The 44,751-nt window shown below is 34.8% G+C and carries 33 protein-coding genes and 18 pseudogenes (1 of these 51 cut by a window edge); 13 read left to right on the top strand and 38 right to left on the bottom strand.

Going from position 1 to position 44,751, the window contains the following annotated elements; genetic code table 11:
• The 14 genes and pseudogenes from AC3WVZ_RS31560 to AC3WVZ_RS31495 form a co-directional block, all read right to left on the bottom strand.
• The coding region (locus tag AC3WVZ_RS31560) for a hypothetical protein (RefSeq protein ID WP_492310914.1) at nt 1–481 on the bottom strand (481 nt) is incomplete at its 3' end.
• Nucleotides 482–862: 381 nt separating this feature from the next.
• Complete coding sequence (gene tnpC, locus AC3WVZ_RS31555) at nt 863–2,266, bottom strand: IS66 family transposase (RefSeq protein ID WP_233935200.1); 1,404 nt, start codon at nt 2,264–2,266, stop codon at nt 863–865.
• Nucleotides 2,267–2,440: 174 nt separating this feature from the next.
• Nucleotides 2,441–2,593, bottom strand: coding sequence for a Tn3 family transposase (locus AC3WVZ_RS31550; RefSeq protein WP_233936917.1), 153 nt, complete (start codon nt 2,591–2,593; stop codon nt 2,441–2,443).
• Nucleotides 2,594–2,973: 380 nt separating this feature from the next.
• A pseudogene (locus tag AC3WVZ_RS31545) lies at nt 2,974–3,207 on the bottom strand (transposase); the annotation flags it as partial.
• A 134-nt stretch (nt 3,208–3,341) separates the two neighbouring features.
• A complete protein-coding gene (locus AC3WVZ_RS31540; protein ID WP_233936765.1) occupies nt 3,342–3,752 on the bottom strand; it encodes a thioredoxin family protein in 411 nt (136 codons plus the stop codon).
• Nucleotides 3,745–4,146, bottom strand: coding sequence for a disulfide oxidoreductase (locus tag AC3WVZ_RS31535; protein WP_139362539.1), 402 nt, complete (start codon nt 4,144–4,146; stop codon nt 3,745–3,747). The genes AC3WVZ_RS31540 and AC3WVZ_RS31535 overlap by 8 nt, the downstream gene beginning before the upstream one ends.
• A gap of 138 nt (nt 4,147–4,284) precedes the next feature.
• Nucleotides 4,285–4,374 (bottom strand): annotated as a pseudogene (locus AC3WVZ_RS31530) (ISNCY family transposase); the annotation flags it as partial.
• A 357-nt stretch (nt 4,375–4,731) separates the two neighbouring features.
• Nucleotides 4,732–5,493, bottom strand: coding sequence for an ETX/MTX2 family pore-forming toxin (locus tag AC3WVZ_RS31525; protein ID WP_233936763.1), 762 nt, complete (start codon nt 5,491–5,493; stop codon nt 4,732–4,734).
• A gap of 300 nt (nt 5,494–5,793) precedes the next feature.
• Nucleotides 5,794–6,140: pseudogene (locus AC3WVZ_RS31520) on the bottom strand (RNA-guided endonuclease TnpB family protein); the annotation flags it as partial.
• Between the two features lie 480 nt (nt 6,141–6,620).
• Nucleotides 6,621–6,716 (bottom strand): annotated as a pseudogene (locus AC3WVZ_RS31515) (Rpn family recombination-promoting nuclease/putative transposase); the annotation flags it as partial.
• A 550-nt stretch (nt 6,717–7,266) separates the two neighbouring features.
• On the bottom strand, nt 7,267–7,443 hold the full coding sequence (locus AC3WVZ_RS31510; protein ID WP_233936762.1) for a hypothetical protein: 177 nt from the start codon (nt 7,441–7,443) through the stop codon (nt 7,267–7,269).
• A gap of 93 nt (nt 7,444–7,536) precedes the next feature.
• Nucleotides 7,537–7,956, bottom strand: a complete 420-nt coding sequence (locus AC3WVZ_RS31505) for an SH3 domain-containing protein (RefSeq protein ID WP_233936761.1) — start codon at nt 7,954–7,956, stop codon at nt 7,537–7,539.
• A gap of 30 nt (nt 7,957–7,986) precedes the next feature.
• Nucleotides 7,987–8,100 (bottom strand): annotated as a pseudogene (locus tag AC3WVZ_RS31500) (peptidase M23); the annotation flags it as partial.
• 29 nt (nt 8,101–8,129) lie between these two features.
• Nucleotides 8,130–8,435: a hypothetical protein gene (locus tag AC3WVZ_RS31495; RefSeq protein ID WP_492310913.1), complete on the bottom strand. Its 306-nt coding sequence runs from the start codon at nt 8,433–8,435 to the stop codon at nt 8,130–8,132.
• Between the two features lie 1,002 nt (nt 8,436–9,437).
• Between AC3WVZ_RS31495 and AC3WVZ_RS31490 the strand changes: the two genes are divergently transcribed.
• Both AC3WVZ_RS31490 and AC3WVZ_RS31485 read left to right on the top strand, forming a co-directional pair.
• The gene (locus AC3WVZ_RS31490) at nt 9,438–10,088 is read left to right on the top strand and encodes an IS6 family transposase (RefSeq protein ID WP_233936915.1); all 651 of its coding nucleotides are present in this window, start codon (nt 9,438–9,440) and stop codon (nt 10,086–10,088) included.
• A 438-nt stretch (nt 10,089–10,526) separates the two neighbouring features.
• Nucleotides 10,527–12,116 (top strand): phosphatidylinositol-specific phospholipase C, encoded by a 1,590-nt coding sequence (locus tag AC3WVZ_RS31485; protein WP_233936759.1) that lies wholly within the window; start codon nt 10,527–10,529, stop codon nt 12,114–12,116.
• A gap of 90 nt (nt 12,117–12,206) precedes the next feature.
• On the opposite strand, the pseudogene AC3WVZ_RS31480 reads toward AC3WVZ_RS31485, so the two are convergent.
• Nucleotides 12,207–12,340 (bottom strand): annotated as a pseudogene (locus tag AC3WVZ_RS31480) (IS6 family transposase); the annotation flags it as partial.
• 221 nt (nt 12,341–12,561) lie between these two features.
• Here AC3WVZ_RS31480 and AC3WVZ_RS31475 point away from each other — a divergent pair.
• Nucleotides 12,562–13,674: a hypothetical protein gene (locus AC3WVZ_RS31475; protein ID WP_078187999.1), complete on the top strand. Its 1,113-nt coding sequence runs from the start codon at nt 12,562–12,564 to the stop codon at nt 13,672–13,674.
• Between the two features lie 186 nt (nt 13,675–13,860).
• Here AC3WVZ_RS31475 and AC3WVZ_RS31470 read toward each other — a convergent pair whose 3' ends face one another.
• Nucleotides 13,861–14,511, bottom strand: coding sequence for an IS6 family transposase (locus AC3WVZ_RS31470; RefSeq protein ID WP_233936901.1), 651 nt, complete (start codon nt 14,509–14,511; stop codon nt 13,861–13,863).
• Between the two features lie 97 nt (nt 14,512–14,608).
• On the opposite strand from AC3WVZ_RS31470, the pseudogene AC3WVZ_RS31465 reads away from it, so the two are divergent.
• Nucleotides 14,609–15,135, top strand: a pseudogene (locus AC3WVZ_RS31465) (IS3 family transposase); the annotation flags it as partial.
• 123 nt (nt 15,136–15,258) lie between these two features.
• Nucleotides 15,259–16,662, top strand: a complete 1,404-nt coding sequence (gene tnpC, locus AC3WVZ_RS31460; RefSeq protein WP_233935410.1) for an IS66 family transposase — start codon at nt 15,259–15,261, stop codon at nt 16,660–16,662.
• Nucleotides 16,663–16,777: 115 nt separating this feature from the next.
• Here tnpC (AC3WVZ_RS31460) and AC3WVZ_RS31455 read toward each other — a convergent pair.
• From AC3WVZ_RS31455 to AC3WVZ_RS31420, 8 genes and pseudogenes are all read right to left on the bottom strand, one after another.
• Nucleotides 16,778–16,912, bottom strand: a pseudogene (locus AC3WVZ_RS31455) (IS110 family RNA-guided transposase); the annotation flags it as partial.
• A gap of 534 nt (nt 16,913–17,446) precedes the next feature.
• Nucleotides 17,447–18,552: pseudogene (ald, locus tag AC3WVZ_RS31450) on the bottom strand (alanine dehydrogenase).
• A gap of 126 nt (nt 18,553–18,678) precedes the next feature.
• Nucleotides 18,679–20,088, bottom strand: a complete 1,410-nt coding sequence (gene bcaP / locus AC3WVZ_RS31445) for a branched-chain amino acid transporter BcaP (protein WP_233936756.1) — start codon at nt 20,086–20,088, stop codon at nt 18,679–18,681.
• A 458-nt stretch (nt 20,089–20,546) separates the two neighbouring features.
• Nucleotides 20,547–20,799: pseudogene (locus AC3WVZ_RS31440) on the bottom strand (transposase domain-containing protein); the annotation flags it as partial.
• A 2-nt stretch (nt 20,800–20,801) separates the two neighbouring features.
• Entirely contained in the window at nt 20,802–21,026 is a 225-nt protein-coding gene (locus AC3WVZ_RS31435) for an alpha/beta-type small acid-soluble spore protein (protein ID WP_233936755.1), read from the bottom strand.
• 298 nt (nt 21,027–21,324) lie between these two features.
• A pseudogene (locus AC3WVZ_RS31430) lies at nt 21,325–21,567 on the bottom strand (Rpn family recombination-promoting nuclease/putative transposase); the annotation flags it as partial.
• Between the two features lie 461 nt (nt 21,568–22,028).
• On the bottom strand, nt 22,029–22,829 hold the full coding sequence (locus tag AC3WVZ_RS31425) for an ADP-ribosyltransferase (protein WP_233936754.1): 801 nt from the start codon (nt 22,827–22,829) through the stop codon (nt 22,029–22,031).
• A 543-nt stretch (nt 22,830–23,372) separates the two neighbouring features.
• Nucleotides 23,373–23,593 (bottom strand): annotated as a pseudogene (locus AC3WVZ_RS31420) (zinc ribbon domain-containing protein); the annotation flags it as partial.
• Between the two features lie 104 nt (nt 23,594–23,697).
• Here AC3WVZ_RS31420 and tnpC (AC3WVZ_RS31415) point away from each other — a divergent pair.
• Entirely contained in the window at nt 23,698–25,101 is a 1,404-nt protein-coding gene (gene tnpC / locus AC3WVZ_RS31415) for an IS66 family transposase (RefSeq protein ID WP_233935200.1), read from the top strand.
• Between the two features lie 182 nt (nt 25,102–25,283).
• On the opposite strand, the pseudogene AC3WVZ_RS31410 reads toward tnpC (AC3WVZ_RS31415), so the two are convergent.
• The 3 genes and pseudogenes from AC3WVZ_RS31410 to AC3WVZ_RS31400 all read right to left on the bottom strand — a co-directional run.
• Nucleotides 25,284–25,420: pseudogene (locus tag AC3WVZ_RS31410) on the bottom strand (transposase); the annotation flags it as partial.
• A gap of 302 nt (nt 25,421–25,722) precedes the next feature.
• A complete protein-coding gene (locus tag AC3WVZ_RS31405) occupies nt 25,723–25,959 on the bottom strand; it encodes a tyrosine-type recombinase/integrase (protein WP_425594323.1) in 237 nt (78 codons plus the stop codon).
• Between the two features lie 573 nt (nt 25,960–26,532).
• Nucleotides 26,533–26,765: pseudogene (locus AC3WVZ_RS31400) on the bottom strand (helix-turn-helix domain-containing protein); the annotation flags it as partial.
• Nucleotides 26,766–26,868: 103 nt separating this feature from the next.
• On the opposite strand from AC3WVZ_RS31400, the pseudogene AC3WVZ_RS31395 reads away from it, so the two are divergent.
• Nucleotides 26,869–27,263, top strand: a pseudogene (locus AC3WVZ_RS31395) (zinc ribbon domain-containing protein); the annotation flags it as partial.
• 116 nt (nt 27,264–27,379) lie between these two features.
• Here the strand turns inward: AC3WVZ_RS31395 and AC3WVZ_RS31390 are convergent.
• Together AC3WVZ_RS31390 and AC3WVZ_RS31385 are read right to left on the bottom strand one after the other, a co-directional pair.
• Nucleotides 27,380–27,838, bottom strand: coding sequence for a CamS family sex pheromone protein (locus AC3WVZ_RS31390; protein ID WP_233936913.1), 459 nt, complete (start codon nt 27,836–27,838; stop codon nt 27,380–27,382).
• A 28-nt stretch (nt 27,839–27,866) separates the two neighbouring features.
• A complete protein-coding gene (locus AC3WVZ_RS31385; protein ID WP_233936752.1) occupies nt 27,867–28,070 on the bottom strand; it encodes a hypothetical protein in 204 nt (67 codons plus the stop codon).
• 1,433 nt (nt 28,071–29,503) lie between these two features.
• Here AC3WVZ_RS31385 and AC3WVZ_RS31380 point away from each other — a divergent pair.
• Nucleotides 29,504–30,583 (top strand): DUF418 domain-containing protein, encoded by a 1,080-nt coding sequence (locus AC3WVZ_RS31380; protein ID WP_233936751.1) that lies wholly within the window; start codon nt 29,504–29,506, stop codon nt 30,581–30,583.
• 608 nt (nt 30,584–31,191) lie between these two features.
• Here the strand turns inward: AC3WVZ_RS31380 and AC3WVZ_RS31375 are convergent.
• Together AC3WVZ_RS31375 and AC3WVZ_RS31370 are read right to left on the bottom strand one after the other, a co-directional pair.
• The gene (locus tag AC3WVZ_RS31375) at nt 31,192–31,455 is read right to left on the bottom strand and encodes a hypothetical protein (RefSeq protein ID WP_233936750.1); all 264 of its coding nucleotides are present in this window, start codon (nt 31,453–31,455) and stop codon (nt 31,192–31,194) included.
• 880 nt (nt 31,456–32,335) lie between these two features.
• Complete coding sequence (locus tag AC3WVZ_RS31370) at nt 32,336–32,551, bottom strand: hypothetical protein (RefSeq protein WP_233936748.1); 216 nt, start codon at nt 32,549–32,551, stop codon at nt 32,336–32,338.
• A 687-nt stretch (nt 32,552–33,238) separates the two neighbouring features.
• On the opposite strand from AC3WVZ_RS31370, the gene AC3WVZ_RS31365 reads away from it, so the two are divergent.
• Nucleotides 33,239–35,032, top strand: a complete 1,794-nt coding sequence (locus AC3WVZ_RS31365; RefSeq protein ID WP_233936747.1) for an acyltransferase family protein — start codon at nt 33,239–33,241, stop codon at nt 35,030–35,032.
• Between the two features lie 259 nt (nt 35,033–35,291).
• Here AC3WVZ_RS31365 and tnpC (AC3WVZ_RS31360) read toward each other — a convergent pair whose 3' ends face one another.
• Nucleotides 35,292–36,695 (bottom strand): IS66 family transposase, encoded by a 1,404-nt coding sequence (tnpC, locus tag AC3WVZ_RS31360; RefSeq protein WP_233935200.1) that lies wholly within the window; start codon nt 36,693–36,695, stop codon nt 35,292–35,294.
• Between the two features lie 51 nt (nt 36,696–36,746).
• Between tnpC (AC3WVZ_RS31360) and AC3WVZ_RS31355 the strand changes: the two genes are divergently transcribed.
• The 3 genes and pseudogenes from AC3WVZ_RS31355 to AC3WVZ_RS31345 all read left to right on the top strand — a co-directional run.
• On the top strand, nt 36,747–36,896 hold the full coding sequence (locus AC3WVZ_RS31355) for a hypothetical protein (protein ID WP_233936746.1): 150 nt from the start codon (nt 36,747–36,749) through the stop codon (nt 36,894–36,896).
• A gap of 180 nt (nt 36,897–37,076) precedes the next feature.
• Nucleotides 37,077–37,898 carry an ABC transporter ATP-binding protein gene (locus tag AC3WVZ_RS31350; protein WP_233936745.1) on the top strand — a complete coding sequence of 274 codons (822 nt, stop codon included), beginning with the start codon at nt 37,077–37,079 and terminating at the stop codon, nt 37,896–37,898.
• A gap of 1 nt (nt 37,899) precedes the next feature.
• A pseudogene (locus AC3WVZ_RS31345) lies at nt 37,900–38,619 on the top strand (IS66 family transposase); the annotation flags it as partial.
• A 63-nt stretch (nt 38,620–38,682) separates the two neighbouring features.
• Here the strand turns inward: AC3WVZ_RS31345 and AC3WVZ_RS31340 are convergent.
• From AC3WVZ_RS31340 to AC3WVZ_RS31320, 5 genes and pseudogenes are all read right to left on the bottom strand, one after another.
• Nucleotides 38,683–39,390, bottom strand: coding sequence for an IS6 family transposase (locus AC3WVZ_RS31340; RefSeq protein ID WP_233936150.1), 708 nt, complete (start codon nt 39,388–39,390; stop codon nt 38,683–38,685).
• Between the two features lie 70 nt (nt 39,391–39,460).
• Nucleotides 39,461–39,934: a hypothetical protein gene (locus AC3WVZ_RS31335; protein ID WP_233936743.1), complete on the bottom strand. Its 474-nt coding sequence runs from the start codon at nt 39,932–39,934 to the stop codon at nt 39,461–39,463.
• Nucleotides 39,935–40,785: 851 nt separating this feature from the next.
• A complete protein-coding gene (locus AC3WVZ_RS31330; RefSeq protein WP_233936742.1) occupies nt 40,786–42,354 on the bottom strand; it encodes an immune inhibitor A domain-containing protein in 1,569 nt (522 codons plus the stop codon).
• Nucleotides 42,355–42,791: 437 nt separating this feature from the next.
• Nucleotides 42,792–43,220, bottom strand: a pseudogene (locus AC3WVZ_RS31325) (RNA-guided endonuclease TnpB family protein); the annotation flags it as partial.
• Between the two features lie 45 nt (nt 43,221–43,265).
• Nucleotides 43,266–43,457 (bottom strand): annotated as a pseudogene (locus AC3WVZ_RS31320) (transposase); the annotation flags it as partial.
• Between the two features lie 901 nt (nt 43,458–44,358).
• On the opposite strand from AC3WVZ_RS31320, the gene AC3WVZ_RS31315 reads away from it, so the two are divergent.
• Nucleotides 44,359–44,568: a hypothetical protein gene (locus tag AC3WVZ_RS31315; protein ID WP_233936741.1), complete on the top strand. Its 210-nt coding sequence runs from the start codon at nt 44,359–44,361 to the stop codon at nt 44,566–44,568.
• Between the two features lie 152 nt (nt 44,569–44,720).
• Here the strand turns inward: AC3WVZ_RS31315 and AC3WVZ_RS31310 are convergent, their stop codons facing one another.
• Nucleotides 44,721–44,751, bottom strand: the end of a protein-coding gene (locus tag AC3WVZ_RS31310; protein ID WP_282082075.1) for a hypothetical protein. Its footprint extends 317 nt past the window's final position; 31 of the gene's 348 nt are visible here — the last part of the coding sequence; its start codon lies off the right edge, out of view; the stop codon is at nt 44,721–44,723.

The raw sequence follows: 44,751 nt of genomic DNA, 5'->3' as shown, positions 1-44,751 counted from the left end.
CCATTAAAGTGGAAATCTCTTTATTTTTCCATTTAACGTATACTTCTGAGAAGTTTGGAGGGAATTTATGATTTTGTTTATTTATAGAGACATGAGAGGGTTTATTTTCTTCTTCTTCTTTTGATAACCAATATAAAAATTGTAAAATACAATCATGATACAGTTTTAAATTTTTATTTTCTTGAAAGATAGGAAATTCCAAAACAAAAACAGATATTCCTATTTTTTCAATTAAATAAATCCATTCTTGTAAAATCATTGTTTTTGTCTCTCCTAAATCACTTAAAGAGGAAATATACAATATATCTTTTTTTCTTAAAATTCTTTTTAATAATGTATATTGTTCTTTAGAAAATTGATTTGGAATGTTTATATCAATAAATAAATCTAATTCATCTTGTATATATTGTTTCATTTGTTCATTTTTCATTTGAGGATATATGTTATTAACACGCATATATCCGTATTTTCTTGTATTCAAATTCAAAACACCCCTTATGTTAAAATTTGTATTTGTTTACATTATATTCTCTATATAGCCAATGTAAATAATGTGAATGTCTAAAAAATACAAGAAGGTCCTTACAAAAAACTAACTTTGTTAACTGTTTGATAAAATGTACGTTTATTGAAGAAATACTTGATTTTTTTGTCCATATCTAAATGAAATTCACCATATGGGTTAAGGTGAAAGTAAATCATAGGTGTAAATATCCAATCATCTTTTGCGTCCAAACGATTTTTCGTAACTACTCAGCTTCTTCAAATAAAAAAACAGGCCAAATACATGTTTCCGATTCGAAAACATGAAAAGAAAATACTCCAATCAGAGAAAGAATCTATGCCAAATAGAGAAATTCTCTTATGAAGTCGTGTTATTCCAAGGAACCGTTCTAGTTTCTATGACTTGGTTTATCGCTTGTAAGACCGATTGTTTTTGTTTTTTCATGGTACTCATAAAGCTTCGTATCTGACAAAAAGATTCTGCGCCTTTCTTACTTCGGAAAGTCCCAGACACTTTCTGTTTTACTTTCGTCATCCGAATATCCCGTTCTGCTTGATTGTTATCAAATGGAATGGCTGGATGTTCTAAAAACCCTAGAATTCTGTCAGAATACTTGACGAAGCGATTCCATAAATTTTGAGAAGGCGTCTGCTTTCCTTTCTTCTTTTGTTTCGTGGAAAGAATCTGTTGTTCTTTCAATATGGATTGATACATAATAAACAGATTCTTTTGCGTCGCTTTTGGCATGGTACCTTCGGATTGCTTTTTCATCGTCAACGCTTGCGTTAGAAATTTCTGCATCTGTTGTGCCCATTGTTCTCCAGTACTATCTATAATTCCTTGTAAATCTCGTAAGAGATGGGCATTACATAAAACGTGACGACAATCTGTATACGCATCATACGATTTCCAACCATCATGCATCGCAATTCCAGAAAAAGATGGCAAGATTTCTCCAGCATCCATTGCTTCTTTTCCACGTTTTTGATGAATATGTTGCAATGTCACCTCCGGTGTACTGGCAGTATGTAACCATTGTGTTTTGTTTTCTACACGCATACCAGTTTCATCAAAATGGACAACAGGAGACTGCAGAATCTTTTCCTTTACTTCTTTTATGAATGGCTGCAATTGAGAAGCGAAAGCCTGTGTATGATTTACCAGGGTTCCTTCGCTTATAGAATGTCCAAAACAATCCTGAAAGAATTCTTTTGTTCGCTTCAAAGAAATGCATTGATAATGCGTTAAATAGGGAATCAGTCTTTTTATATTTGGACCATATTGAACAGGACGAGATACTGTCGAAGGAAATTGGGCTTCTTGGATAGAATGGCAATGTGGGCATTCTTTCTGTTCTACTTTATGTTCTGTCACTTCGATCTGAATAGGTGGTAAGTCATACACTTGGCGAATGCGATACCCTTTTACAGGCTCGTGGTTCAAGGAAGTATGACAACAAGTACAATATGTAGGAGAATGTGTAATCGTATGATCTGGAGTCGCTGTCAAACCAAGAGTATGTCCCTTGTGGCCCAACTGGCCACCCGTTTGACGATGAGACGGTTTGCGCAAACTTTTTGTAACGGGCTTACCCAAACCATCTGTAGAAGGTGGCTTATGACTATTTTTGGAGTTTTTTTTTGAAGCATTTTCTAGTTCTTGTATACGTTTTTCTAACTTAGAAAATGTTTCTTCAAATAAAGAAATAACAGCTTCAGGTCCTTTTTTATATGTATCTAAAATAATTTTTCGATCGACCATAAGATTCACCTCCCCTGTTTGATATACTCAGTATTTACAAATGGGAGGCATATGAAACTAGTAAAATTTAAAAAAGACACCGAAAGGTGGCTGAGTAGTTACAATTTTTCTATTCATCTTTGCTGAGTAGTTGTTGGAGGATTAAAGTGATACAGTTTTGAAGTAATTGTAAGCTTACCTCTTGTTCTTCGAGCTCATTACGACGTATTTCCCCATCTTGGTCATGAACATAAAGTCAGTTGCTGAATGCCAACTTTCAACTGTTTTCAATTCATAATGGATTTCTTTTCTTAATTGTTCCAAAACTAAATAACCACACAAAAACATTGTTTTAATCATTTTTTCCTAATTCTTGAAACGCTAAAAACATAGGATAAATGGCTTCTATATCAGCGGTAGTTACTCGTAGCCCGCGGCATACTTAATCATTTCATTCCATATAGTTTTTTATTATCTTTTATGTTTTTTGAACTACCTCCCTTTTCACTTCGTTTAGAAAAGGGAGATTCCTAAATAAAGAGTTCTCACGAATTCCAATTTATTAGGCTAGCTCCGCAACTCCTGCGATTAGAAGCTTTGTCGCTTCATACTTTAGATTTAATTCTTACGTTCCTTGAGGAAAGAAGCTTCTTGGCTAAACTAGTCAACTATCCCCACTGAGATGAGGCGTTTCAGTGGGGGCTTGAGTTCAAACACTAGGTCTTTTCGTCTATCTCTAGACAGTTTGACGCTCTAGCACTCATGCCACCTTGAAAATAATCAGGATTAGGATTTTTTTGATAAATACGTGTATTCGATTTGATACGTGAGATATAATAAGCCTTTTTATCTTGTATATGTTGAAGATCCTTCAACTAGAAATAACCTAAACCTCGGATATATAAATCATTCGCTGTTACAGTTAGGGCGCACAGGAAACCGTAGGTGCAATCATGTTGTTTAGAACTGTGTAAATAGAAAGGAACTGTATATGGTAATTTCCACTTTTTCAAATGAATAATCGCAATCATTCTTCTCATGTATACATAAAACGAAAGTTTATAACAGCATTGTTATTCCCGCACCGCTATTTTGCTTATTTTACCTTTATTTGTGCAAACCATTTTTTAAATTCTCTACTACTATTTTCACCACTTATACGTCCTTTTTCCTTACCATCTTTAAAATGAATAATTGTTGGCGTGCCAACGATTTTATATTCATCCCAAACACTATCTACATTCTCAATATTTATTACTTTCATATCAATACCTAACTTCTTCGCAAGAGGCACAATAATAGGAGATACCTTTTTACAATGTATGCACGATGTTTGATAGAAGTAGACGATTTGCTCTTTTTTATCCCCTATATTTTTTCGCAAATCCGAGAAAGAAATGGTATTTGAGTAGTAATCTTTCTCCGCTATTCTATCTTGTTTCTTTTCAATAAAGATTGCTATACATAAGAGGATAATAATGCTAATAAACATAAGTTTTTTATTCATTTCGAACATTCCTATCTATTCGGATTACAATAAAACTACAGACACCGACCATACAAAATGCAATAAAAGCTAAAAGTGGAATTGTAATAAAACCATACCAATCGATAAAAATCTCCATACAAGGAACGCGTCCACAAATGACATCAGTTTTAGCAAATAGAGCAGATGTTTGAATGAGGTAATGATATAGTGAAATACAACCACCTATCCCAGATATTGGTAAAGAATAATATGCAATTTGATAATCTTTTCTTTTAATTGCTAAACCAATCCATAAAACAAATGGATACATTAGTATTCGTTGATACCAACAAAGAATACAAGGTTCAAATTTCATAACTTCCGAGAAGTATAAACTTCCTAGCGTAGCAAAGAAAGACACTCCCCATGCGATTCATAAAAAATGAAATCTTTTATCATTCATAGTGACAATCCTCCCGTATGTATGACATGATTTTATAAAAAGGAATACCAAATCGATAAATTCTACGATATTTATTAATTTTCACACTAGATATTCAAAAACTAAAAATCAGTATACAATGTTGTGAATTAGAAAAACTAGCTGAACATATAGTAGATAGCGATTCTGTTCATACCACCTTAACTCTTCCATCCCTTTCTATCAGGCATAACGAGTCGATTTACTTACCTTGCCGAATGTATAAGCTACTCCAAAATTAAAGCGTATGCAATGATGGATTTTGATGTAAAAATCGAGATACTCTATATAAAGTATCAATTTGAAATACCTTTTTCACAAAGAGCAATCCAGTAATACTTTCCTATATATTAGAGTACAGCCTTTAACAACCGGAACGCTTCAAATGGTAGATTCATTTAGTATCTTACACATTAATAAATCCACCTTTTGGGACTATTATCACGCTTCCCAAAAGATGGATTTTCTATGCACTGTTTTGTATATGTAAAATTTTAGTAGCACTCTCTACTTTAATTGGAAATTTATATATTTGATTTATTTTAGATCTAGTATATGTTGTGTAGGTGTATTTTGTTTCATTTCTACATTTCCTAATTTTTTTACAGGAGCCCCCACAGGTTTATTAAAATTGATATTTCCGTTTGCATCTAATTCATAAGTTTGAACGCTAGATTCATATACTGAACCTGGTTCTTTTTGGTCTCTCATATCAATCACACCATTAAAAATGACTTCTTTCGTCTGATCATCTAAAGCAAATCCTAATTCTTTTAATTTGTTCCAGATAGTCGGATTGTGTTGAGAGATGACTTTTAATTTATTATAAATCCCTAATTGTACCCATGTTGGATACGTATTAACTTGATCCGTATAGTACCCTTTAATTCTAGAAGTTCCTAATAATTTCGATGTATATACTGGTGTACTCAGCTTAGCAGTTTTTACAACTGCTGTACGCGGAGCTATTTCAAATTCTTCTGATGGCACATTGATAACATGTGAGACAGTGTCTACTGATGTAGATGCATTTGTATATCCATAGTTTGCAGAATACTCAAACGTTATTTCATTTTTTGCTTCAAGAAGGTTAAGGAAATTCGTTCCTAAGGTTAAATGCATCGATTGCTTCATCCCTAAATTCATGCTATGTGTGACCGTCAATTGTTTGCTTGACGTTAGCGTTTTGGTTATATTCTGCGTTTTAGAAGTGATTGTATTAATATAATTCTGATTACTCGCCGATGCACTAATATTTTCATATTGATCCGAATTAGGGTCTGGCTTCGGTGATTCCATATAATTATCTACATTTGGATTAGAAATTTGTAACGTGTCAACACCTGTAATTGTATTTGTACCATTATGATAGCCATTTAAATCTTTCAGAACTTGTTGAAGTTGTACATTGTCTTTTGGAATACTGCTTAATCTTATCAGGGTTATATAGGGATGTATGTAAAAAAAAGACATTTGCTAAGAGTCAAAAATCAGATTACGTTGTTTGACACTCCCACGGCTAAAGCCGCAAGTCCTACACCTTACGGTGTAACGGATGGGATTCCTGAATAACGAAACGTTCGCAGCTCATTTCTGTTTTTAATGAGGGTGTGTCATCCCCCCAACAATATCGCGGTATTTCTCAAATCCACATGGACACTTCTACCTTGTGCCTTGTTCTTCTTCGTGCATTTAGGACATGTTTGACTTGTATAAGCAGGATTCACATATTCAACCTTTATACCAACTAATTTCGCTTTGTACTCAACGAATTGTGCGAAGCGAAAGAATGACCAAGTGTGTAGATTCTTTTCGTTTTTACGGCTTGTTCGTGCCGTCTGTCTGATGTTCGTTAATTGCTCTAATCGAATGACAGAGGTTGTATGATTCGTTGCGAAATCGACGATTTCACGACTTACTTTGTGGTCTTGTATCCACCTTTGTTTCGCTTCAACCATTTCAGATACCAGTGTATGAAAGAATTGAATAGAATCAGAACTAACTTTGTTTCAATAGCCTAATTTGTTCTTTTGTTGGCAACCATTTAATTTTGACTACGATGGTTTGTGTCACAAGTTTCACCTGACTTTCTACATAATATTTTATTGTCTCACTTAATACATTTCCAGCCTTCTACTACTCCGGCGGATATATAAATTTTCCTTCAACGGCATACAAAGTCCACTTTTCTCATCCGCAATCCCAATGTATCAGCATCTTTCATTAGGTTCATAGTAACGAAGCTTAAGAAAATTCACTGTCGTTTACCTTTCTCATCGTTCCCTGGCACGGATTGAATGTACGTTCATCGATTCCTTATGCATCCCCTCATGCAACCAACGCTGTTTCGGGTGGAAATATTCTTGACAACTAGAATAGCGTATCCCTATGGATACGCACTATAATGAAGCGCCCTCTTATCGCGCTCTTATTTCTATATTAAGTTTCGTTCCTGTATCTAATGTGGCGGAAACATCGAGAATCGATAACTTATCTTCTTCACGTTCCCTGTTTAAACGCGGACCATACATTTCTATCTCTTCATCATCAATTTATTTTCTATTACCTAAAAATCAGCGCGCTATTTCCGTATTCATACCAAAACCTTTTTAATGCCCTTCACAAGCGAAATAAAAAACAAAATATTTTTTGATACCCAATTTTAGATACACACTAAGAACCCTTTATAGTCAAATCTGAGAAGTCATTTTCTGTGACATGGCAGGTTTTTTATGTTTATAATCATACAAGAACTGTTTTCCAATATAAGCAACTGCCAATCAAGTTGTGAACCTAGCTGAAAACAAGATTATAATCTGCTGCATCCGTTCTTCATCTAAAAAATGATTGGAAATATACACATTCATTCAAAGTCATTAAATAAAAGCCATACCTATCATTTTTCATCCGCTCCCTCTTGACTTTCGGATTAGAATCACTTCACAGCATTTTTTTCGCAATAAGCTCTCTATCTCTAGATAGTACAGCTTGAAAAACTTGATGTTTTGCCCACCCACGCTTTCGAATCCATTGCTGAAAGTGTATCCTTCTTAAGTAGTTTTAACTCAAAACCTAAAATTTTTTCATTTCCATTTTGGATAGAATCTGTATATTGTGTATCGCATCTATTATTTCCTGTATGTATTTTACACTCGTTATATCCTTTAGAAAGAATAATACATTGCGGCCTAAGGTTAAAGTTTCTTGTAATACTTTATATGCGATTTGTCGTAACTTTTCTTGTTCCACACTACCTCCTCCTACCAATTTTCTCGATTCTGAATCCCAGGTATTCATCACACCTATCTCTCTATTTTTCATTTTACACACTTATATGATGCGCTACTTGTTACAAAAAGGAGCTATGGCATCATTTGTACCTGTATACAGATAAGCATCACTCATCCAATATCCATTTGTTAGCTGATTCCATCTATTGGTACTACCCTTACGACCAGTAAATGTCATCCCATTTGCGGTACAAGAAACCGTTACAACCTCTCCATCATTAAGCGCACCTACAAGCGAATAGTTCGTACCAGGGCCTGTGCGGAAGTTTACCGTACGCCCTGCATTCGCATCTACAATCCCTTGATTCGCAATAAGCTTTCCGTAATTATACAAAGTATTACCTGTATATCTCACTGTACTCCCATGCATCGCATAGCCATTATAAGGTGAGGTTTCAAAGAATACCCAGCCACCCAATTCTTTTCCCTGTAATGGTATACGCGTATTGCCCTGCAAGAGGGAAAAATGCACATGACGTCCACTTGCATATCCACCACACGATACGTCCGTCCCTGTATAACCTAAAAAAGTTCCCTCTTGGACAGACTGACCATCCGGTATAATATTATTCCATAGATGATAATAATCTGTCGTGTATCCATTGTGGTGATAGATACGGAGCCATCTCCTGCAGCTAATACTCGTTAGTCTCCTCCATATAAGTCAAGAGAACTGTACGGTCTCTCTGATCCTGACCATCCATGAGGACCGCCAGACATCATCCAAGATTGCCCTCTTTCATACGGTAAATGAAGTTCTGGTCTATTCTGTGAAAAGATCTGCGCATTCCCCTGTACAGAAAATATCTTTTTTTCTTGCGCGCTCATCATTGTATCGGGAATTTGTTGTGAGAGTTCGTTGAACAAATCAGTCCCTTCTAGAGCGACTTCCCAATCTGTAGTAGATTGTTTCACAACGAAAAGCCTGCCCTCTGGAAATGCTCCTGTCATATTGGGAGCCAATATCACCACTGATCCAAACGCCCAGTACTCATCGTTAGATAACCGTTTCAGGTTCACCTGTACTTGTGTATCTGTAACCTGTAATTCTTGCCCTTGTTTCTTCTTTTGATGCGATAGTTCCTGTAAAACAGCATGTTTAATCGAAATTTCTTCTGTAACCTCATTTTTTCACCCCTTACATTTTATAAAAGCAGCTTTCATAAGGGATATATGCTATGATTTAGCATTTATTATTGAGAAAATCCATGTGGCAGGTATTTTATACTAGAGAGCAAGATGTTAGGGATACATGTAACTTTGTATGGCGATGTATTTCGAAAAATTACATGTCCATACAAATTTCTCAATATGTCATGCTTTGATTTCCATATAAACTGCTCTCTATTCATGCTATATCTATATCAAGAGGTGCTTAAATAGATTAGAATCATAATAGGAGGCACAAAAAATGACCTGGTCAAGAAAAACTGGAACCTCGATTAGATTCCACAATAGATTTTGAAAACTAATACAGGGTCATTCCATTTAACGATGGGTGAGGATAAATGAAATGATAGTACATATAAATAAATTCGACCACTAACTAATTGATTTGAGAAAGAGCAATCAATTTTTTCCATGTAAGCATTCACGTTTAAAGATACTAAAAAATAATTCCACCACCGCATTATCTCAACATTTTTCCTTGCGAGACATACTTTGTTGAATCTTGTGTTGATTATAAAAACCAGTAACTGAACATTACTGGTTAACGCTATATTCCTTTTTGTTAGACCATGGGTTCAATGATTGTACTGCATCCAACTCAAACGAACACATGGCAGAAAGAAACATAGAATAGAGATCAGAAAAAGCAAAAACGAAGATAAAAAATTCGAATAATAAATCCGGTTCCGTTGCAAAGTTTTTGGAGCTGAGCTAGACCGTAGAAAAATGAGATGAGGAGCATAACATAGGGGATATTTTAAAGGAAAACAATTCGAGAGAGACATTATCTTGGTAGCTGTCGCCTACTATTGTCGTTTTTCTTTAAGCTATCGCGACGTATCTGAACTTTTGGGAGAGCGTGGTGTTTCAGTTCATCCTACAACTATTATGCGTTGGGTCCATGAATATGGAAATATCATTTATCAAATTTGGAAGAAGAAAAATAAATCAGCACATTCCGTATGGCATTTAGATGAAACCTATATCAAAGTCAAGGGAAAGTGGCGTTATCTTTATCGTACGATTGATAAGGAAGGTCACACATTGGATATTCAACTTCGCAAAAAGCGAGATCATCAAGCAGCCTATATGTTTATGAAAAGGTTAGTGAAAGCTTTTGGAGAACCAACGGTTCTCACAACAGACAAGGATCATGCTTTACTTTGTGCGTTCAAAAAACTAAAACATAATGGCTTTTATGTGCATACGAAACATTGTACTGTTAAGCATTTCAATAATCTCATCGAACAAGACCATAGACATATCAAACGACGTTTTGTTAAATCCGCAGGATTTCAAAATCTGCGCCATGCTTCACGTACATTGAAAGGAATCGAAACGGTTCATGCCATATATAAACAAAAGAGAAGTCACATTCCAGACTTCTCTTTTTCAACGTACAAGGAATTACAGCAGTTATTTAGAACTGCTTAAACTACAACCGTATTTTGTAAGCAGGTTGATGTTTTTTCAAACTTTGCAACAGAACCCTTAAGTTGTACCGAAGGTACCAACGTACTGTTAGCAAAAAAATTGAGTTGATAATGCTTCCATTTGAATATATTTTCTTTTTTCATACTGGTCACACACCCTTTTTTAGTAGTACCAGTATAGTCTAGTTTGAAAGAATACCTTCAAATCATTTCGATTTTTTGGACCAAAACCAAATTATCTGACGGACTAGAGCACGAACCGTCTCACTACCCCTAAAAAGGATTTTTTCAAAGGTTATTATATATGCTTATGAAGAAATTCAATGGGTTATAATGTATCTATTCGATACCCGTGTTTATTGATACAAAAATTTATGACCAAGTCGTTACTTAAAAATGTATTTTTAAGTAACATATAATAAATAAAAGGAGGTTTGAAATGAAACAGAAAAGTTTTATTACAAGTATTATATGTACAATGGCTCTCGTTTTCCTGTCTCATATTCCTAATGCATATGCTGATAACGGATATAGCTTCGGAAATTCTATGGAGGAAGGCTATATCTCTATGGATTTAAAAAAGTGGATGTCTGCCATTCCCAACGAAGCGCCACTTAGTACCTTATCTATCCCAGGTACCCATGATTCGATGGCATTGTATGATGGAGATTCTTTTGGATATGCCAAGGATCAATCCGCTTCGCTATCAACACAATTAGAAAAAGGAATTCGGTACATTGATATTCGTATAAGGGATACAGACGATGCTTTTGCCATACATCACGGTATAGTATTCGAAAACGCTATGTTTGGTGACGTATTAAATATGGTGACAAGTTTTTTGAAAAATAATCCAACTGAGACAGTCATTATGCGTGTAAAAAATGAACATGAACAGGATATAAATCGCTATGAAGAAATTTTTCAGAAGTATTGGGACGCATATAAATCATATTTTTGGAACCCAACATCTTCAAATCCGAAACTAGGTGAAATTCGAGGTAAAATTGTTGTTTTACAAGATTTCCCTTCCAAAACACAATTCGGGATTCCCTACTCTAAGTTAGACGTTGAAGATGCATTTGACAATGTAACGTATGAATCAAAATGGAATATCGTATGGAATAGACTTGATAATTTGACTCTAAATCGCGATCCGAATAAGATTTATTTAAGCCATTTTAGTGCAAATACACCAGACGCTTCCCTCACTGGTAAACCGTCAGGTTATGCAGAGTTTATTAACCCAAGAGGTATAACGTATTTAAAGGAAAATAAATACAAAACTTTTACAGGCATAATAGCCGCTGATTTTCCAGATACTGTATATACCCAGTCTATTCTATATAAAAATTATTTATACTATTCTCTTCCAACTGATAAATTGTATTCCGTTCCTGTTAACATGGATATTTGTACAAAGCAAGATTATGTGCAAACATGTGTAGAGAATATGGACCCAAGTTACCGCACACATGAAATGTACGAGACAATTAATCGGTTAGTAGAAGAGGATACATTGAATGAACAAACAAATTGGAGTGGGAAAAGTTGGTATAATTTCATTCGTTTCAATTATATAATTCTCCCTGGCCACGAGCAAGGTGTATTAGACAAACTAAATACAATGTCCATAGGAACTTTCAAAATTCGTGATTTACTTAAAGTATTAAATGGTTATCATAATAATACAAATACTATTACTACGATAGTTTCTGCCAACGGGGTGCCTATTTTCCCTCCAGTTACGCTAAGAGACGCTGTTTATACGGACCAAGTAAATAATTACCCAACATGGGTTGAGTTGGGGGTATATAACAAGTTTAAAGTTATTTCTCAGCAGAACCCGAGGATTTGGAAAAGGTTGGAAGAGTTAGGGATTTCTTTGAATGACCAGACAAAAGACGTAATAATAGCATTTGATGATCCGAATGCTCCGGGCTATTTTCCTGATGTTGACGATCTACCGATAGTTGATTCTGGATCTGGCAATTCGGATTACTTCGAAGATTATCTACCTATTAAATAATGGTGGTGTACTCATAAACAACACTAAAAAGGTTCTGGTACAAAAACAGTGAGATATGAAAAAAGAAAAAGATTCCTACGGAAGTGAATTTTATACTGTTAAACCAAAGAGTTTTTGAATAAGATATATCTGCTTTTGGACAGACTTCTCCCTCAGAGGGTAGAGGGTCTGTCCTTTTTTAATCATATACATAGCTTCTTTCCAGCAATCATTTTTGTAGATGTTAAGCTGTTAATACGAAAATTCAACTGCGCAAATGTAAATACATTTAGACCCTTTTCATTTTGTTTTTTTATTACAATTTGATAGTACTGTGGCGACACCTCAATATTACCTTTGTAAAAGCCCATTATGAGGGAGGCAATATACAGTTTCCCCTTTATACTTAAGTAAGTAGGTTACTAGTATCCTACTTTATCCATACATAGAAACGGAGGAGTTTATATTGCGAAAACGTTATAAAAAGTTAGCTACTATTATACCGCTTACAAGTATGTTAAGTATGTCAGCGATTGCGGTTACACCGGCCACATCTTTTGCAGCGGAAACACAAAAAGCTGATGTTTCATCATCACAGGAGGGATTGATTCAAGGTTACCAAATGGAAAATGGTAAGATGACTCCTGTGTATAAAAACAAACTTACTAAATTTGATACGGATGGTGATGTGGACCCAGGTCTTCCATTACTCCCAGAAAATCCATATAATCCAATTCCAGATCATGGAACGGCATATGTTGAATCGACAGATATAGGAGATACTGTTTATTTTGAGCCATTTGCTAATACAATTGATGGTGGGGTATTAGGTGGTAAAAATATTAGGTTTCCTTCCGTTATTCCTTCAAAAAAATATCCAACGATAGGATATTTTGTTCAAAAACAAGCGAACGGACAAATTAGAGATGGATATTATAATCCAGAGGATTTATCTCTGATTACAGATTCAAATCATTTATCAGATTACGGATATACACAAGCCCAAATCGATCTGGTTCAAAAGGACCTGAATCAAACATATAGTGTGATATGGGACGGCACAAGTAAACTAAAACGAGAAACAAACTATAAACTGCTTCCAGATGCTTCGGGTCTGCAGAATGATGCAGCTGCATTCGGTTATAATCAAACGTTAACTTCGGGTGTATCAACAACGAATATGTTTGGATTCGCAACAACAGCTGGATGGAAGATGGGGATAAAAGTGTCGGTTGTTCCTCTTGTTGCAGATGTTACTTCAGAGATTAGCGCCAGTTTAACAGCTAGTTTTCAGCATACTGTAAATGTTACAAAACAAACGAGTTCGCAAGTTAAATTTGATATATCAAGAGTAGATAACCCTGACTATAAGTATAATGATTATGCGGCGGCTGTATACAAAATACAGTCAGATTATACACTGTTACCTGGTAAAGGATTATCATCTATTGTGGGGTCGCAAGAACTACAATACGATAATGCTCCACGTATAGCTGGATTAGCAAATACAAATTACGCATATGAAGGCTCAAAATATTACTTCACAGTAACACCTGGATCACACAAGAAAAGTGTGTAATTAAAAAGCGCAGATTACGCAACCTGAGTTCTTGAAGGGAACTTTCAGATTTCTTATGTGCACTAGCAATACGTTTGATATACATTTCTCCAATATCATCAATGGTATTTGCTAATTGAATAGATAATAAGGTTCTGTTGCAAAGTTTGAAAAAACATCAACCTGCTTACAAAATACGGTTGTAGTTTAAGCAGTTCTAAATAACTGCTGTAATTCCTTGTACGTTGAAAAAGAGAAGTCTGGAATGTGACTTCTCTTTTGTTTATATATGGCATGAACCGTTTCGATTCCTTTCAATGTACGTGAAGCATGGCGCAGATTTTGAAATCCTGCGGATTTAACAAAACGTCGTTTGATATGTCTATGGTCTTGTTCGATGAGATTATTGAAATGCTTAACAGTACAATGTTTCGTATGCACATAAAAGCCATTATGTTTTAGTTTTTTGAACGCACAAAGTAAAGCATGATCCTTGTCTGTTGTGAGAACCGTTGGTTCTCCAAAAGCTTTCACTAACCTTTTCATAAACATATAGGCTGCTTGATGATCTCGCTTTTTGCGAAGTTGAATATCCAATGTGTGACCTTCCTTATCAATCGTACGATAAAGATAACGCCACTTTCCCTTGACTTTGATATAGGTTTCATCTAAATGCCATACGGAATGTGCTGATTTATTTTTCTTCTTCCAAATTTGATAAATGATATTTCCATATTCATGGACCCAACGCATAATAGTTGTAGGATGAACTGAAACACCACGCTCTCCCAAAAGTTCAGATACGTCGCGATAGCTTAAAGAAAAACGACAATAGTAGCCGACAGCTACCAAGATAATGTCTCTCTCGAATTGTTTTCCTTTAAAATATCCCCTATGTTATGCTCCTCATCTCATTTTTCTACGGTCTAGCTCAGCTCCAAAAACTTTGCAACGGAACCTGTTAGAACGTCAATTTAAAGTAGAAAAGCCAAATCAGGTTTGGGTAGCCGATATTACGTATGTATCGACGAAAAAAGGCTGGTTGTATGTAGCAAGTCTGATGGACTTGTACTCTAGAAAAATTGTGGGCTGGCATGCTGATCGTACGATGACAAAAGAATTAGTATTGAAAGCTTTACAACAGGCTTACTTCCGTCAAAAACCGGAAGGTTCTATTTTGCATCATTCTGATCGAGGAAGTCAATATGCTTCTCACGATTATCAAAATCAATTACAACAGTATGGAATGACATGTAGCATGAGCAGAAAAGGAAACTGTTATGATAACGCTTGTATCGAATCTTTCCAGGGTGTCTTAAAAAAGAGCTCATTTATCAGCAACAGTACGCAACACGTGCTCAAGCACAGCAAGATATTTGGGAATACATTGAAATTTTCTATAACCGTAAAAGAATTCATTCAGCGAATGGTTATTTATCACCGACAGAAAAAGAACGTATGTACGATTTAGAGGCTGCATAATTGAAATTATCTGTGTCTATTTGTAACTACTCAGCTACCTTTTGGTGTTTTTTTAAATTTTACTAGTTTCATATGCCTCCTATTTGTAAATACTGAGTATATCAAACAAGGGAGGTGAATAGGATGGTCGATCGAAAAATCATTTTAGATGCATATAAAAAAGGACCTGAAGCTGTTATTTCTTTATTTGAAGAAACATTTTCTAAGTTAGAAAAACGGATACTCGAACTAGAAAATGCTTCAAAAAAAAACTCTACAAATAGTCATAAACCACCTTCTACAGATGGTTTGCGTAAGCCTGTTACAAAAAGTTTACGCAAATCGTCTCATCGTCAAACTGGTGGCCAGTTGGGCCACAAAGGACATACTCTTGGTTTGACAGCGACTCCAGACCATACAATTACGTATTCTCCTACATATTGTACTTGTTGTAACACGTCCTTACACCAAGAACCTGTAAAAGGATACCGCATTCGCCAAGTGTATGATTTACCACCTATCCAGATAGAAGTGACGGAACATAAAGTGTCACAAAAAGAATGCCCACATTGCCATGCCATCCAAGGAGCCCTGTTTCCTTCTACCGTCTCTCGTCCTGTCCAATATGGTCCAAATATAAAAAGACTGGTTCCTTATTTAACACATTATCAGTGTCTTTCTTTGAAACGCACAAAAGAATTCTTTCAAGATTGTTTTGGACATTCGATTAGTGAAGGAACTTTGATAAATCATACAAACAGTTTTTCGGCTCAATTACAGCCCTTTCTCCAAGAAGTAAAAGACAAGATTCTTCAGTCTCCTGTTGTCCATTTTGATGAAACCGGTATGCGAGTAGAAAATAAAACACAATGGTTACATACTGCTAGTACACCGGAGGTGACATTGCAACATATTCATCAAAAACGCGGAAAGGAAGCAATGAATGCGGGAGAAATTTTACCGTCTTTTTCTGGAATTGCAATGCATGATGGTTGGAAATCGTATGATGCGTATACAGATTGTCGTCATGTATTATGTAATGCCCATCTCTTGCGAGATTTGCAAGGAATTATAGATAGTACCGGACAAAAATGGGCACAACAGATGCAGAAATTTCTAACGCAGGCTTTCACGCTGAAAAAGCAATACAAAGGAAGTCTGCCAAAATCGGAGCAACAGAATCTATTTATCGTTTATCAATCCATATTGAAAGAACAACCAGTCTTTTCTGCAGAATTAAAAAAGAAAAGAAAGCAGACGCCTGCTCAAAATTTATGGAATCGCTTCGTCAAATATGCTGACAGAATTTTAGCATTCTTAGAACATCCAGACATTCCATTTGATAACAATCAAGCGGAACGGGATATCCGAATGACGAAAGTAAAACAGAAAGTGTCTGGAACTTTCCGAAGTAAAAAAGGCGCAGAATCTTTTTGTCAGATACGAAGCTTTATGAGTACCATGAAAAAACAAAAACAATCTGTCTTACAAGCGATAGGCCAGGTTATAGAAACCGGAACGATTCCTTGGAATCGCATGACTTTATAAGAGAATTTCTCTATTTGATCTAGATTCTTTTTCTTATTGAAGTATTTTCTTTTTCATGTTTTCGAATGGAAAACATGTATTTGGTATGCCCTTTTTCCTAACTAAGCTGAGTAGTTACGAATTTTTTTACGAGAGATACATTTGAAGCACATCGTGCTTCTCTTACAATTTCCCCAGTTGTTCCGTGCAATGCACATAAGCTAAAGCTTTCTTTGTGGACATCCATCCCGATATAGATTATATTTTCCATAGTGGCCTCCTATTATCATAGGGTATAAACCCATTCATAATGTTTGTTCTCACTCATTATTATGGGTTAAAATCCCTGACTTGATAATCTAGGAGGTCACTTCATATTATCTCAGATTAGACTGTATACGGTTTTAACGTAGATTCAATGGAAAAACCTTACAGAAAAATTAATGTATTATAAGTTGATACAAAGCATGTCTTATTACAGCCCTTCCCGAACGAGAAAGCCTACGAACGTTTAGTTATTCAGGAATCCCATCCGTTAACACCGTAAGGTGTAGAACTTGCAGCTTTAGCCGTGGGAGTGTCAAAAGGGAAAGATGAAAAAGGAAGAACAAAAAAATTGTGACAGAACATGATATTTTTCGATTTTTGGGAGATATTTCATCTAATGTTACAGGATTTGAAATGTCCCTGAATCGAGTAGAATAGACTGTTTCAGAGACATTTCCTTTTAGGGAATAAATCCTTAATATCCCTTTTGAAGTTGTGGACAAGAAATCTAAAATTATTTTTAACTGTGCAATAGCACTTAGCCCCTGCTGCTTAATAAGTTGGTTGCGTCTTTATATTCTATACCGTGTGCTTCTGCAACTGCTTCGAATGTTACATATCCATCTAATGTGTTAATACCTTTTAATAATGCAGTGTTGCCTAGGCAAGCATCTTTATAGCCTTTGTTCGCAATTTGTACAGCATATGGCACTGTTTTGTTAATGCAAGAGTTGATGTACGTGGAACCGCACCTGGCATATTAGCAACGCCATGTTTTTCGTAAGTTGGGTTGTCATGAGTTGTAATACGGTCAGTTGTTTCGAAAATACCACCTTGGTCAATCGCGATATCTACGACAACAGAACCTGGTTCCATTGATTGAATCATTTCTTCTGTTACAAGTTTTGGCGCTTTTGCACCTGGAATTAGTACTGCTCCAATAACAAGGTCAGATTCTTTAACAGCTTCTGCAATGTTGTATGGATTAGACATTAATGTTTTTACTTGGTTACCGAAAATATCATCTAATTGACGAAGACGTTCTGCACTTAAGTCGATGATTGCTACATCTGCACTTAAACCTACTGCAATCTTAGCTGCATTTGTACCAGCTTGACCACCGCCGATGATTGTTACTTTGCCGCGTTTTACCCCTGGAACGCCTGCAAGTAAAATACCTTTACCGCCTTTGTTTTTCTCAAGGAATTGTGCACCGATTTGTGCAGACATACGACCAGCTACTTCACTCATAGGTGCAAGTAATGGTAAAGAACGATTGTCTAATTGTACTGTTTCGTATGCGATTGATGCAACTTTGTTATCGATTAATGCTTTCGTTAATTCTGGTTCTGGAGCTAAGTGTAAGTATGTGAATAAAATTAAACCTTCACGGAAATAGCCGTATTCACTTGCTACTGGCTCTTTTACCTTCATAACCATATCTTGATTCCATGCTTCTTCAGCAGTTTCTACAAGTTTCGCACCAGCTTGTACGTATTCTTCATCCGTAAAACCAGATCCTAAACCTGCTCCTTTTTGAACAAAAACTTCATGACCACTTTGTACTAAATGTACTACTCCCGCTGGCGTCATTGCCACACGGCTTTTGTTATTTTTTATTTCTGTTGGTATCCCAATATGCATAATGAAATGCCTCCGTATCTAAATTATGAGTGAAAAACGCATGAAATGAATAACTAGGAACATACTGTACTCGAAAAATAGTGTCCTTTTCTGTTTGAGCGATAAAATATATCTTTCTAAACTAACTTATACCTCATCACGTTTTTGTTGCGTGTGTAACTTACTATTTGTATAACCGTAACTAAAATAAACAACAAGCCCTATTAAAAGCCATATAACAAAACCAATCCATGTAATGGTAGGTAGTTGTAGAGCTAGGTATCCACAAAATAAAACAGCTAAAATCGGAACCCACGGTACCAAGGGTACGTGAAAAGCACGTGGTAATTGAGGTTGTTTTTTGCGTAAAATAATAATTCCAATGGATACAATAATAAATGCAAATAACGTACCGATATTCGTTAATTCTGCTAATTCATTTAAAGGAATGAAACCAGCAAAGATTGCGACCATAGTAGCGGTGATCCAACTATTGTGAACGGGTGTTTTTGTTTTAGGATGTATAGTAGAAAGTACTTTTGGTAGTAAACCATCACGGCTAATTGAGTAAAACAAGCGTGTTTGTCCATATAACATAACGAGTAATACGGTTGTAATCCCCGCAATTGCTCCTACAGAAATAAAACCAGCAATCCAATCTTGTTGAATGTATTGTAGAGCAAATGCTACAGGATTTTTTACATCTAATTGATTGTAAGGCACAATTCCAGTTAATATTAACGAAACAACGATATATAAAATGGTACAAATTGTTAAAGAAGCAATGATACCGATTGGCATGTTGCGCTGTGGATTTTTGACTTCCTCAGCAGCTGTTGATACAGCATCAAACCCAATATAAGCAAAGAATACGGTTGCAGCCCCAGTAGTTACACCAGAGAAACCAAATGGCATAAATGGTGTCCAATTTTCAGGCTTTACATAAAAAACTCCCACACCGATAAAAAGTGCGATAACTAAAAGCTTAATTGTTACCATAAGAGCATTAAATCGAGCTGATTTTTTTACCCCTATCGTTAATAAAAATGTCATTAAAAAAATGATACAAATAGCCGGTAAATCTACATATGTTCCTACTGCAGGATTATATGCGCTTGTTAAAGAAGTAGGCAGTATAATGCCAAATCCATTTAATAGCCCTTGAAAATATCCAGACCAACCAGATGCAACAGCTGAAGAAGCTAATCCATATTCTAAAATTAAATCCCATCCTAAAATCCAAGCAATTAATTCTCCAAACGTTGTATAGCTATAGGTGTAGGCACTACCGGATACGGGTACAGTTGATGCAAATTCAGCGTAACATAATGCCGCAAATACACAGGCTAATCCAGATAAAAGAAACGATAAAATAAGTGCCGGACCTGCGTGTTCTGCGGCGACAACACCGGTAAGAACAAAGATTCCAGTCCCAATAATAGCTCCAATTCCTAACATAGTAAGATCGAATGCACCAAGTTCTTTTTTTAAAGATTCTTCTTTGGTACTGGACTGTGCTAATAATGTTGAAATTGATTTTTTTCGAAATACATTCATGTATTGCGTCAGCTCCTTTGAATAAAAAATGTATTTTATCTTATATTTTTATATTCTGGTCATCCCTATCATCTCGTTACAGGCGCTACCAACACTGTAAATATCAAATGATTTATACCTTGTTTTTAAATTCCATAACGCCCATCACTATTATTGGTAACCGTAGTTTACATTTATTTAGAAATCATTTGTAATATAACGATAGAAACAATCAAATTTTATTTTAATCCTTGTTATATCCCTAAACAAAAAATCCAATGATTCTGAGTGTATAAGAGCTTTAAATCTTATTAATTATCATGGTATATTTGTATCCTTAAAAAATATAGTGTGTCAATTCAGCCTATAACCATCATGCATTAGGTTCGTGAATACAATAAATCAAACAAATCTGGGGAAAGGTAATGTTGGGATAAGTAGTTTATTGAACAAACATTTGCGGAATAAAAAAAGCCAAGCTTCTTTAGAAAATACTTGGCAACCTTCTCATCTCGTTTACAGCTTAAATACAAATCAATTGTGCGATATAAATCCATTTTTTTCAGCCTTGATTGTGATGTATGTTTCATCCACTCGTCAAGAATCCTTAGTTGATCTCAAATGTTGCCGAATACGCTTATTTAATTCTGGTTCATATTGATGAACCCATCATATAATCGTTGTACAAGCTAAAATTTCCACTAAATCACGAAGATGTAAGTTGTATCGCAGATTTATATAAGTTCTCTTTGAATTTTTTCCATACTTATATTTGTTTGAGTCGGTGAAACCCTAGATAAGTATTGCAGGCTTATGGCCACGGAACGCTTTGTGATTTCACCGCCAACTGCGCCATTGGCATGAGCTGTAGCATTTGCACCCAGTGTAACGCCTAATTCACGGGCAATCTCTTCTTTCATCCAGTGCAACCATGGCTTTGGATTGTTTTTTCTAGTCATTTACACACCTCCTTTATGAACTTAGGATATATGTACTGGAGTCTTTGTATACAATATAAAAATTGGAAATAGAGGCGAATGGGGTCCAAATACGAAACGACAGTGTAACCACTGCTGCCTCTTCGTACAAAAAAGCGGGTATCCATGATTAATTATGAAAATCATGGATACCCGGAAATGGAGGAATAAAATTATTTTATTTAGATGTTATAATTAACATCTAAAAATTAGACTTTATGATATAGCTAAAATTTTATAATTTTTCATTCTAACAATACAATTTATACTTATGTACACTTTAATTATCTACAATATGGCGTATTCCCGATATATCCCTATTCGTAAACTTCGCAATATCTTGGATATACATGCCCTGGATTAGTTGAATTTTTCCTTTTTGAATACCTTCTTCTCGTCCTTTTATCTCGCCTCATATGACATACGGAATGCTAGGTCTTGACTCATTTTCCCCCGCTTTTGCATCGCATCTTTTTTTACAAATTTAATCTCGATTCATAGCAATCTTCTCCAGTGTATGTGTTGATTCTAGTATATCTTCTTCATGAAATCTTGCGATAAAAACCGCTATTCCGAATGTAACCAGCCTGCAATTAGATTTTTTTACTTTTGTTTTAATTGGGACCATTTTTTATTATTTTGAAGAATCTGTCCATCTACTTTTATATGATTTTTCATATCTCATCTTGTATGGACATAGAATTGAAGACAGCAAAACAACTAATTCTAGCTAGATGACTAATACTGGTACTCATTATAATGCACTTCGAGGTGAAAAATTATGTCGTTGACAATCCACATGAGACCTTCAATACTATGTACATTCAAAAATCTATGAAAAAGTATTTTGTTGAAAATCTTTCTAGACAAGTATTAAATATTAAAACTAAAAAAATTGACAGCGTCAAAAAGATTCTAGTAGGAATCCTCATTATTTTTTTGGAATGTATCCTTTATTTGCACCAGAACCCTAAATAGCTGTATTTATTTTGATAATGACGGTAGGTTATCTTCATATATAATATCAGTAGAACGTTTATTTCGATAATTAGATTCTATATCTAAAATTTCAACATCTAGCATTACATATTCTTTGTCTTTTTCAATTACTGGTGATATATTTGTAACCTTATACGTTCTATTTCTTGGCAATAGTAATTCCATTTCCCCAGGAACCTTACTTAATAAATCTACATATATAGCGGGTACCCCTTTAGGAACATGGATTTTCATCAAAATAGGCAGTAAACTAAATGTTTTTGCTGCGTCTTTAACAATACTGGTACTCATATACGCTGGATCTTCTTTATATTTTCCTTGAAACCTCTCTTTAAAGTGTTCAAAGCTTTCCGTATTTATCTTTGAAGTACTATTAACTGGATCATCCTCTTTTAAATCAAGTTTCACTAAGGAGTTTGCTGGTAATCCAAATGCACTTTCACTTACTCGGCGATAAACTATCATATCATCATGTAGTCTCACTCTCGAAAAAGCACGATCTATCTGGGTAATACTCTTCTCTGTTTTTTCTTGATCTAGAACATCAAAATAATTAGAACGAAGATATTCATTAATAGGATAGTATCCCCCTCCTGTATAGTCTCTTACGGCATTTTTTTCTGCTTGTGGGGTAAGTTTATTCCAAAGGTCAAAGAATTCTTTTCCCCAATCTGTCGCTTCCGCTTTACATTCGGGTTTAAAATTCAATAGTGTTGTGGAATGACACTGTTGATTTACAGTTGTCTCTGCTGAAATGCCTACCGGTATCGTTAATGACGATACCATACTTATACCGACTATACATGCATATAATATTCTTTTATTTTTTTTAACATCGTTTTTACTCTCCTCTAATTGTTTTATTTTAAAATACTATTCATTCCTATAAATTACTATCTGTTTCCCTTACATAATCCTTACAAAAATGTAAGATACCCCTGTAGGAATAGATTCTAAGGGGTAGAAGGCGTAACCATGCCGTGAAGTGTAAAATACATTCTAATAAACGCATTTTATGATTTGTTTTTTATTTTCGAACATTCCGCATTCCATTTTCATGAAGTTTCTTTATGGATCAGTGAGACGATTCGTGCTCTAGTCCATCAAATGATTTACATAAAATAGAAAACCCTACTGTTTAAAAGTAGGGTTTTCTATTTTATGTAACATTTTTGTTCGAGATGGGTTTGTATACATTAACACTCTCTCGGCTAAAGCCGCGAGTCTTATACCTTACGGTGTAACGGATGGGATTCCTGAATGACGAAACGTTCGCAGTCCATTTCTATTTTGAACAGCCTTTAAGATGAGGGTGTTTCATCACCCCTCCTAAGACAGATCATATAGGCTCGCTGATTGACTGTTACCGCCAACCACCGTTGCATATCGAATATTCATCGCCTCAACGATATCGCGGTATTTCTCAAATCCGCATGGACACTTCTATCTTGTGCCTTGTTCTTCTTCATGCATTTGGGACATGTTTGACTTGTATAAGCAGGATTCACATATTCAACTTGTATACCAACTAATTTCGCTTTGTACGCGATGAGTAACTACTCAGCCACCTTTCGGTGTCTTTTTTAAATTTTACTAGTTTCATATGCCTCCCATTTGTAAATACTGAGTATATCAAACAGGGGAGGTGAATCTTATGGTCGATCGAAAAATTATTTTAGATACATATAAAAAAGGACCTGAAGCTGTTATTTCTTTATTTGAAGAAACATTTTCTAAGTTAGAAAAACGTATACAAGAACTAGAAAATGCTTCAAAAAAAAACTCCAAAAATAGTCATAAGCCACCTTCTACAGATGGTTTGGGTAAGCCCGTTACAAAAAGTTTGCGCAAACCGTCTCATCGTCAAACGGGTGGCCAGTTGGGCCACAAGGGACATACTCTTGGTTTGACAGCGACTCCAGATCATACGATTACACATTCTCCTACATATTGTACTTGTTGTCATACTTCCTTGAACCACGAGCCTGTAAAAGGGTATCGCATTCGCCAAGTGTATGACTTACCACCTATTCAGATCGAAGTGACAGAACATAAAGTAGAACAGAAAGAATGCCCACATTGCCATTCTATCCAAGAAGCCCAATTTCCTTCGACAGTATCTCGTCCTGTTCAATATGGTCCAAATATAAAAAGACTGATTCCCTATTTAACGCATTATCAATGCATTTCTTTGAAGCGAACAAAAGAATTCTTTCAGGATTGTTTTGGACATTCTATAAGCGAAGGAACCCTGGTAAATCATACACAGGCTTTCGCTTCTCAATTGCAGCCATTCATAAAAGAAGTAAAGGAAAAGATTCTGCAGTCTCCTGTTGTCCATTTTGATGAAACTGGTATGCGTGTAGAAAACAAAACACAATGGTTACATACTGCCAGTACACCGGAGGTGACATTGCAACATATTCATCAAAAACGTGGAAAAGAAGCAATGGATGCTGGAGAAATCTTGCCATCTTTTTCTGGAATTGCGATGCATGATGGTTGGAAATCGTATGATGCGTATACAGATTGTCGTCACGTTTTATGTAATGCCCATCTCTTACGAGATTTACAAGGAATTATAGATAGTACTGGAGAACAATGGGCACAACAGATGCAGAAATTTCTAACGCAAGCGTTGACGATGAAAAAGCAATCCGAAGGTACCATGCCAAAAGCGACGCAAAAGAATCTGTTTATTATGTATCAATCCATATTGAAAGAACAACAGATTCTTTCCACGAAACAAAAGAAGAAAGGAAAGCAGACGCCTTCTCAAAATTTATGGAATCGCTTCGTCAAGTATTCTGACAGAATTCTAGGGTTTTTAGAACATCCAGCCATTCCATTTGATAACAATCAAGCAGAACGGGATATTCGGATGACGAAAGTAAAACAGAAAGTGTCTGGGACTTTCCGAAGTAAGAAAGGCGCAGAATCTTTTTGTCAGATACGAAGCTTTATGAGTACCATGAAAAAACAAAAACAATCGGTCTTACAAGCGATAAACCAAGTCATAGAAACTAGAACGGTTCCTTGGAATAACACGACTTCATAAGAGAATTTCTCTATTTGGCATAGATTCTTTCTCTGATTGGAGTATTTTCTTTTCATGTTTTCGAATCGGAAACATGTATTTGGCCTGTTTTTTTATTTGAAGAAGCTGAGTAGTTACCGCGATGAATTGCGCGAAGCGAAAAAATGACCAAGTGTGTAGCTTCTTGCGAACACTACGAAACTGACCTCGTGGACCAACTCTTTGAAACGGTCTTCTACTTTTGTGTGAAGAAAAATCTTTCTTCTGTATCATGAACAAACACAAAATGGTAGTTAATGAATGAAACAGTTGTTTTGGTTTTTCTATAATCATTTATCATGTTCACAATGTATCAATTTACATGGATAACCACAACAAATAGATGCAATAATATATAATACCAGCATTTTGGATACTTAAAGTGCCACAAACCTTGCGTTTTTTGGTAGCACTTCGTATTCAACCTCACTTTCATCCCATGCCTAAAGGCGATGGGCTTTCTCGTTCGGGAGGGACTATATAGTATGTATATTAGAGTAATTGGCTATACGTGCCCTTTTATATACATTGAAACCATTTTCCAATGCGCGTGAACAAAATAATGTCTTACATCATATGGCGTTAAGTTTGTTGCTAATCCCGCTAATTTACTATATTTTTAAATAAGTCATTTACAGTCATCCGGCTTAATTTGTGTCCTTTATTTAACACACACAAATAAGAGCTCTTTTTATATTTGTGTAAGCCTCGTTCTACTAAATAATGTTTTAATATTTGTATCACTTTTTGGTTTAATAAAACCGTTCGTTGTTTGTCGCCTTTTTTAGAACGAATAACTATTTCTGACGAAGAGAGATACAAGTTTTGGTTATTCCACACACAAACGAGTCTTTTTAAAACTGGAACGATTTACATAGTTACTCTTTTTTTACTTTTGTAGAAAAGATACTGTTTGCATCTGTAATCATTTGATTTTTCACCGCACTTGGAAAATTGATTTCGAAATACGGATTTCTTCCATTAGCATGCGGTCCTATGAATGTATGTCGAGTATTTTTGCCTTTGAAAGGAGGAAATCCCTGCTTTTCTTGTCTTTGTTGTGGGTAAGGGGAAAAGAAGGTTCGATACAAAAAAGACCTTGGTTATTGCCAAGGTCTTTTTTTGTATGTTGGTAAAAAGAAGACAGATAAGTCATCGCTTCCTGAACATCTTATCACATATACCGTCGTATTTATTGGTCTTATTTGTCTTTTGAAAGAGACAAATAAGACCTTTCAGAATACGTAACCTCTTAATTCATTCTCTAAAAAAGATGGAATGATGTGTTTGATACAGGGAGATGGTTTCTCATCCAATCGTTTGTTCCATGTCGTATGCCTCTCACAGCTAAATCTACCACTTTTCTATCATCTGTTTATTTTTCCTTCTCTACCAGAAAAAATGGAACGGCCCTTATAAAAATTTTTCCTGACCGATAACGTCATCTGCGGTCATTTGAACTACTTTTTGTTTACATTCATAATCGGGATAAAAACTTAAGGTCTCTATGTTTCTTTTCAAATAAACGCCTTGTATATGAGGAAGAATCGAACTAGATTTCGTATGCTCATGTAAGTGTTTAATTTCTTCTTGGAATTGTAGTGGGTCTATTGCGAAATAAAAGATTGGATTTCCAATTCAATTGTATATAGTATGATTCTTACAGTTCTTTCCGAAAAAAAAGCCCATTGCCTTTAGGCATGGACTGAAAGTGAGGTTGGATACAGAGCGCTACTAAAAAACCGAAAGAAGTCAACACGTTTAAAAGTTCGTGCCTGATTAACCGACACATATAATCGTAATTTCGAATTGTTAAAGTACAAGTTAGGCACACTTCGTCTCACAATGAAATCTGGTAAATGGATTGTTCAAATTTCTGTCACTTGATTAGAACAACTAATGAACAAGCCGTAAAAAATGAAAAAAACCTACATGCTTGGTTATATTTTATCATCTCGCGCAATTCATTGCAGACAAAGCGAAAGTCGTTGGTATATAGGTTGAATATGTGAATCCTTCTTGTACAAGTCAAACAGATCCAAAAGGTACGAGATAGAAAATATAAGTGTCCATGCGGATTTGAGACACACCGCACTATCATTGGGGTGATGGCACACCTTCACCTTGAAGGCTGTTCAAAATAGAAATGGACTGCGAACGTTTCGTCATTCAGGAATCCCATCCGTTACACCGTAAGGTCTAAAACTTGCGGCTTTAGCCATGGGAGTGTCAAATCGCTGAGTTTTTCAATTGAATTTTTCTAATCTAAAATTTTAACAATCGATGTAGTTCCCCTTTTATTGCGCTCAATAAGAGATTTAATTTGATTAGACGTCTTAATTTTTATATGTACTGGAAAATAACCGGGGATTTTCTCCATAACAAGATCGGCAATATATTGAGTAAAACCGATTAATTCCACTGTTCCTATAAGGTTTGTTAATATGTCTATTTGTAAATCATTGAGTGCCCCATCTATATAGAAACCCTTTCCTATCACAATAATACCTTCTGGGAAATATGTATGAATCTTTTCTGTAAAATTAGATAACATCATCGAATCGCCTCGATGATTTGATAATGCATCTTTAGACGGAAATAAGGCATATCTTTCATTTATATTTTCCCAATCTGTAATTTCTACTTTCCCTTTATCGACTTTTCCATACGTTAAAATTGAACCTGGTATGAGAGCGCTTTGCGCTCCTTGTTGATAAATAACAAAGATTATAGGAAGATTTTTTGTTTTACTCTTTTGATGTATTATTTTTACTTACAGTAACTAATCCATTCGCCGCACCTTTCTCAAATGGAATATGTATTTTGTAACTATCATTTGATAGTGAAATCATTGAACCCTGTGTACTTTTGTTTCCTTCATCTTTCTTTTTTAAGCCACACCCAACTAATGCTATACTCAAACTAGATACTAATAATATTAATTTTTTCAAACCACAATACTCCTTTGCATGTTTTAAACTTTATTTTTATACTGTATCAAAAAGATAAAATTTTTATTAAAAAATAATATATATTGCGATTATATGTAGTGTATTTTCTTTATAGTAATTTCACTTATTCGCTTATTTTACAAAATTCGGAAGTGATCTCATTTGTGAACAGACCGAGGCGGGAGAATGTACTACAAGGGCTCGGAGACGTTTTGGTGGAAGACCTGAAAAAATTAGGAACAAAAGAACAACAAATAATACAAATACACGTGTTTAAGAAAACCCTCATTAAAGATATTGCGCAAACATTAAAGATTTCTTGTACAACGGTGTATCGTTGTTTACAATTATTAACCTACAAATCCCTTTATTTTACCTACAGCGGGATTTGTAATTGATTTTGAAGATGATATAAGTATCAATTTAAGATATAAGTATTTCCTAGAACACATAAAATAAAAGAAGAGATGCGCTAATATCTCTTCTAAGTAACTGTTGCCGTAAGGTAATTAGTTGCGTTAAGATTATTTCTTTTTCTCAAGACTATCCTTTTGCTTCCGACGGCACGGATGGTCTTTTTACGTTATTTGCTTATATTGCTAACTAGTTTATTTCCAAAACCAGTCGCAAGGATTGTTACAAAGACTCTTAACAAACCCTGTAGCAAAGATAGTAAATATTCCATCATAGGAGTCACCTTCTTTCTCTCCCTTATATAAGAGAAAGGACAGCAACATTCTGAAAAAACGAGGGAGTTTTCAAACCATTTATGGTTAATAGTTCATAAGTTCTGTATCATTTTTTGAACTTTTAAAACATGAAATAGATCTAATATTTAATTGATGCAAAAAAATTACAGTCCGCTCCGAACGAGAAGTCCCATCGCCTTTAGGCATGGGATGAAAGTGCGGTTGGATACTCTTCATGAAAAAAACGTACACTTTGTAGTTTTTAAATTTAGAGATTAACACAAAAACTCCGCCAGAATTTTTTTGCACAACAAAAAGGAGTGTGTCTAGGGAGAATAAAGACTCTACGAAACAACTTGCTTTTTTGGGGTTGCGTGTTACCTTTTTACACCATACAAAAACCGGTTCTATTTTTGGGCTTGTTCCTATAGGAATCTATGTCTGTTTTTGTCTTTGTTTATTATTTATATTAGAATCAATTATAGTATGTTTTCCCGTCTTAGCTTAATTTTTATAAATTATTCTAAGGTACAGATTCAGAACTTTCCAATAAAATCTATGTATAATCCAACAAACTTACAAAATCTGTAATATATTATGGTTCTATTTCTTAAAAACATAATTTTTTATTTACACAAAAATGATGAGATATAAAAATTCTACAATCAAATACCACAGAAAATACACCGTATTATTATAAACAGCCCGTTTAACACTTAAAATATTGTAAAGGAAGAATTAAAAATGCATCATACAAAACCTACCTCTTCACGAATACTCTCTCTTGATATAATTCGTGGTTTTGCTTTACTTGGAATATTAATTGCACACGCTTCTGGTGGAACACAAGGGCAAAAATATCCGATTTATTCTTTAGATTTCGATTTATCTGTTTTTAACAATTTGTTTATTCACTTTAAATTTGTTTCCATTTATTCATTTTTATTTGGTATTGGATCTCACATATTTGTTTCGCACGCACAACAACGTGGATTACGTAGTTATTATCTTTTTTCAAGACGATTAATTACTTTACTCCCAATAGGAATTATACCAATATTAATTTTCCCTCAAATAACCCCTATTTTAATTATATATGGTTTATTAGGGTTTATCTTGTTACCTTTTTTTAAACTACAGCCTAGAATTATTCTGATCATCGCTGGAATATTAGCATCCTGTAATATGATATTTATAATTGGAACCATGGTATTTCGAAATCCATTAATTAAAGATTTCAGTGCCGTTTTTATGATTATACAATTTTTTATTTATTATATTTTAGTAATTGTTACGATGTTTTTGCTAGGACTATATGTAGGTAAGATAGGTCTTTTTCAGCAATTATCACACAAAAAGAATATAATTAAACGCATTCATAGGATTTCATTTTTTCTGAGTTTATTATTAATATTAGTGGGACTATGGATGGTTTATATCAATCCAGATATAGGATACAATATGCCCTTTCAGGGGATAAGTTATATAACATCCTATCCCTTATCAATTTTATATATATCTTCCATAATTCTTTTATATAATAAAAATTATTTAGTGTATTTATATAAACCACTTAGTTATGTAGGACGGATATCATTAACCGCCTATATAGGGCATGCTGTACTTCTTAAAATTCTTATTTTATTGTTAGGTTGGACAAACGGATATACACTTATACAAAGTCTGGTTCTCGTCTGCATTGTGTTTACCATCCTCACGATTTTTAGTTTTATTTGGTTGCAAAAATTTCAGCAAGGGCCTTTTGAAAAAATTTGGCGTGTTCTAACATATGGAAAACATGATTCTATTGCAAAACTTAAATAACTACGCGTGACAGGGCAGCTAGACACTTTATTCAATGAGCTACCTAGCTTCTATTGTTCTAAAATATAGCGCATATCTTCGATATCCCTACCGTTTTTTATGCATACCACACGGTTAATAGCCCACGGTGGTAAATTTGTAGAATCAGATAACAATGTTCCCACAAACCTAACATTAGCGGACATGAAAAACAATACTGAAGGAGGTAGGGATAGTACATGACTATTCGACACAATAAAAAGGTTATATACAAACCATTGGAATTCGTAACGGCATCTATAAATAGTACTTACATATGTATTTGTAAAAAGGAAGATTCTTCAATTCAGAAAATCTTCCTTTTTATGCGCGAATAATGTTTACTAATGCTTGTTAAGTAATTTTATTTCGTTGCTATACATCCTCCACAATCCATGTAAAAATATCCCAATCTCATTTCAAACCAGACGGTTCGGTTTGAAATGATTCGCAATGTAGAATACAATAATATAGGTTGTCTGTATTTGGAGTGCTCTAGTAGTGGACCCTTTTTTTCGCGTTATCTTGTAAAATGAAACACATCACTCGAAAAACCTTAAAAATTAATGATTCCATCAGAAGTGCTCTTTTTAATCTACACCCATTATTTGATTGTACTGTTCCTGAATAGTTAGTAGTTGTAGACTTAATCCTTTTACGAGTACTATCATCCTATGGTCTTGTTCCAACATAAGTAACAATTGTGTTACTTCTAAAAACATTTGATGAATCTCATATGCTATTTCGGCAACCACATAACCAGAAATATGCTGAAGAATAGACTCAAGTATGCCCATTTTCCGATCGATTGCTTGTAGTAATTGTTTAGAGCCTCCAGATAATAATTGGTTCAATATACCAATCCTCCCCTACACTTTATCTTCTTATTAAAACTCAAAAATTGAAAAGAGTTATACTCTATACTTTTTTGTATTTTATATCAATTATAATACCTATACAATAATAATTCTAACATCTAAATATAGAGAAAATCATTTATATTTAGGAAATTATAGTGCCCTAAACGTAAAAGAAACCCTGAAAAAATTTAATTCGATACATGTATTTTCACAATGTTCTATCCTTGTTCCATAAAAAATATTATAGAAATAGATTAATGAAATACATTTTTTTACATAGAAAGATTCCTTAACGTACCATCTATTCCAGCCATGTGACCCGTAGTATCATAAAATCGCTTCTCTTTTTGATATAAAAATAAACACCACAAGTAGGGGCCTGTGGTGTTTTGGAGAAAGTTATAAAAGCTACTATGAAATGTTAGTATCTTTTATTTTACAAGAAATTATAAATATTGGTATTGAGAAAGTTACTCTCTAAATCCGAAATAATCCCATAAAATGCTTCAATAAAAGTACTGCAGGAGAATAAGACAATCTTGAATTTTCTTATTTTCCTTTTTTTCTAGCGGATAGGCAAAAATACCCTAACTACACTTGAATATAAAAAAACAAAAAGACCTGGATAAAAATCCACGTCTTTTGTTAGCAAGTACATACTCGTCTAGAACAAATAAAACGCTACTCGAAAGCTCCATTAGTATAACAAATAATGAGGATTTCAGCAATGGTAGGTGTCCTTCTACTTCTTATATATCTTTTCTATGCCTTTTCATTGAAGGAGCATCTATATCTCTGTGAGAAGTACGAAGTCTAAAATATCATGGTGGTATAAGCATTTCCTAATAATTTTTCACCTGTAATGCCATAAACTCTATACTTTCTTTGATCCATTTGTATAGATATAACCTAGATGAAAATCATAGAATCTATGTAAGGATTCTATTGCTCCAGCAAACTCCAGTATTAATGGTATTTCTTTTTTAGATTGATAATAAATTTGTTTTGCTTGCGGTATTTTCCCGTCTGTTTGTATTCGTTTTAAGCCTACACCTAATTCACAATGTAACACACGAGCTATGTTGTTCAATACATCAACGGACCCATGGGTTCATTAGACTAATAAGCTATAAAATTTATATGGACTCTTACAACGTTTTTAGATAGATGGAAAATGACCATTGTGAATGCCCTTTTTTTATGTTGTTAAAAGACATATTTTATTTTATAGTATAATTGCGAAAATACTTTACTTAGTAAAACTATTTTAGGGAATACAGAATATAAAATTTTTATTAACACACGAATTACAAATTGAACCAATAAGGTTAAACTCAAAATAAATCCTAGTTGCATAAACAACTAACTAGCGTACAATTTTTCTAAAATGGTGGAAATGTGGATTAGCTACTCGAAGGCGCCGAGTCTAGTGCTAAATTCACTATTCAGTGAAATAGCTGAGTATTAACAGATATAAGTTTAAGATAGAGTCAATAGATGAATCAAGCGTCTTAATTAAAGTCCTATAACAACCATATCAAAATCCACAAATACATGTACTTTCCGAATAAACAATAAGTTTATTCGGAAAGTGTAAGGTGCTCTGAACTATACTTCTAATTGTTGGATAATGTTCAATAATTGGAAGTATAGTTTTTTTATTTCATTATCTTTACACCAAAGCTATAGAACAATTTCTCAAAGAATTTTTAGAAAAAGGCATCATTTTGTATCACTAACCGTAACCTGATTTTTAAGAAATAGGAGGGATTGTAAGGTGATTAAACCTTCAAAAAAAAATAGTCGTTATATGGTTGGATTGGACAGCCTAAGGGGCCTAGCAATAATGGCTGTTATTTTGTATCATATTAATTTTAATTGGATGCCTGGAGGTTTTTTGGGAGTTACTGTATTTTTTGTACTTTCAGGGTATTTAATTACAGATATTTTAGTGACGGAGTGGAGAAAAAATAAGAGAATTGATTTAAAGGAGTTCTGGTTTAGTAGGGCAAGACGATTGCTTCCAGGAATGCTTGTTATGCTTGTTATCACGTTCGCATGGATTGCGATTTTTCATAGTTCTTTACTTGAAACAATGCGTGACGATTCATTAGCAGCATTATTTTATGTTAGTAACTGGTGGTATATTTATCATAAATTATCGTACTTTGATAATTTTAACCAACCTTCTCCATTGAATCATTTTTGGTCGCTGGCAGTGGAGGAACAGTTCTATGTTGTATGGCCATTTATCATTAGTTTAGGACTTTATTACACAAAAAAACGATCTCGGTTAATTTTATGGATTTGTCTGGGGGCTGCTTTTTCAGCGTTAGCAATGGCAATTTTGTATGAACCGGGAACTGACCCAAGTAGAATTTATTATGGTACAGATACGAGGGCCTTTTCTTTACTTATTGGAGCAGCACTGGCTTTAATTTGGCCAAGCGCTGAGCTTACAAATAAAATTATTCCAAAGGCACGTTTCATTCTTGATGTGGTAGGAGGGATTGCTCTTATTATTATATTGGTTATGTTTTGGAAGACCAATCAATATGATGCATTTCTATACCGCGGAGGGATGGTTATTTTATCGATTGCAACAGCATTGTTAGTAGCAAATCTTGCTCATCCTGCTAGTCGTATTGCTAAATTTTTACGATTTAGACCTTTACGCTGGATAGGGGTGAGGTCGTATGGAATATATCTCTGGCATTATCCAATTCTTACATTGACGCCCCCAAAAGTAAATACTGGGGATTTTTCACTAATAAGAGCCATTCTTCAATTCATTTTGATTATTATAATTGCGCAAATTTCTTGGGAGTTTATTGAAAATCCAATCCGACAAGGTGGACTTCGGAATATTCAGTTTAAAAATATAAGATTTCAAAATGTCACTTTAGGTATTAAGTTAGCTTTAATTGGTACAATATTCGTTTCGGCCATAGCCGTTTTAGGAATAGTAAAAGCTAATAAGGATACGGTGGAAGTAACGAAAACACGACCTGCGAAACATCCAGTTGCAGTACGGGAAAATCTAACTCAAGAAGCGCCTCAAAATCAAGAAAAATCAAAAGAAGTGAATTCTGTACAACCTAAAAATTCACTAACAGTTACTGCGATAGGCGATTCCATAATGATTGATATTGCTCCGTATTTAAAAAATACATTTCCTGATATTGGGATCGATGCACAAATTGGTCGCCAGCTGTCAAAAGCAATTCCTGTAGTTGAACGCTTAAAAAATGAAGGGAATTTAGGAAACCATGTCATTATTGGATTAGGTACAAATGGAGCTTTTACTACTGAGAACCTTGTTGCATTAATAAAATTAATTGGAAAGGAACGTAAAATAATATTGATTAATACGAGGGTACCACGTCCATGGGAATCGATTGTGAACGAGCGATTAAAAGTAACAGCAGCGGAATATCCAAATGTAACGCTAGTGGATTGGTATGACGCAAGTGCTGGAAAGAGTGAATACTTTGCACCTGATGGTGTACACTTAACTAAAGTAGGTGCAGAAACATATGCAGCACTTGTAGTTAATGCAGTGAATCAATAAGTAAATATGTTTTAGTGAACGTGTCCCCCACTTAACGTCTTAACGGACTGCTTGAAGTGGGGGCTTTTTAGGATATTAGCTTTCTATATTTACCAAGCTATAAGGGTAGTACTTCCCTCTAATTAAAAAGTAATTATATATTGTAACTACTCAGCTTCTTCAAATAAAAAAACAGGCCAAATACATGTTTCCGATTCGAAAACATGAAAAGAAAATACTCCAATCAGAGAAAGAATCTATGCCAAATAGAGAAATTCTCTTATGAAGTCGTGTTATTCCAAGGAACCGTTCTAGTTTCTATGACTTGGTTTATCGCTTGTAAGACCGATTGTTTTTGTTTTTTCATGGTACTCATAAAGCTTCGTATCTGACAAAAAGATTCTGCGCCTTTCTTACTTCGGAAAGTCCCAGACACTTTCTGTTTTACTTTCGTCATCCGAATATCCCGTTCTGCTTGATTGTTATCAAATGGAATGGCTGGATGTTCTAAAAACCCTAGAATTCTGTCAGAATACTTGACGAAGCGATTCCATAAATTTTGAGAAGGCGTCTGCTTTCCTTTCTTCTTTTGTTTCGTGGAAAGAATCTGTTGTTCTTTCAATATGGATTGATACATAATAAACAGATTCTTTTGCGTCGCTTTTGGCATGGTACCTTCGGATTGCTTTTTCATCGTCAACGCTTGCGTTAGAAATTTCTGCATCTGTTGTGCCCATTGTTCTCCAGTACTATCTATAATTCCTTGTAAATCTCGTAAGAGATGGGCATTACATAAAACGTGACGACAATCTGTATACGCATCATACGATTTCCAACCATCATGCATCGCAATTCCAGAAAAAGATGGCAAGATTTCTCCAGCATCCATTGCTTCTTTTCCACGTTTTTGATGAATATGTTGCAATGTCACCTCCGGTGTACTGGCAGTATGTAACCATTGTGTTTTGTTTTCTACACGCATACCAGTTTCATCAAAATGGACAACAGGAGACTGCAGAATCTTTTCCTTTACTTCTTTTATGAATGGCTGCAATTGAGAAGCGAAAGCCTGTGTATGATTTACCAGGGTTCCTTCGCTTATAGAATGTCCAAAACAATCCTGAAAGAATTCTTTTGTTCGCTTCAAAGAAATGCATTGATAATGCGTTAAATAGGGAATCAGTCTTTTTATATTTGGACCATATTGAACAGGACGAGATACTGTCGAAGGAAATTGGGCTTCTTGGATAGAATGGCAATGTGGGCATTCTTTCTGTTCTACTTTATGTTCTGTCACTTCGATCTGAATAGGTGGTAAGTCATACACTTGGCGAATGCGATACCCTTTTACAGGCTCGTGGTTCAAGGAAGTATGACAACAAGTACAATATGTAGGAGAATGTGTAATCGTATGATCTGGAGTCGCTGTCAAACCAAGAGTATGTCCCTTGTGGCCCAACTGGCCACCCGTTTGACGATGAGACGGTTTGCGCAAACTTTTTGTAACGGGCTTACCCAAACCATCTGTAGAAGGTGGCTTATGACTATTTTTGGAGTTTTTTTTTGAAGCATTTTCTAGTTCTTGTATACGTTTTTCTAACTTAGAAAATGTTTCTTCAAATAAAGAAATAACAGCTTCAGGTCCTTTTTTATATGTATCTAAAATAATTTTTCGATCGACCATAAGATTCACCTCCCCTGTTTGATATACTCAGTATTTACAAATGGGAGGCATATGAAACTAGTAAAATTTAAAAAAGACACCGAAAGGTGGCTGAGTAGTTACTATATATTAAATGCGATTAACGTAATCGGACTAAGGGATTGCTTGCCAGCTCTGTTAAAATACAAGTATGATGTGTCATTTGATTTCTTTCGCAAATGACTGTAATTCATCTTGAATCAAGAGATTTCATAAAAGACATTGTTCTTTCTTATCTAGTCCGTCAAGAAAGAATAATGTCTTGTTGTACTTGGGGTAGTGAAAACCTAATGGTCATGAGGTTATAAACTTTAGGTCTGAATAATTTAAACGGAGGTACATTTTGGATTGGAGGTAATTATTATGAGTAAATCCGTAGTATATGTAAATAAAGTGAAAAAAGTATACGGTAGAAAAGGTGAAAATCAATTCCACGCCTTAAAAGGTGTTTCTTTTGTTATAGAAGAAGGTGAATTTGTAGGAATTATGGGACCTTCTGGTTCAGGGAAAACAACACTACTAAATGTGATTTCTACCTTAGATCAAGCCACAGAGGGTAGGATTACTATCGCTGGAATAGATATTACAAAGATGAAAGCGAATGAACTTTCTGATTTTCGATCTCAGAAATTAGGTTTTATATTTCAAGATTTCAATTTACTGGAAAATTTATCGGTCTATGAAAATATTGCATTGCCACTCTCGCTTCAAGGGAGAACCTCCCGTGAAATTAAGGGGAAAGTATATGATGTAACGAGGATATTAGGCATTACTCCTATTCTTTCCAAATACCCTGTTGAAATATCCGGAGGGCAAAAACAACGTACCGCTGTAGCTCGTGCACTGGTGCATAAGCCGGCGATAATTTTGGCAGATGAACCGACTGGAGCGCTTGACTCTAAAAATGCAACAAGTTTACTAGAAACGTTGCAACAGTTAAATAAAGAACAAGATGTCTCGATTATGATGGTTACGCATGATCCGTATAGTGCGAGTTATTGTAAGCGTATTTTGTTTATTCAAGATGGAGAGTTGTATAAGCAAATTCATCGGAGTGATACACGAGACGTTTTCTATAAAGAAATTGTAACTACTCAGCTACCTTTTGGTGTTTTTTTAAATTTTACTAGTTTCATATGCCTCCTATTTGTAAATACTGAGTATATCAAACAGGGAGGTGAATAGGATGGTCGATCGAAAAATCATTTTAGATGCATATAAAAAAGGACCTGAAGCTGTTATTTCTTTATTTGAAGAAACATTTTCTAAGTTAGAAAAACGGATACTCGAACTAGAAAATGCTTCAAAAAAAAACTCTACAAATAGTCATAAACCACCTTCTACAGATGGTTTGCGTAAGCCTGTTACAAAAAGTTTACGCAAATCGTCTCATCGTCAAACTGGTGGCCAGTTGGGCCACAAAGGACATACTCTTGGTTTGACAGCGACTCCAGACCATACAATTACGTATTCTCCTACATATTGTACTTGTTGTAACACGTCCTTACACCAAGAACCTGTAAAAGGATACCGCATTCGCCAAGTGTATGATTTACCACCTATCCAGATAGAAGTGACGGAACATAAAGTGTCACAAAAAGAATGCCCACATTGCCATGCCATCCAAGGAGCCCTGTTTCCTTCTACCGTCTCTCGTCCTGTCCAATATGGTCCAAATATAAAAAGACTGGTTCCTTATTTAACACATTATCAGTGTCTTTCTTTGAAACGCACAAAAGAATTCTTTCAAGATTGTTTTGGACATTCGATTAGTGAAGGAACTTTGATAAATCATACAAACAGTTTTTCGGCTCAATTACAGCCCTTTCTCCAAGAAGTAAAAGACAAGATTCTTCAGTCTCCTGTTGTCCATTTTGATGAAACCGGTATGCGAGTAGAAAATAAGGTTCTGGTGCAAAGAAAGGATACGTTCCCAAGAAATAATGAGGATTCCTATTGGAATTATTCTTTACGCTGTTAATCCAAATAATTGATGAATAAATTCTTTTTGATTTTGAACAGACTGATCCCGTAAATCAACCTGTTCTTTTTTTATCATATGCATGGCTTCTACTCCTGCAAGTATACATGTAGCGGTGCCAAAAGATTTAAATCCTAACATAGAGCGTACACGTTTTTTAATGAATCGATGGTCTTGCTCCACTACGTTATTTAGATATTTTATCTGCCGAATTTGAGTGCCTAACGGCACTTTTTTCTCGTTCTTTAATTTGGTGATAGCAACTGGATAAGCAGGATTTTTATCAATTGTAATTGTACGAGGTTTTGAGGCATGAAAAGATTGCAAAGCTTTCTTAAAGAATCGCTTTGCAGCCTTATGATTTCTAGTTTTACTAAGATTGAAGTCAATCGTATTTCCCTCAGAATCAACCGCACGGTATAAATACATCCATTGCCCTTTTACTTTTATATACGTTTCATCCACTCGCCATGAATCATTTGTTTGTTTAAGATGACATCGGATCCGTTTATCCAGTTCCGGTCCGTATTGATGGACCCAGCGCATAATCGTTGTATGTGCTAAGGATAATCCTCTTTCTTCCATCATTTCCACCAAATCTCGAAAACTTAGATTGTACCGTAGGTACCAACGTACAGTTAATAAAATTATATCTGGTTGGTAATGCTTCCATTTAAACAAATTGTCCTTTTTCATACTGATCACATCCCTTTTGCAGAGTAATCGTATCAGTATGTCCAAAATTAGAAGATTACTTGCAATTAACCTAATTTTTTTGCACCAGATTCGACCCATGTATGCGTAAGCGCGCGCGTTTATATAATTTTCCTTTATCTTGGCCATGTACAGTTCCTAAATCATGTAATAAGCGAATATAAGTTGCTACAAACACTTTTTCGTTAAAAATACCTTTGGGAAAAGTTCGATTTTTTTCTGAAATTGGCGTCCAGTTCATTTCCTCTATCTTTTTCACAAGCGGATGACTTTCATTTATTCCAATTTCCCAAAAATTCACTTTCCCTTCACGTTCTCTCTTGCAGTATCTTATAGAATTACTTCTCACAACTAATTCACGAAATCTCTCTGGAATTTCTTTTTTCTTATTTCTGATAGAAAAATACCCTTTTCGTTTGGATCCATATCTCCAAATAATCGCTAATATTTCTGCAAAATCATATGTTGTAAGTAATTGATTGAATTGTTTTTCTTCTTCATTCGATAATCTAAATTTCTTAGTCAATATTAGTTCTCCTATTCTCTACAGAAATATACATTTTTTATTTATAATATTATGATAAAACAAATATAATCCCTTACAATATATTTCAATGAAACAATTTCTACAATCAGCAGGATTTGCAATCTCATAGATACTATCTTCAATCTATTTAGTTAAATCATCAATACTCTTTGTAGGGAACGAAAAATAAAAATCCGTTAGATAAATTCATTTCCATGCTAAAATCGTATCAAAGATATTGCGCCACCTTTTTTCGTACCTTGCTTATTCCCCTAACAAATTTATTATTATTTTTCTATTCTAAGCCACATTCTAATTTTCGAGGTTTCAAACTTCATGATAATTCAGACAAAAAAACAAGAATAATGCGGTATATATTATGATAATATATGTATGAAAAAGAGTAGAGAATTTATTTTTGAATTCAATAGATTCAGAAGAAAAAGCTCATTTCTCACAAGAAATGAGCTTTTTCTTTTCAGACTAAAAATTTTGTATCATTTCAACCTTTACTAGGGAAAAGGTTGAAAGAAAAGTTTAGCTTGGTTACATTTTCGCATACATGTAAGGTAAAGTGAATTGATAATATTTATTCTGATTATTATGAAATCAAACTTGTGTTTTTACATTCATTAGCTAACAAATCCCGTTGTATAGTGAACCTTTCGACCGCGTAGGAAAGTCTTTTTAAAGAGTTTGATATACCTTTTATTCCTATCCTGGATCAGTTGAAGAAGCCTGTACATGAAGAAACGAGCGATTTCCGCTCGTTTCTTCATGTACAGCTATATCCCCTTTCGAGAGATATCACGTATTATTCGTCGTTTCCCCTATGTTTACATACAAAAATTTTATTTATTTTTAGAAATTGCAATAGTTACACCACGTCCATTTTCACATTCTTTTACAACTTTAAACTGAAGGCCCAATTTGGGAAGAATTTTGTCTGTATAATTATTTTGATCACTAAAAGCAGATACTCCTTCTTGAGCCGGAGAATCTACATTTCCTTGTGGTGTTTCTACTTTAATGGGTGTGGTTTTTCGTAGGCCAAAAGCTGCATCCGCATTTTGCAAGCTACTCATAGCCGGCTTCGTTTTATCATGATTGTAATACAGTATTTGTTGATGTGCATCGATAACCCCAAGCATCTCATGACCAGGATGGTTACTTTCTTGATTATCTGTATAACGTCCATCATAGTACCAAACAATCATTCCAGGATCAGCTGATAATCCTTTATAACCAGCAGCAGTCTTATTAAGTCCTTTATCCGCCCCATTATGGCTACGCCATTCTATGAGATAATAATTAGGATATTGTACACCATTTTTCATTACTGGAGGAAGGTTCACCTTGATTACTTTTCGAGCAGGATTTTTACTAGTAGCTTCTTCCAATACAAACTCTTTCTTTTTCTCTAAGTCCTTGTAATCTACCTCGATGGGTTTAATCCACTTTCCTCCATAAGTAGACTGCAAAAACATTTTGGACCATGGATCAAAGTTACTAGGTTCAATTCCACCTGGCTGTCCATTAAGTGCGCCAAAAGCCATTAATGACCACATATCAGCAGACCCTTTACCACCAAAATCATATAAATCCGGTAAACCAAGATTATGACCATATTCATGAGCCAGAGTACCTACCGCAGTGTCCTCTGGAATAATAGTGAATTTCTTTGCTTTCAGAGTCGTACCAGGAATTTGTGCAGGTTCTTTAAGCTCCCCTGTATAGGGCACAACATACATATCAGAGGTCCCCCCTGCCATAACTACTACTAAATTATCTAAGAATCCATCCGGCTCTACCTTATTTCCATCTCTATCTAAATCATCGGGATCTTTTTGATCATATAAATTTTCCTTTCCTTTAATAGATTGCCCTACTTGTGTGAGTGTTTCTTTCACTAATTCTCCAAATCCTTCAAACGGTTCACCTTTAAAATCTCTGTAATATTCTATATTATTCTTCGCCTGCATCCATGATGAAACCACTCCTTTTACATTCCAAAATCCATTCGATTGTTCGTTATAATATTCATTTAGGGAGGGCATACTTATTCCTTCCGGGGTTTTGAAAATGCCATTATTAAATAACATTCTCTCATAGTGAGCTTTGTTAAAATCTTTTGTATAAAAATCTGTTTCTGATTTAATTTGATTATGCTTCATATTCGGGAATTCAATTAAAGAAACAGCAATATGATCCGTATAAGATTTCTGCTGACGAGAGGCTGCCGTACTTGTGTTTAGCATAGATACCTGGATATTCCCTAGATTTTTGTTTACATTCTCTGGTTGTACCCCATCTAGATCAAAATTACCAGCGTTCGCTTGAATGCTTTCTGTTGGTGCTGTACTCATAATAACCGTGGTTAAAAGCATCGAAAAAATAATGCCACTCCTTTTTTTATACATATGTGTGTCCTCCTCAATTATTTATAGCCAGTAATTAATTAAATAACTAATTTTCATTTTAAAGAACACTTATAAAGATAGGATGCAAATGAAATAAAGATTGGATAAAATCTATATGTGAATGATTTTTCTCATAGTCTTGAAGCAATTTTTCTAATTAATAAGCATAAAACCATTTTCATCTACTTGGCGGACTTCACAGGAATCCTAAAGCGTTTGTACCTAAACGAAAATATGCACAATCTGAAACGTTCATTTTAACCGACATCCACTACCTTATATTTGACACTCCCACGGCTAAAACCGCAAGTCCTACACCTTACGGTGTAACGGATGGCATTCTTGAATGACGAAGCGTTCGCAGTCCATTTCTGTTTTGAACAACCTTCAAGATGAGGGTGTGCCATCACCCCTCCTAAGACAGACCATATAGGTTCTTAAGCTGATTGACTATTACCGCCAACCACAGTTGCGTAGCGAATATTCATCGCCCCAACGATATCACGATGTTTCTCAAATCCACATGGGCACTTGTATGTTCTGTCTTGCGCCTTGTTCTTTTCAGAACATTTCGGACATGTTTGACTTGTATAAGAGGGGTTCACATATTCGACCTTTATGCCAACTAATGTCGCTTTGTACGCGATGAATTGTGCGAAACGATGGAATGACCAAGTGTGTAGATTTTTTTCGTTTTTACGGCTTGTTCGTGCCGTCTGTCTCATGTTCGTGAGTTGCTCTAATCGAATGACAGAAATAGTATGATTCGTTGCAAAATCGACGATTTCACGACTTACTTTGTGGTCTTGGTCTTGCATCCATCTTTGTTCTGTATCATCAAGTTGACGAAAGGCATTCATGACTTTTATATACTCGTGGCTACTTGGTTCCAATAGCATGATTTGTTGTTTTGTTGGAAGTGTATACAAAAACAAGTGAACGTGGTCTTTGTCGCATTCCATTGCAACAATAGAAAAATCCAATTCTTCGCATATTTCTTGAACCAACTCTTTGAAACGTTCTTCTACTTTTGTATCTTGGGCAAAACACAAAATGAGAATGAATGACACGATTGTTTTGATTTTTCTATAATCATTTATCATGTTCACAATGTATCAATTTACAGGACTAACCACAACAAATCGATACAATAATATATAATACCAACATTTTGGTAGTACTTCGTATCCAACCTCACTTTCATCCCATGCCGAAAAGCGAGAGGCTTTCTCGTTCGGGAAGGGCTGTAATGAGCTAACTCGTCCCTTACAACATGATGATGAATTTAAACTATCAGAAAATTTAACACTTGCGTTTGCGGGTATCATATTATTACAAAGCCAAAGCTTAAGCTCAAGTTTTGGCTTCGTTTTGCTAGAAATACGCTGATGCTCACCTATTAAAACGAAAATTCTATACAACTACAAAAGGAATCAAATCCAGAAAATCCAGGCCATATATCAATGGAGAGGCAAATCTTCTTGTTACCCCTTTCGGACGCAAAGTATTCATTAAGATATTTTCCAACCTATGAAATCAGAATTCATTATTGTACAGTTGTATACGCCATATACAACTCTTTATTTGATACTTTTTACAAAATGCAATTGTGAAAAAATAAATCTATTGCTGTTCCAAGTATTAATCTATCTTCAATCAGCTCCAGAAGGACGATGGATGACCAAGATTATTGATTTTACCCTAAAAAATGAGTGACCTATTCATACAAACCATTTAAAAGGATGATGCATGGTTTAGAAGCAAAAACGAACAACCTATGAAAATAATCTGTTCACAAATTAAGATGATATGAAATTAACTAAACATAATAGCCATGAAAATGAAAAAAGGATAGAATAGAATCAAATAAAAAGAACGGACTGCCAGTCCGTTCTTTTGAAAAAGGAGCAATGAAAGTTATTCTTCTTTATTATAACTTAAATAACTGAAAATTAAATCTTTTTATATTGAGAAAGTCTATAACTAAGAAAGAAGGTCACTACAATGAATAAAGGTGATGCCATTTTAAGATTACTATCCGAAATCAAATTGGAACTTAAGGACGTAAAAGAACAGATGGAACAAATACAATCAAAGCTAGATACATTCGAACAACAAAATCAAGCGAAGAACAAAGTAGAGAAACAAAAAACAAAAATAAACCCTGTTAAAAAAGAGAAACGAGCTTGGAAATATCCAGCTAAGCTAAAATGAAAATTGGATTTTTCTTTCTTCTTATCTAGTCGCGGAAGAAAGCCCCCACAATTAAACAATACGTCTATGATATTGAGAACTTTGGGAGATAGATGCTTCTTCTTATTGTGATACAATCGTATACATTAAATTCTGAAGTTCCATCACACAAATCACTCCAAAACACCGCGTATTTTCAATATA

The sequence above is a fragment of the Bacillus sp. CPT56D-587-MTF genome (genome assembly GCF_058792335.1).
Note: the sequence above shows the minus strand (reverse complement) of the source record. Positions and strands in the feature narration are given on the sequence as shown.

What these genes read in the sequence shown, in the direction of transcription:
- tnpC (WP_233935200.1), bottom strand. Translation starts at nt 36,695, where the DNA reads ATGGTCGATCGAAAAATTATTTTAGATACATATAAAAAAGGACCTGAA.
- AC3WVZ_RS31540 (WP_233936765.1), bottom strand. Translation starts at nt 3,752, where the DNA reads ATGAATAAAAAACTTATGTTTATTAGCATTATTATCCTCTTATGTATA.
- AC3WVZ_RS31380 (WP_233936751.1), top strand. Translation starts at nt 29,504, where the DNA reads ATGCATCATACAAAACCTACCTCTTCACGAATACTCTCTCTTGATATA.
- AC3WVZ_RS31550 (WP_233936917.1), bottom strand. Translation starts at nt 2,593, where the DNA reads ATGTTTTTGTGTGGTTATTTAGTTTTGGAACAATTAAGAAAAGAAATC.
- AC3WVZ_RS31315 (WP_233936741.1), top strand. Translation starts at nt 44,359, where the DNA reads ATGAATAAAGGTGATGCCATTTTAAGATTACTATCCGAAATCAAATTG.
- bcaP (WP_233936756.1), bottom strand. Translation starts at nt 20,088, where the DNA reads ATGAATGTATTTCGAAAAAAATCAATTTCAACATTATTAGCACAGTCC.
- AC3WVZ_RS31525 (WP_233936763.1), bottom strand. Translation starts at nt 5,493, where the DNA reads ATGGAATCACCGAAGCCAGACCCTAATTCGGATCAATATGAAAATATT.
- AC3WVZ_RS31330 (WP_233936742.1), bottom strand. Translation starts at nt 42,354, where the DNA reads ATGTATAAAAAAAGGAGTGGCATTATTTTTTCGATGCTTTTAACCACG.
- AC3WVZ_RS31485 (WP_233936759.1), top strand. Translation starts at nt 10,527, where the DNA reads ATGAAACAGAAAAGTTTTATTACAAGTATTATATGTACAATGGCTCTC.
- tnpC (WP_233935410.1), top strand. Translation starts at nt 15,259, where the DNA reads ATGGTCGATCGAAAAATCATTTTAGATGCATATAAAAAAGGACCTGAA.
- AC3WVZ_RS31435 (WP_233936755.1), bottom strand. Translation starts at nt 21,026, where the DNA reads ATGACTAGAAAAAACAATCCAAAGCCATGGTTGCACTGGATGAAAGAA.
- AC3WVZ_RS31495 (WP_492310913.1), bottom strand. Translation starts at nt 8,435, where the DNA reads ATGACAGGAGCATTTCCAGAGGGCAGGCTTTTCGTTGTGAAACAATCT.
- AC3WVZ_RS31425 (WP_233936754.1), bottom strand. Translation starts at nt 22,829, where the DNA reads ATGGTATCGTCATTAACGATACCGGTAGGCATTTCAGCAGAGACAACT.
- AC3WVZ_RS31340 (WP_233936150.1), bottom strand. Translation starts at nt 39,390, where the DNA reads ATGAAAAAGGACAATTTGTTTAAATGGAAGCATTACCAACCAGATATA.
- AC3WVZ_RS31350 (WP_233936745.1), top strand. Translation starts at nt 37,077, where the DNA reads ATGAGTAAATCCGTAGTATATGTAAATAAAGTGAAAAAAGTATACGGT.
- AC3WVZ_RS31355 (WP_233936746.1), top strand. Translation starts at nt 36,747, where the DNA reads ATGAAACTAGTAAAATTTAAAAAAGACACCGAAAGGTGGCTGAGTAGT.
- tnpC (WP_233935200.1), top strand. Translation starts at nt 23,698, where the DNA reads ATGGTCGATCGAAAAATTATTTTAGATACATATAAAAAAGGACCTGAA.
- tnpC (WP_233935200.1), bottom strand. Translation starts at nt 2,266, where the DNA reads ATGGTCGATCGAAAAATTATTTTAGATACATATAAAAAAGGACCTGAA.